The sequence below is a fragment of the Marinobacter bryozoorum genome (assembly GCF_023156245.1).
Classification (GTDB): domain Bacteria; phylum Pseudomonadota; class Gammaproteobacteria; order Pseudomonadales; family Oleiphilaceae; genus Marinobacter; species Marinobacter bryozoorum.
The window spans coordinates 1-57671 of sequence record NZ_JAKZAH010000024.1 but is presented as its reverse complement, the minus strand read 5'-3'; the positions used below and the strand labels follow the sequence as shown (position 1 = coordinate 57671).

The 57671-nt window shown below is 59.7% G+C and carries 46 protein-coding genes and 1 tRNA gene (1 of these 47 running past the window's edge); 11 read left to right on the top strand and 36 right to left on the bottom strand.

Annotated elements, in window-relative coordinates:
- Positions 1-460: the 5' end (the start) of a TAXI family TRAP transporter solute-binding subunit gene (locus tag MLC59_RS13335; protein WP_248234879.1), read on the bottom strand. The gene continues 725 nt to the left of window position 1, outside the view; 460 of the gene's 1185 nt are visible here — the first part of the coding sequence; the start codon lies at positions 458-460; its stop codon lies beyond the left edge, outside the window.
- A gap of 205 nt (positions 461-665) precedes the next feature.
- Here MLC59_RS13335 and MLC59_RS13330 point away from each other — a divergent pair, with 205 nt between their 5' ends.
- Positions 666-1385, top strand: a complete 720-nt coding sequence (locus tag MLC59_RS13330) for a TetR/AcrR family transcriptional regulator (RefSeq protein WP_248234878.1) — start codon at positions 666-668, stop codon at positions 1383-1385.
- Between the two features lie 115 nt (positions 1386-1500).
- Here the strand turns inward: MLC59_RS13330 and MLC59_RS13325 are convergent, their stop codons facing one another.
- From MLC59_RS13325 to djlA, 4 genes are all read right to left on the bottom strand, one after another.
- Complete coding sequence (locus tag MLC59_RS13325; RefSeq protein WP_248234875.1) at positions 1501-3438, bottom strand: TRAP transporter permease; 1938 nt, start codon at positions 3436-3438, stop codon at positions 1501-1503.
- Between the two features lie 91 nt (positions 3439-3529).
- Entirely contained in the window at positions 3530-4723 is a 1194-nt protein-coding gene (locus tag MLC59_RS13320; RefSeq protein ID WP_248234873.1) for a TAXI family TRAP transporter solute-binding subunit, read from the bottom strand.
- Between the two features lie 189 nt (positions 4724-4912).
- Positions 4913-6109, bottom strand: a complete 1197-nt coding sequence (locus tag MLC59_RS13315; protein WP_248234870.1) for a TAXI family TRAP transporter solute-binding subunit — start codon at positions 6107-6109, stop codon at positions 4913-4915.
- A gap of 146 nt (positions 6110-6255) precedes the next feature.
- Positions 6256-7035 carry a co-chaperone DjlA gene (gene djlA / locus MLC59_RS13310; RefSeq protein ID WP_248234869.1) on the bottom strand — a complete coding sequence of 260 codons (780 nt, stop codon included), beginning with the start codon at positions 7033-7035 and terminating at the stop codon, positions 6256-6258.
- 140 nt (positions 7036-7175) lie between these two features.
- Here djlA and MLC59_RS13305 point away from each other — a divergent pair, with 140 nt between their 5' ends.
- Positions 7176-8195: a CNNM domain-containing protein gene (locus MLC59_RS13305; protein ID WP_248234867.1), complete on the top strand. Its 1020-nt coding sequence runs from the start codon at positions 7176-7178 to the stop codon at positions 8193-8195.
- A gap of 79 nt (positions 8196-8274) precedes the next feature.
- Here the strand turns inward: MLC59_RS13305 and MLC59_RS13300 are convergent, their stop codons facing one another.
- From MLC59_RS13300 to MLC59_RS13180, 25 genes are all read right to left on the bottom strand, one after another.
- Entirely contained in the window at positions 8275-8640 is a 366-nt protein-coding gene (locus MLC59_RS13300) for a MerR family transcriptional regulator (RefSeq protein WP_248234865.1), read from the bottom strand.
- Positions 8621-8923: an integration host factor subunit alpha gene (gene ihfA / locus MLC59_RS13295; protein WP_091849468.1), complete on the bottom strand. Its 303-nt coding sequence runs from the start codon at positions 8921-8923 to the stop codon at positions 8621-8623. The genes MLC59_RS13300 and ihfA overlap by 20 nt, the downstream gene beginning before the upstream one ends.
- Before the next feature lie 2 nt (positions 8924-8925).
- Positions 8926-11298 (bottom strand): phenylalanine--tRNA ligase subunit beta, encoded by a 2373-nt coding sequence (pheT, locus tag MLC59_RS13290; protein WP_248234864.1) that lies wholly within the window; start codon positions 11296-11298, stop codon positions 8926-8928.
- 31 nt (positions 11299-11329) lie between these two features.
- The gene (gene pheS, locus MLC59_RS13285; RefSeq protein WP_248234862.1) at positions 11330-12328 is read right to left on the bottom strand and encodes a phenylalanine--tRNA ligase subunit alpha; all 999 of its coding nucleotides are present in this window, start codon (positions 12326-12328) and stop codon (positions 11330-11332) included.
- 131 nt (positions 12329-12459) lie between these two features.
- Positions 12460-12813: a 50S ribosomal protein L20 gene (rplT, locus tag MLC59_RS13280; protein ID WP_248234859.1), complete on the bottom strand. Its 354-nt coding sequence runs from the start codon at positions 12811-12813 to the stop codon at positions 12460-12462.
- A gap of 28 nt (positions 12814-12841) precedes the next feature.
- Entirely contained in the window at positions 12842-13033 is a 192-nt protein-coding gene (gene rpmI / locus MLC59_RS13275; protein ID WP_091849460.1) for a 50S ribosomal protein L35, read from the bottom strand.
- Positions 13034-13125: 92 nt separating this feature from the next.
- Positions 13126-13671 (bottom strand): translation initiation factor IF-3, encoded by a 546-nt coding sequence (gene infC, locus MLC59_RS13270; protein WP_248234884.1) that lies wholly within the window; start codon positions 13669-13671, stop codon positions 13126-13128.
- Positions 13668-15593, bottom strand: a complete 1926-nt coding sequence (gene thrS, locus MLC59_RS13265; RefSeq protein WP_248234856.1) for a threonine--tRNA ligase — start codon at positions 15591-15593, stop codon at positions 13668-13670. Before thrS ends, infC begins: the two co-directional genes overlap by 4 nt.
- Positions 15594-15702: 109 nt before the next feature.
- Complete coding sequence (locus MLC59_RS13260; RefSeq protein WP_248234854.1) at positions 15703-18318, bottom strand: TRAP transporter permease; 2616 nt, start codon at positions 18316-18318, stop codon at positions 15703-15705.
- A gap of 88 nt (positions 18319-18406) precedes the next feature.
- The gene (locus MLC59_RS13255) at positions 18407-19405 is read right to left on the bottom strand and encodes a TAXI family TRAP transporter solute-binding subunit (protein ID WP_248234852.1); all 999 of its coding nucleotides are present in this window, start codon (positions 19403-19405) and stop codon (positions 18407-18409) included.
- Between the two features lie 212 nt (positions 19406-19617).
- Positions 19618-22257, bottom strand: coding sequence for an aminopeptidase N (gene pepN / locus MLC59_RS13250; RefSeq protein WP_248234850.1), 2640 nt, complete (start codon positions 22255-22257; stop codon positions 19618-19620).
- Positions 22258-22261: 4 nt separating this feature from the next.
- Positions 22262-23140, bottom strand: coding sequence for a DUF2797 domain-containing protein (locus tag MLC59_RS13245; protein ID WP_427901728.1), 879 nt, complete (start codon positions 23138-23140; stop codon positions 22262-22264).
- Complete coding sequence (locus tag MLC59_RS13240; protein ID WP_248234847.1) at positions 23109-23369, bottom strand: YeaC family protein; 261 nt, start codon at positions 23367-23369, stop codon at positions 23109-23111. The genes MLC59_RS13245 and MLC59_RS13240 overlap by 32 nt, the downstream gene beginning before the upstream one ends.
- 171 nt (positions 23370-23540) lie before the next feature.
- Positions 23541-24404, bottom strand: a complete 864-nt coding sequence (locus MLC59_RS13235) for a rhomboid family intramembrane serine protease (protein ID WP_248234845.1) — start codon at positions 24402-24404, stop codon at positions 23541-23543.
- Between the two features lie 5 nt (positions 24405-24409).
- Positions 24410-25420 carry a metallophosphoesterase gene (locus tag MLC59_RS13230; protein WP_248234843.1) on the bottom strand — a complete coding sequence of 337 codons (1011 nt, stop codon included), beginning with the start codon at positions 25418-25420 and terminating at the stop codon, positions 24410-24412.
- A 2-nt stretch (positions 25421-25422) separates the two neighbouring features.
- Positions 25423-26307 carry an NAD(+) kinase gene (locus tag MLC59_RS13225; protein WP_248234841.1) on the bottom strand — a complete coding sequence of 295 codons (885 nt, stop codon included), beginning with the start codon at positions 26305-26307 and terminating at the stop codon, positions 25423-25425.
- Positions 26308-26438: 131 nt separating this feature from the next.
- Entirely contained in the window at positions 26439-27701 is a 1263-nt protein-coding gene (locus tag MLC59_RS13220; RefSeq protein WP_248234839.1) for a DNA repair protein, read from the bottom strand.
- A gap of 196 nt (positions 27702-27897) precedes the next feature.
- Positions 27898-29964, bottom strand: coding sequence for an NADPH-dependent 2,4-dienoyl-CoA reductase (locus tag MLC59_RS13215; RefSeq protein ID WP_248234836.1), 2067 nt, complete (start codon positions 29962-29964; stop codon positions 27898-27900).
- Between the two features lie 364 nt (positions 29965-30328).
- Positions 30329-30405: transfer RNA gene (locus MLC59_RS13210), tRNA-Asp, on the bottom strand.
- 136 nt (positions 30406-30541) lie between these two features.
- Positions 30542-32137, bottom strand: coding sequence for an ATP-binding response regulator (locus MLC59_RS13205; protein ID WP_248234834.1), 1596 nt, complete (start codon positions 32135-32137; stop codon positions 30542-30544).
- A 44-nt stretch (positions 32138-32181) separates the two neighbouring features.
- On the bottom strand, positions 32182-32808 hold the full coding sequence (gene fixJ, locus MLC59_RS13200; RefSeq protein ID WP_248234832.1) for a response regulator FixJ: 627 nt from the start codon (positions 32806-32808) through the stop codon (positions 32182-32184).
- Positions 32809-32893: 85 nt separating this feature from the next.
- Complete coding sequence (locus MLC59_RS13195; RefSeq protein ID WP_248234831.1) at positions 32894-35305, bottom strand: Lon protease family protein; 2412 nt, start codon at positions 35303-35305, stop codon at positions 32894-32896.
- A gap of 599 nt (positions 35306-35904) precedes the next feature.
- Positions 35905-36375: a flavodoxin family protein gene (locus MLC59_RS13190; protein ID WP_248234830.1), complete on the bottom strand. Its 471-nt coding sequence runs from the start codon at positions 36373-36375 to the stop codon at positions 35905-35907.
- Between the two features lie 44 nt (positions 36376-36419).
- Positions 36420-37472, bottom strand: a complete 1053-nt coding sequence (gene recA, locus MLC59_RS13185) for a recombinase RecA (RefSeq protein ID WP_248234827.1) — start codon at positions 37470-37472, stop codon at positions 36420-36422.
- A gap of 110 nt (positions 37473-37582) precedes the next feature.
- Positions 37583-38080, bottom strand: a complete 498-nt coding sequence (locus tag MLC59_RS13180) for a CinA family protein (RefSeq protein ID WP_248234824.1) — start codon at positions 38078-38080, stop codon at positions 37583-37585.
- A 175-nt stretch (positions 38081-38255) separates the two neighbouring features.
- On the opposite strand from MLC59_RS13180, the gene mutS reads away from it, so the two are divergent.
- Both mutS and fdxA read left to right on the top strand, forming a co-directional pair.
- Positions 38256-40868: a DNA mismatch repair protein MutS gene (mutS, locus tag MLC59_RS13175; protein ID WP_248234823.1), complete on the top strand. Its 2613-nt coding sequence runs from the start codon at positions 38256-38258 to the stop codon at positions 40866-40868.
- Positions 40869-41049: 181 nt separating this feature from the next.
- Positions 41050-41373: a ferredoxin FdxA gene (fdxA, locus tag MLC59_RS13170; protein WP_091849422.1), complete on the top strand. Its 324-nt coding sequence runs from the start codon at positions 41050-41052 to the stop codon at positions 41371-41373.
- 107 nt (positions 41374-41480) lie between these two features.
- Here fdxA and MLC59_RS13165 read toward each other — a convergent pair whose 3' ends face one another.
- Complete coding sequence (locus MLC59_RS13165; RefSeq protein ID WP_248234819.1) at positions 41481-42425, bottom strand: DegV family protein; 945 nt, start codon at positions 42423-42425, stop codon at positions 41481-41483.
- Positions 42426-42703: 278 nt separating this feature from the next.
- On the opposite strand from MLC59_RS13165, the gene MLC59_RS13160 reads away from it, so the two are divergent.
- The 3 genes from MLC59_RS13160 (at position 42704) to MLC59_RS20035 (ending at position 45955) form a co-directional block, all read left to right on the top strand.
- A complete protein-coding gene (locus MLC59_RS13160; RefSeq protein ID WP_248234816.1) occupies positions 42704-43885 on the top strand; it encodes a BaiN/RdsA family NAD(P)/FAD-dependent oxidoreductase in 1182 nt (393 codons plus the stop codon).
- A gap of 148 nt (positions 43886-44033) precedes the next feature.
- Positions 44034-45098 (top strand): AraC family transcriptional regulator, encoded by a 1065-nt coding sequence (locus MLC59_RS13155; RefSeq protein ID WP_248234815.1) that lies wholly within the window; start codon positions 44034-44036, stop codon positions 45096-45098.
- Entirely contained in the window at positions 45095-45955 is an 861-nt protein-coding gene (locus tag MLC59_RS20035; RefSeq protein WP_248234814.1) for a lipase secretion chaperone, read from the top strand. Before MLC59_RS13155 ends, MLC59_RS20035 begins: the two co-directional genes overlap by 4 nt.
- Positions 45956-46007: 52 nt before the next feature.
- Here MLC59_RS20035 and MLC59_RS13145 read toward each other — a convergent pair whose 3' ends face one another.
- Together MLC59_RS13145 and MLC59_RS13140 are read right to left on the bottom strand one after the other, a co-directional pair.
- Positions 46008-49088, bottom strand: a complete 3081-nt coding sequence (locus MLC59_RS13145) for an efflux RND transporter permease subunit (RefSeq protein WP_248234811.1) — start codon at positions 49086-49088, stop codon at positions 46008-46010.
- A gap of 3 nt (positions 49089-49091) precedes the next feature.
- Positions 49092-50174 (bottom strand): efflux RND transporter periplasmic adaptor subunit, encoded by a 1083-nt coding sequence (locus MLC59_RS13140; protein WP_248234810.1) that lies wholly within the window; start codon positions 50172-50174, stop codon positions 49092-49094.
- 227 nt (positions 50175-50401) lie between these two features.
- On the opposite strand from MLC59_RS13140, the gene MLC59_RS13135 reads away from it, so the two are divergent.
- The gene (locus tag MLC59_RS13135) at positions 50402-51700 is read left to right on the top strand and encodes a nitrate- and nitrite sensing domain-containing protein (RefSeq protein WP_248234806.1); all 1299 of its coding nucleotides are present in this window, start codon (positions 50402-50404) and stop codon (positions 51698-51700) included.
- Between the two features lie 86 nt (positions 51701-51786).
- Here the strand turns inward: MLC59_RS13135 and MLC59_RS13130 are convergent, their stop codons facing one another.
- Both MLC59_RS13130 and MLC59_RS13125 read right to left on the bottom strand, forming a co-directional pair.
- On the bottom strand, positions 51787-52854 hold the full coding sequence (locus tag MLC59_RS13130) for a proline racemase family protein (RefSeq protein WP_345799780.1): 1068 nt from the start codon (positions 52852-52854) through the stop codon (positions 51787-51789).
- Positions 52855-52979: 125 nt separating this feature from the next.
- Positions 52980-54098: an AI-2E family transporter gene (locus tag MLC59_RS13125; RefSeq protein WP_248234804.1), complete on the bottom strand. Its 1119-nt coding sequence runs from the start codon at positions 54096-54098 to the stop codon at positions 52980-52982.
- 100 nt (positions 54099-54198) lie between these two features.
- Here MLC59_RS13125 and MLC59_RS13120 point away from each other — a divergent pair, with 100 nt between their 5' ends.
- From MLC59_RS13120 to MLC59_RS13110, 3 genes are all read left to right on the top strand, one after another.
- Positions 54199-54642: an SRPBCC family protein gene (locus tag MLC59_RS13120; protein ID WP_248234802.1), complete on the top strand. Its 444-nt coding sequence runs from the start codon at positions 54199-54201 to the stop codon at positions 54640-54642.
- Between the two features lie 107 nt (positions 54643-54749).
- Complete coding sequence (locus MLC59_RS13115; RefSeq protein WP_248234800.1) at positions 54750-55550, top strand: oxygen-binding di-iron domain-containing protein; 801 nt, start codon at positions 54750-54752, stop codon at positions 55548-55550.
- An 88-nt stretch (positions 55551-55638) separates the two neighbouring features.
- Positions 55639-56355 carry a YebC/PmpR family DNA-binding transcriptional regulator gene (locus MLC59_RS13110; protein WP_248234797.1) on the top strand — a complete coding sequence of 239 codons (717 nt, stop codon included), beginning with the start codon at positions 55639-55641 and terminating at the stop codon, positions 56353-56355.
- A 45-nt stretch (positions 56356-56400) separates the two neighbouring features.
- On the opposite strand, the gene MLC59_RS13105 is transcribed toward MLC59_RS13110, so the two are convergent.
- Positions 56401-57426, bottom strand: coding sequence for an NADP-dependent oxidoreductase (locus tag MLC59_RS13105; RefSeq protein WP_248234796.1), 1026 nt, complete (start codon positions 57424-57426; stop codon positions 56401-56403).
- Positions 57427-57671 lie beyond the last annotated feature (245 nt).

The following is a 57671-nucleotide window of genomic DNA, read 5'->3' as shown; positions in this document are numbered from 1 at the left end:
GTGAGAAGGCACCCTGGGCCACACGCACGTCGCCGGCCTTCAGGTCTTCCATGGTCTCGATATCAGAGTCGCCGGACACGACAAAACCCCACGGGGTATCATTGTGGTGCCAGACCATACGTTGAGCAGATACCGGGGCGGCAGCATAGCTGTCGATACCTTCCAGCTGGTAACGCATCTCGGCGGCCGTTACGGAACTCAGGGCGATGTCCTGTCGTTCCACCAGCCGGCGGTAGCGCTGCATTTCACTGTCTTCAGGGACCACCCGCGCGGCCTTGCCGGTCTGCTCCTGATAGATGGCAGCCCAGCCATTGGTGGATGCAAAGCTGCCTGTCTGGGTGCTGGGTGTACCGATTACCAGCAACCGGGGCAAGTCATCAACGTCAGCGTGGGCGACACCGGCAACACCGACCGTTACGGCCAGCGACAACAAGGCAGGGCGAAGGAAAGGAATCTTCATGGTCATCTCCAGAATGTGTTGTTTTTGTGGCATTCCTTGTATCAGGATTTGCAATCTTTCCGATCCTGACAGTTGTCAGACTACCCGGATTCATCGTCAACGGCAAAGTCTCCTGAGGACCACTCGCCACACATTTACAGAAACTTTTCAATTCACTGACCATAACGCTACAATTTGCTGACATTTGTCAGGCAAAACAATAACGATGAAACAAAAACAATTTCCTTCGACCCACCCTGGTCGTGCCTCATCCCATCCTGAAAGAACCCAGTTGCAGGAAGCGACGGTTGCCGGCGTTAGGAACCCATCCCTGGCCGAGAAACGCCGCGAACAGATCTGTGACGCCGCCCTGGAGTTATTCCTGCAAAAAGGTTTCGCGTCAACGACCATTCGCGATATCTGTGCGCGGTCCGGCGTTAACCAGGCCAGTATCTACGACTATATCTCCAACAAGAACGATATCCTCCGACGGTTGCTGAACCAGTTATGGTTCAGCTCAGGAGCCCCCTCTCTGCCCGACCTGCTCGCCGAACACCCCGAAAACACTCTGCAAGAAAACGTTGCGTTCTACCTCAAGGAGTTCTGGAGCAAGCGCCGCAAGGGGACCCTGCTCGCCTACCGGACGGTACCTCACCTGACCAAGGAGGACCGCAAGGCCATGCGGGCGCGGGATGAGCAGTTTATCAGCCGTCTGGCGGAAAGCATCGAGGACCTGACCCACCTACCGGAAAACGACCCGCGAACGCTGATCGTGGCCAACCTGGTGTTATTCATGGCCAATTTTGGACCGCTGAGGGACTGGCTGCACCAGGACCTGGACAACGACATGGTAGCTGATACGGTGGCCGCCGCAATTGTGGCAATGATCGAAAACCTGGCAAGGTACAGCCCGGAACAGTCAGAATCCCCTTCGATACAGGACTGAACCGCCCGGTCGAAGACAATGTTGTTTCTGCAGTTTGGGGAAACGGAAGGAAGTAAAGACGTGCGGAGAGGGAAGGCACCGGCGCGCCAACAAGCGCACCGGTGTCTTCGACTGGTCAGTTCAGTAGGGGATTGGCCCGGTTTTCCTTCCAGACCCACCCGATCAGCAGCACGGCAAGCGCCCCACTGATAATGGTCGTCCAGAATCCCGGAAAGCTGAAGGCAAAGCCAACTGCCAGCAATGGCAAGCGCAACATATGCGGCACCCTGCCGGCACCCAGCATCCAGCCTTCCAGGCCACCGGAAATCATCATGATGCCCACCACGATGGACGGCAGCACGTAGAACAGCGGTGTCAGGTCACCCTGCAACACCAGAGCCGGCTGGAACAGGAAGAACAGCGGGATGAAGTAGATCACTACGCCCAGGCGCATGGCCGTTACCGACGTCCGCATGGGCGGTGCGCCTGCAATGGTGCCTGCGAGGAAGGCGGCTGCGCCTACCGGCGGAGTAATGGCCGACAGCATGGCGTAGTAGACGATAAAGAAGTGCACGGCAATGGTGTTCAGGCCGCCTACTTCGATAATCGCCGGCGCCAGGGTCACCGCCAGGAAGATATAGGCCACGATAGCCAGGCCTGCCATGCCCATAATGAAACAAGCCAGTACACCGAACAGCAGGATCAGGTACAGGTTATCGCCACCCAGGCTGACCAGGCCGGAGGTTACCGAGCCGGTAACACCGGTGATGGTCAGGGCGCTCACCACGAATGCGATGGGCAGGATAATAGCCGCTGTCTGGGTGACCAGCACACCGATCTGCCGCAGGGCGTCAAACATGCGCCGCGGGGTCAGCCGGGTGTCCTTCTGCAGGAACGACAGGCCGACCATCAGCAGGCAGGCGTACCACGGGGTGTAGTACTCCCAGCGCATGTACAGCAGGCCCCATATCAGGAAGACCATGACCGACAGGTACGGCCAGCCGCGCTTGAGGACACTGCGGGCCGAGGGCAGCTGCTCTTTCGGCAGGCCCTTCATACCGGTGCGGGCCGCGTAGGCATCCACCTGCAGCAGCAGGCCGAAGTAGAACAACAGTGACGGCAGGATGGCTGCGATCATGATGGTGGCGTAGTCGACACCAATGGTAATGGCCATAACAAAGGCAATGGCACCCATAACCGGCGGCATAACCGCACCACCCATGGAGGCACAGGCTTCAATCGCACCAGCGTAATGGTTCGGATAACCCACCCGCTTCATGGTCGGGATGGTGATGGAACCCGTGCCGGCGATGTTGGAGAACACGGAACCGGAGAGGCTGCCCATGAAACCACTGGCAACCACAGCCACCTTGGCCGGACCACCCCGGTAACGACCGAAGCTGGCGTTGGCCAGGTCGATGAAGAAACCACCGGCACCGGTGGCCAGCAGCACGCCGGCAAACACCAGGAAGCCAAGGATAATTTCTGCCACTATCTTGGTGGTAATCCCCATCATGCCTTCCGCCCGGAAGACGTGGGCCTCGATCATGTATTCAAACTGGTAGGGAATACCCATCAGCAGGCCGGGGAAATAATCGGCCACCAGCGGGTAAAGCCCCAGCAACACCACCACCAGCAGGAACGGAATACCGCCGCTGCGACGAGCCAGTTCCATCATCAACAGCCAGACAGCGACCCCCAGGTAGAGGTTACTCCACCCGGCCTGCACCATGTCCCAGGCATTGGTGGCAAAGTAGAAGCTGATGGCGATGACCACTATGGCCGCGATCACGTCATAGAAGGGTACCTTCTTCTGACCCTTGCGGGCCGGCAGCGCTATGAAGGCGGCTGCGGAAAACAGCCCGATGAATACCCAGTAGTACTCCCCCTCAAGCAGGCGCTGACCGTCCCAGGTAAAGCCGAAGATATAGGCCAGGCCTCCCAGCAGTCCGAGCACACTGAGAACGACAAAGGCAATACTTTGCCAGGAGAACAGGTGACCGAGCCGGGTAACCTCGGGCTCGGCTTCCGGAAGGGCCCCAGGGGCCTGTTCCGGCGAAGTTGATTGCGTCATAGAGGTCGGTTTCTTGTGTTAATTGTCTGGTGATAGTCTCAGAGGTGCGCCGGGGCAGGCAACCATTACCTGTCCGGCGCACTGGCTGGAGTTACAAGCGAGTGCGGAACCCTTCCAGTCCCTCGGTGTGCTTCCGGAAAATCGCCATATACTCCTCGTTGTTGGCATCCGGGGCGATGCGCTTGTCACGGGCCTCTGCCATGGCGGCTTTGCGGGCATCGATCCAGGCGTCCATTTTCTCGATCGCTGCCTGGTTCCAGGCGTCGTCTTCCTCGGTCCATTCGCCAATTTCCTTCAGGTAACGCACGGTACCTTCATGGACGGGCAGCGGAGAGGTATCCAGGTAGTCCCGGAACACCTCGATGGACATGCGGGTGGACAGCGGGTGTGAGCCCTTGTAGTCGTCATGGGCCTTGTGGAACCACTTTGCCATATCGTAGGCAAACTCATCGTCCGCGTCTGCCGGAACGGAATACAGGAAGTTGGAGGTCAGTCCGTCCACGCCCTTGGCGGTGCTGACACCCATGTTGATAGTTACCGGCACGGTCATCGGACGATGCTCAAGGTAGGCATCCCACGCTTCCGTGTTGCTCTGATCCATATCCAGCCAGCGAATACTGCCCGGGGCGCCTTCCATTTCTGCCAACACGGAGCTGACGGTGGCGCAATAGGCCACGTCCGCCTTGCCTTCCACCACGGAACGACAGTTCTCCACGTAGCTGCTGGCCGGCACGAAGGTAATCATTTCCTCCGCTTCTTCCTCAGACAAGCCCAGGTAGGCAGGCAATGCCTTGCGGGCAGCGGTGATCATGGGGGGTGAAAACGCACCTACGGCGACGCGGATACCATCCTGCTTCAGGTCTTCGATGGACTCCAGGTCCGATTCCCCGGATACCACGAAGCCCCAGGGCGTGTCGTTATGATGCCAGATGACCCGCTGGGCTACCGCCTTGATGCCGGCATAGGCGCCTACACCCTCGGTCTGGGACCGGATTTCTGCAGAGGCTACGGAACTGATCTGGATATCGCGACGATCCGTCAGGCGGCGATAACGCTGGGCTTCACTGTCTTCCGGAACGATACGGGCATTGGCACCGGTCTGGTCTTTCAGAACGGGTGCCCAGCCATTGGTAGAAGCGAAGCTGCCACTGGAAGTGCCAGGCGTACCGATAACCAGCAGGCGCGGCAGGTCGTAGTCCTCAGCCTGGGCCACTGTGGCAGAAATACCCAGGGAGACGGCAGCAGCCAGTGACAGCAAGGAGCGGGGGCGGGAGAAATTCGTCATTAACCAACCTCATTGATAGTTATTGAACGTTATTATCCAGGGATAACAACGGGTAAGGGAAATCCTGACAAGTGTCAGGCTAGAGTATCACTAAGGACCGGACGAATAAATCCTGCGAGCAGGTGCTCTTAAACGAAAAAGCCGCTGGCACCTGTTCGGCACCAGCGGCTTTTAAGGGGAGGGCTGGAATCAGAGCCTTGAACGGAAGCCTTCCAGGCCATCGGTGTGTTTACGATAGATGGTCATGAATTCGTCATTGTTGTGGCTGATTTCAACGCCTTCATCCCTGGCCTCTGCAAGCGCTGCCTTACGGGCTTCAATCCAGGCATCCATTTTGTCGATCGCCTCGTTATTCCAGGCATCGTCCTCTTCTGTCCACATATCGATTTCTTTCAGGTAACGAACCGTGCCCTCATGAACCGGGATTGGTGCGCGGTCGAGGTACTCCCGGAAGATCTCTACATCCATGCGCGTGGCCAGTCCATGGGAGCCCTTGTAATCGTCAAAGCTCTGGTGAAACCACTTTGCCAGGCTGTAGGCAAAGGCGTCATCCACATCGGCCGGCACGGCATAGACGAAGTTGGACGCCAGGCCATCAACTCCCCTTGCGGTGCTCACACCCAGGGTCATCGTGGTTGGCACCACCATGGGCCGGTGCTTGAGGTATCCCGCCCAGGCCTCCTTGTCATCAATGTCCATGTTCAGCCAGCGGATGCCACCGGGCGCGCCTTCCATTTCCGAGAGAACGGAACTGATGGTAGCGCAATAGGCCACATCGGCCTTACCTTCTACCACGGAGCGACAGTTCTCCACGTAGCTGCTGGCCGGCACAAACTCAAGCTTTTCACTGGCTTCTTCTTCGGTCATGCCGAGGTAAGCCGGCAAGGCTTGCTGGACCGCTGTCGTCATGGGGGGAGAGAAGGCACCCTGGGCGACCCGCACGCCACCTTTTTTCAGGTCGTCCATGGTTTCAATATCGGAATCGCCGGACACCACGAACCCCCAGGGCGTATCGTTGTGATGCCAGACCATTCGTTGCGGTACCGGCTTCATGCCGGCGTAGGCACCGATACCTTCGATCTGGAAGCGCATTTCCGCTGACGATACGGAACTCATGTTGATGTCGCGCCGTTCCGTCAGTCGCTTGTAACGCTGGGTTTCGCTGTCTTCCGGCACGATACGGGAGTTGGTTCCCACCTGGTCCTTGAGGACCGGGGCCCAGCCATTGGTCGAGGCAAAGCTGCCGCTGGAGGTACCCGGTGTGCCGATTACCAGTAACCGCGGCAAGTCATAATCGTCGGCCTGGGCCACGCCTGTTGAAACGCCGATAGCCAGGGCACAGCCAAGGGAAAGTAGCGAACGGGGCACTGTGAATGATTTTTTCATGTAATCTCCGCTAATAATTGTTTTTGTATCGAGGAAAGGCACGGCTGGTGCCCCACCCTTTTCAAGCTAGGAGATCACTGTCGGACGGTCAACAGGTAATACACTTTTTCAACCGGTTTAAATGTGAACCGGTTGAATCATCATGTTCAGGCCGTTTTCTTGCGGGCTTCCTTGACGACATCGTAGGCGTGGCTGATCTCACGGGTACGCTCCTCCGCCATTTCCCGCATACTGTCCGGCAAACCACGGCCCGCCAGTTTATCCGGGTGATTTTCACTCATCAGCTTACGGTAGGCACGCTTGAGCTCGGCGTCACTGACCGAAGGGCTCACCCCCAGGGTTTTATAGGCGTCGTCTATTTGCTGGCCAGTGGAGTAGTTGCCGGCGCCGGATGCCCCTGCCTGGGCGCCTCGCAGCGTGGCCTCCAGTTGCTCCACCATGCTTTCCGGCAGGCCCAGCCCCCGGGCAATGCGTACCAGCATCTCGTGCTCGGCAGGATGGACCTCTCCATCGGCGGCCACGGCAGACACCTGGACCTGCAGGAACATCTGCAGCAGGGCGGACTGGCCGGCACAGACCTGCCGGAACCTTTGCAGCTCGGCATCCAGGTCAAAGTCATCGGACTTGCCGCGGTTAAAGGCGGCCTTGGCGCTCTCCCGCTGGCTGGCATTCAGGTGAAAGCGGTCAAACATGGCTTCCGCCATGCGGATCTCATCCCGGGTTACCACACCATCAGCCTTGCTGACCGCACCCATAACGGCGAATACCGACTCCACGAAGCCGCTCTGCATGTCTTTCAGACGACCGACGACTTTTTTTCTCAGGCGCCTGAATAAAAACGCCCCCACGGCCCCACCGATGATCAGCCCCGGCAAACGGCCAAACGCGTAACCAATAGCAGCACCCAGTAATATGGCAAACAGCATGGATATCCTTCCCGGTGATCAGACTTTTCTGCACTATACCGGTTTTGCGCCCATTTCTCCTGACAGTCTGGCTACGGGATGCTTCACATGCCCGGTACACCGCGATACCATCCCGCTGTATTCATCCGAACCAGGAACCCATGACACTTCTCATACTGTTTGCCGTTATTTCCATCGGCTTTTCTTTTCTCTGCTCCATCCTTGAAGCGTCATTGCTGTCGGTCACTCCAAGTTATATTGCGTCCATTCGCAATGACAGCCCTGAGCTTTTCAAGCGGTTACGCAAGCTCAAGGATGAAATCGATGACCCCCTGTCGGCGATCCTGACCCTGAACACCATTGCCCATACTGCCGGCGCGACCGGGGTCGGCGCCCAGGTTGCGGTAGTGTTTGGTGAGGCCTGGCTCGGCGCTGCCTCCGCTGCCATGACCCTGGCAATCCTGATCCTGTCAGAGATTATTCCCAAGACCATCGGCGCCCGCTACTGGCGCAGCATCGCCCCGGCTCTTCCGGCCATCCTCGGCTTCCTGATGAAGTCGCTGCTACCGTTTGTATGGCTGTCGAAACAGATCACCCGCCGGCTAACGTCCGGCGAGGACGGCACGGACATTCGGGGAGAAATCAGTGCACTGGCCGAAATAGGCCGCGACCAGCAAGCCCTGGACGAGGATGAACGCCGGATCATCCAGAACGTGCTGCGCTTCCATGAGATCAAGGTCAGTGCGGTGATGACACCACGCACTGTGTGCAAGGTACTGTCACCGGGGACCACCCTTGATGAGTTCCTGCAAAAGGTAAAAACCACGCCCTTTTCCCGCTTCCCGGTGCTGGATGAGGAAGGCGAGGCGCTCGGCTACATTCACAAGGCCGATGTGATCAACCTGGAGTCCGACGCCGCGTTAATGGACAGCATGCGGCAGATCAAGCGGGTGAAGGCCAATACCAACATCGAGTTCCTGTTCTCGGAAATGCTGCGGGAGCGTCAGCATATGGCCATCGTTTATGACGAGCTGGGCACGTGGCTTGGCATTGTGACGCTGGAAGACATCCTGGAAACCCTGCTGGGCACTGAGATCATGGATGAGACAGACAATGTCTCCAATCTTCGTCGCTATGCCAAGCAGCGCTGGAGTCGCAAGCTTCGCCAGCGCGGGCAATGAGCTCCGGCAGCCGACGGACATAAAAAAACCGGCCAGGGAGTTCCGGGCCGGTTTCTGGTGATCACGGTTCAGTCCGTTCTTAGCGGACCGGGGAATTCAGCACATCCAGCACGTCTTCCAGCTCGGTGATCATCTGCCGGATCAGCTGCTTGTACTGGCTGGTGTCTTCCTTGATTTCCTCACCGTTCAGCTTCTGCTTGGCGCCACCGATGGTGTAGCCCTGGTCGTACAGCAGGCTGCGAATCTGGCGAATGGTGATCACGTCAGCGCGCTGGTAATAGCGCCGGTTACCCCGACGCTTGACCGGCGACAGCTGGGGAAATTCCTGCTCCCAGTAGCGCAGCACGTGGGCCTTTACCTGACACAGGTCAGCAACTTCACCAATGGTGAAGTAGCGTTTGCCGGGAATGGCCGGCAGCTCGTTGTTATGACTGGCTTCCAGCATAGGTCTCTACTTTCTGCTTGAGTTTCTGGCCTGGCCGGAAGGTCACCACGCGGCGCGCGCTGATGGGGATTTCCTCACCGGTCTTCGGATTCCGTCCCGGACGTTGTTTCTTGTCCCGCAGGTCAAAGTTGCCAAAGCCTGACAACTTCACCTGTTCGTTATGACTGAGTGCGTCTCTGATTTCGTCGAAAAAAGCCTCTACCATCTCCTTGGCTTCGCGTTTGTTCAGGCCCAGTTCCTCATACAGCCTTTCTGCCATTTCCGCTTTCGTCAAAGCCGCCATTATCAACTCCTCAGTGTCGCTCCCAGCTCGTTCTGCAGGGCCTGGATAACCCCGTCGAAGAGCTCGTGCACTTCGTCATCATTGAGTGTGCGCCCGGGATGCTGCCAAAAGAGGCTAAGGGCCAGACTACGCTTGCCTTCACCCAGTTTTTCACCTTCATAGACATCAAACGCACGCAACGCGGTCAGTCGCTCTCCGGCATTGTCACGGACAACCCGGTCAACGTCTGCAAACGCAATCTCATTTCCGATAATAATAGCCAAATCCCGACGAACTTCAGGGTATTTTGAAAATTCTTTGAAATTAGGCACATATCCGGAAACGATCGGATTCAAGAATAGCTCAAACATCAGGATCGTGCCATCCAGATCCAGTTTTTTCTGAACCTGCGGATGCATCGACCCCATCCAGCCAACTGGCTGATCCTCAAGGAATAGCTGTGCGCACTGCCCCGGGTGCAGGGCCGGGTGTGCTCCGGCCGCGAAGCGAACCTCGACACCGAGCAGGCTGAACAGGGCTTCCAGCTCGCCCTTGACGTCAAAGAAGTCAGCCTGGCGGCGACCGTTGGCCCAGTTCTCGGGCAACTGGTTGCCGGTCACGATGCCGGCCAGCATAGGCTGCTGGCCAATCTTCTCGCCGTCTTTTACAAACCTGAGGCCCGATTCGAACAGCCGGATGCGCGGCTGCTGGCGCTTCTGGTTATACTCGAGGGCCTTGACCAGGCCACTCCAAAGGGTTGTCCGCATCACCGCGAGGTCCGATGAAATCGGGTTTGCCAGGGGGATGCCTTCACGGTCGGGGTCCAGCACAGCCTGCACTTTCGGATCTACAAAACTGTAGGTAATCGCTTCCTGGTAGCCATTGGCCACGAAGAAGTCCCGCACAGCTGAAAGCGGGCGCACGGCCTCTTCCCTGGGCCGCATGGCCAGGGAGCCGAAGGGCTCGGTTACCGGCAGGTTATTGTACCCGTAGATGCGACCCACCTCTTCGATCAGGTCTTCCTCGATACTGATATCGGGACGATAGCTGGGTACCCGTACCGTCCAGCTTTCAGTGCCCTGGTCAGTGATCGACAGGCCCAAACGGGTGAGGATGCCTGCAACCCGGGATGCCTCGATGGTCATGCCCAGGACGCCCGCCAGGCGCCCAGCCCGCAGGGTTACCGCGGGGGCGTCCGGCAGGTGCTCATCGCTGGCCACCTCAACAATCTCGCCAGCCTCACCGCCGGTAATTTCCAGCAGCAGGGCAGTGGCCCGCTCCATGGCAGTGCGGGCCAGCTCATAGTCCACGCCCCGCTCGAAGCGGTGGGAGGCATCCGTGTGCAGGCCATATTCCCGGGCCTTGCCCGCCAGCGCTACCGGCTCGAACCAGGCGGACTCCAACATCAGGTCGCGGGTCTTTTCAGTGACACCGGAATGTTCGCCGCCCATAACACCGGCAATGGCGAGGGGCTTCTGGTGGTCGGCGATAACCAGGGTATCGGCACTGAGTTTGACGGTCTGTCCATCCAGCAGCACCAGTTCCTCGTCCTGACGGGCCATGCGCACCACGATGCCGCCGTCGATTTCCGCACGGTCAAAGGCGTGCAACGGCTGGCCCAACTCGAGCATCACGTAGTTGGTAATGTCCACGGCCGGGTCGATGGACCGAATACCGCTGCGGCGCAGCTTCTCCACCATCCACAGAGGGGTGGCTACCGACAGGTCCACGTTGCGGATTATTCGCCCCAGGTAACGGGGACAGGCTGCCTTGGCTTCAACATCAATCTGTGGTTTTTCCTGATGGCTGGCCGGCACGGGGGCCAGGTCCGGCTCGCTGACCGACTCACCAGTCAGCACACCGACTTCCCGGGCCAGGCCGCGCAGGGACAGGCAGTCCGCCCGATTCGGGGTCAGGTCCACATCAATGGTGATGTCGTTCAGGCCCAGATAGTCGCCCAGGTCCTGTCCTGTCGGCGCATCGGCAGGCAACTCCATCAGTCCTGCATGGTCCTCTGACAGGCCCAGTTCAGACTCGGAGCAAAGCATGCCGTTAGAGGGCTGGCCGCGCAGCTTCGCGGCCTTGATCCTGAAGTTTCCGGGCAATACCGCGCCCACTACTGCGAAGGGTACCTTGAGACCCTCGCGAACATTGGGAGCCCCACAGACAACCTGTACAACTTCGTCACCCCCGGCAACCTGGCAAACACGCAGTTTGTCGGCATCCGGGTGCGGTGCCACCGAGCGCACTTCGCCAACGATCACCCCGGTAAATTCCCCTGCTACGGGTTCGAAACCGTCCACTTCCAGACCCGCCATGGTGATCTGGTCCATCAGTTCCTGGGAGCCAATAGCCGGGTTGACCCACTCGCGCAGCCACTTTTCACTGAATTTCATGGTAAATGCCTTGTCCTGATGCGATCTGGAATTAACGGAACTGGCGCAGGAAGCGCAGGTCGTTGTCGAAGAACATCCGCAGGTCGTTGACCCCGTAACGGAGCATGGCCAGGCGCTCGACCCCGAGCCCGAAGGCAAAGCCACGGTATTCCTCGGCATCGATGCCGCAGTACTCGAACACTTTCGGGTGCACCATGCCGCAGCCCATTATCTCAAGCCACTTGATGCTGCCGTCCTCTTCACGGCCCCACTCGATATCCACTTCCGCGGACGGTTCAGTGAACGGAAAGTAGGACGGCCGGAACCGGACCTGGAGATCCCGCTCGAAAAACACCCGCAGGAATTCCTCAATGGTGCTCTTGAGGTCAGCAAAGCTCACATTCCGCTCGACCAGCAGCCCTTCCACCTGGTGGAACATCGGCGTGTGGGTCATGTCGGAGTCGCAACGGTAAACACGGCCCGGACAGATCATGCGAAAGGGGGGCTTGCCCGCTTCCATGGTACGGATCTGGACCGGCGAGGTGTGGGTGCGCAGCAGTGTGCCCGGATTGAAATAGAAGGTATCGTGCATGGCCCGGGCAGGATGGTGGCCCGGGATATTGAGGGCTTCGAAGTTGTGATAATCGTCCTCGATCTCCGGCCCCTGCTCTACCGAGTAACCGGCGTTGCCAAAGAACTGCTCGATACGCTGCAGGGTGCGGGTGACTGGATGCAGCCCCCCCAGATCCTGGCCCCGGCCCGGAAGGGTGACGTCAATGGACTCCCTGGCCAGCCGGTCGGCGATGGCCGCTTCCTCGAGGCTGGCGCGGCGGGCATTGATGGCTTCCTCAACCTGGCCCTTGGCCTCATTGATTTTCTGGCCGGCAGCGGGACGCTCTTCCGGACTCAGTTTGCCCAGGGTTTTCGCCTGTTGCGTAATGACCCCTTTCTTGCCCAGGTATTCCACCCGGATTTGATCCAATGCCTGCAAACTGTCCGCGTTCTTGACCGCAGTAAGCCCGTCCTGAACAAGTTGCTCCAGGTTTTCCATCAGTGCCTGCTCCAAACCAGAATATTGGGGCTATAAAAACAAAAACAGGGGAAGAGCGCGCCCTTCCCCTGTCAGGGATAACTGCAACGGCAGTTACCCGTCGATCGATACTCGCTCAGAGAGCGAAGTAATCAGAGCGCCGCTTTGGCCTTCTCCACAACAGCAGTAAACGCCTGCTGCTCGTTCATGGCCAGGTCGGCCAGAACCTTGCGATCGATTTCGACTTCTGCCTTCTTCAGGCCAGCGATCAGACGGCTGTATGACAGGCCGTTGGCGCGGGCACCGGCGTTGATCCGGGAGATCCACAGGGCGCGGAATGCACGCTTGCGGTTACGACGGTCACGGTAGGCATACTGATGCGCCTTGATGACCGCCTGCTTGGCTACCCGGAAAACACGGCTACGGGCACCGTAGTAACCCTTGGCCTGCTTAAGAATCTTCTTGTGACGACGGCGTGCAACCACGCCACGCTTAACACGTGCCATAAACTATTTCCTTCTCCAGACCTGTTGATTAACTGGCGATCATACGCTTGATGGAAGCAACATCCGACTTGGCAATCATCTTGGTGCCACGCAGCTGACGCTTACGCTTCGGACTCTTCTTGGTCAGGATATGACTGGTGAAGGACTGCTTATGCTTGAAACCGGTAGCGGTCTTCTTGAAGCGCTTGGCCGCCCCGCTCTTGGTTTTCATCTTGGACATTTCTGAAACTCCGCATTCTGTTTTTCAATAAATAAATGTGTTCCTGAACGACAAATCCCCCGCCAGCGCGGGGGACCTGACTGTGCTCGGGATCACTTCTTTTTACGGGGCGATACAACCATGGTCATCTGGCGGCCTTCCATCTTGGGCCGTTGCTCTACCTGGGCCAGCTCCTCAATATCCTTCTCCACCCGGTTCATGAGCTGCATACCGATTTCCTGGTGTGCCATCTCACGACCGCGGAAGCGGATAGTGATTTTGCCGCGATCCCCGTTTTCAAGGAAACGTACCAGGTTGCGTAGTTTTACCTGATAATCCCCTTCTTCCGTCCCTGGTCTGAATTTCACTTCTTTGATCTGGACCTGCTTCTGCTTTTTCTTGGCAGCGGCCTTGGCTTTCTTCTCTTCGAAAACCTTCTTGCCGTAGTCCATTATCTTACAGACGATCGGATCGGAATCCGTAACCTGAACAAGGTCCAGAGTCGCCTCTTCTGCCTGCTTCAAGGCATCTTCGATCGACACAATGCCAACCTGGTTGCCCTCGGCATCAATAAGGCGTACTTCTGTAGCGTCAATGTTCTCGTTAATAGGTGCGCGTGGTGCGCGACCACCCCGATTCGCTCGCTGTTTGATAATCAGTTCTCCGTCTTGGTTCTGCCTTTGCGCGCGACCTCTGCTGCCAGCAGAGCCTCGAACGCTTCCGGCGTCATGGTTCCGAGATCTTCTCCCTTGCGGGTTCTCACCGCAACGGCGCCGTTCTCGACTTCCTTATCGCCGATCACGACAAGATACGGAACCTTGTTTAAAGTATGCTCGCGGATTTTAAAGCCGATCTTCTCGTTTCTCAAGTCAGCATTTACCCGATAACCCGCTTCCTGCCACTTTTTCGCCAGATTTTCGCAATATTCCGCCTGGCGATCAGTAATATTGAGGATGGCCACCTGTGTCGGGGCCAGCCAGGTCGGGAAAGCGCCTTCGTACTCCTCAATCAGGATACCGATGAAGCGCTCAAACGAGCCAAGCACTGCCCGATGGAGCATAACCGGGGTCTTGCGCTCGGAATTGTCGGCCACATACTGGGCGCCAAGGCGGCCCGGCATGGAAAAATCGACCTGAATGGTACCACACTGCCATACCCGGCCGATGCAGTCCTTCAGGGAGAATTCAATTTTTGGCCCATAGAAGGCGCCTTCACCCGGCAGCAACTCCCAGTCCACCCCTTCGCGGTTAAGGGCCTTCTCGAGTGCGGCTTCCGCCTTGTCCCAGACCTCATCGGAGCCGACACGCTTTTCAGGGCGGGTCGAGAGCTTGTACAGAATCTGGTCAAAGCCGAAGTCCGCATACACCTCGTGCAACATGGCGATAAAGGCAGACACTTCGTCCTGGATGGCATCTTCTTCACAGAAGATATGGGCGTCATCCTGGGTAAATCCTCTCACCCGCATAATGCCATGCAAGGCACCTGACGCCTCGTTGCGGTGGCAGGAGCCGAACTCCGCCAGCCGCAGGGGCAGGTCCTTGTAACTCTTCAGGCCCTGATTGAAGACCTGGATATGACAGGGGCAATTCATGGGCTTGATGGCGAAGTCGTGCTTTTCCGACTCGGTGGTGAACATGTCATCCTTGAACTTGTCCCAGTGCCCGGACTTTTCCCACAGGGTACGGGCCACCACCTGGGGAGTCTTGATTTCCTGGTAGCCGTGGCGACGCTGCATGGCGCGCATATACTGCTCGACTTCCTGGTAAAGGGCCCAGCCGTCCGGATGCCAGAACACCATACCCGGCGCTTCTTCCTGCATGTGGAACAGGCCCAGCTTCTTGCCAATCTTGCGGTGATCCCGCTTCTCGGCCTCTTCGAGGCGCTGCAGGTAGGCCTTGAGCTCTTTCTTGTTGCCCCAGGCGGTACCATAGACCCGCTGCAACTGCTCATTGCCGGTGTCACCCCGCCAGTAGGCGCCGGCCACCTTGGTCAGTTTGAAGGCCTTGAGCTTGCTGGTGCTCGGCACGTGGGGGCCGCGGCACAGGTCGATAAAATCACCTTGTCGGTAGAAAGACAGGTCCTCATCACCGGGGATGTCCTCGATAATGCGAACCTTGTATTCTTCCCCCATCTCATGGAACAGCCTGACAGCCTCTTCCCGGGACAGGACGGAGCGGGAAACCGGGATATCCTGTTTCGCCAGTTCTTCCATGCGCTTTTCGATCCGCTCCAGGTCTTCATTGGTGAAAGGGCGGTCGAACTTGAAGTCGTAGTAGAAACCATTGTCGATCACAGGCCCGATGGTCACCTGGGCCTCCGGGAACAGCTCCTTGACGGCCATGGCCAGCAGGTGCGCGGTGGAATGGCGGATAATATCGACGCCATCTTCGTCGCGCTCGGTGACGATAGCCAGGTCTGTATCCTGGTCAATCTGGTAGCTGGTATCCACCAGCTTGCCGTTAACACGGCCAGCGAGTGCGGCCTTGGCGAGACCCGCACCGATATCAGCGGCGACGTCGTGAACGGTAACAGGATTGGGAAAACTGCGATGGCTGCCGTCAGGCAGGGTAACTACGGGCATGGAAAACTCCTCTCAGCGGTGATCCGTACCAAAGACCACGTGTTAGCGGGAGCCGCGCTACCAGTGCGGCTCAGTCGCTGCGGAGTTTAACAGGATCTTTGCCGGCCTGTCAGGTAGCTGGCGCTGTCTCTGACGGGTTTTCCCTACCCCGCCGACGCAGCTGCAGCCAGCCCACCAAACCCAGTAACGCCAGTGCGGGAATGTACACCAGTTCCCGTGGTGGCCGTTCCTGGGGGACCCGCACCACGTTAATGCTTGATCCGAACGCCAGCCCGGCTTTTTCCGCCGGGCTGTCAAAGCCGACGAAGTCGACGGCATAACGGTCACCGTCCGCAGCGCCCTCAATACCCATGTTCACCAGGCGCTCTTCGGGTGTTTCACCCTCTGCCAGCGGAAGTTTCATCCAGGTCGAACGCTCATCACCAGAGAAGTCCATCAGCGTGGCCTCCAGCATCACATGGTCCACCTCGGGGTCCGCCGCCAGCACCTCAATCTGCTCAACGATTTCAGCCCCCGGCTGCTCGGCGTATTCCGGGTAGACACGATCCCACCAGAAGCCGGGACGGAACAGGGTGAACGCAATGAGGATCAACAGCGCTGACTCCCACTTGTAGCTTTTCGTCAGCCAGTAACCCTGGGTAGCAGCAGAGAATGCCAGGATTGCGACGACTGCACTGACGATGGTGATGACCAGGTCCAGCGGCCCCGTCAGACCGATCAGCAACAACTGGGTGTTGAAAATGAACATGAACGGCAGAACGGCGGTGCGGATGTCATAGGCAAAACCCTGCACACCGGTCCGTATGGGGTCGGCCCCGGATATCGCGGCTGCGGCGTAGGCCGCCAGGCCCACAGGCGGCGTGTCATCCGCGAGGATACCGAAGTAGAAAACGAACAGGTGCACCGCAATCAGCGGCACCAGCAGGCCGTTCTCCGCGCCCAGGGTGACAATCACCGGTGCCATCAGGGTCGAGACCACGATGTAATTCGCCGTGGTCGGCAGCCCCATACCCAGTAACAGGCTGATCAGTGCTGTGAAGACCAGCATCAGCATGAGGTTACCGCCGGAGATGAATTCCACGAATTCTGTCATTACCAGCCCGATGCCGGTGAGCGTCACCGTGCCCACCACGATGCCGGCCGTGGCTGTCGCCACACCGATGCCGACCATGTTGCGGCCGCCAGTGGCAAAGGCGTGCAAGAGTTCGGACCAACCCTGGTAGATGGACTGACCGATCGCACCGTGCTTGCGGAAAAACGCCAGCAGGGGGCGCTGGGTCAGCACGATGAACACCATGAACAAGGTTGCCCAGAATGCCGAAAGCTGGGGCGAGAAACGCTCCACCGTCAGACACCAGACCAGCACGACCACCGGCAGCAGGTAGTAAAGCCCGGTCTTCACAGTCGGGCCGACTTCCGGCAGCTTTGTCATATCGGTCGTGCCGTCATCCACCTCAAGGGGTGGAAACTTTGCCGCATAGGCGACCATCGCCATGTAGATAATCAGCAGCAGGGGACCAAGCACCCACACCGCTGCGTCCCCCAGTAGGGTCTTGGTCCAGCCAATACCGTAATACACCACAAGGGTCAGAATGATCAGGCCGAGCAACAGCACAACCCAGGTCAGCATGCGCTGGGCAAGGGTTGGCTTGTTCAGGCGTTCAATACCCTTCATGCCCAGCTTGCAGGCTTCAAGGTGCACAATGTAGATCAGCGCCACATAGGAAATCAGCGCTGGCAGAATGGCGTGCTTGATCACCTCCAGGTAGGAGATGCCCACGTACTCCACCATCAGGAAGGCCGCAGCCCCCATGATCGGAGGGGTCAACTGACCATTGGTGGAGGCCGCAACCTCGACGGCACCGGACTTGGTGGCGGGAAAACCCACCCGTTTCATCAACGGGATGGTGAAGGTACCGGTGGTGACAACATTGGCAATGGATGAACCTGAGATCACCCCGGACAGACCGCTGGAGACCACGGCGGCCTTCGCTGGCCCGCCTCGCATGTGTCCCAGCAGGGCATAGGCCACCTTGATAAAGTAATTCCCCGCCCCAGCCTTCTCCAGCAGGGCGCCAAAGAGCACGAACAGGAATACGAAGGTAGTGGATACGCCGAGGGCGACGCCGAAAACCCCCTCAGTGCCCAGCCACTGGTGGGATGCCAGCTTGGAGAGGCTTGCCCCTTTATGGGCGATTACATCCGGCATCCACGGGCCGGCCAGGGAATAGGTAATGAAAACAGCCGCCACCACCGTCAGCGGCAGGCCCAGCGCCCTTCGGGTGGCCTCCAGCAGCAATACCAGGCCACCAAGGGCGACCACCAGGTCCTGGGTGATCGGGGCTCCTGGCCGCTCGGAAAGCTGGTCATAGAACAGGAACAGGTAGGCGGCCGAGAAAGAGGCTGCAAACGCCAGTATCCAGTCAAACCAGGGAATATGGGCATTGTGCCGCCCCCGCATCATCGGGAAGGCGGTAAACGCCAGGAAGGTCGCAAACGCCAGGTGGATGGAGCGGGCCTCGGTGGAATTGAAAATGCCGATATTGAAGACAAACGGCAGTGGCGAGGCGATCCACAGCTGGAACAGGGACCAGACCAGCGGGACAATAAACAACAGAACAGATGCCGGCCCCGTCAGCGCCCTGCCCCCGGTTTCCGTCTGCAATACTTCGTGGATCTTCGAGACGTCAACGTTTTGGGGCGCGGAAGGGTCGCGGTTGCTCATGGGGCCGGTTCCATCGGAATTTCACGGGTCAGACAAAAACCGCCGGAGGCAGAACCCCCGGCGGTACAGCATCAGGCACTCAGACTGATCACTCGATCAGGCCAGCCTCACGGTAGTATTTCTCGGCACCCTTGTGCAGCGGCGCACTCAGGGCGTCGGATACCATTTCTTCCTTCTTCAGGTTGCTGAAGGCCGGGTGCAGGCGCTTGAAGCTGTCGAAGTTCTCGAACACAGCCTTGACCACCTCGTAGACCACGTCCTCGTCCACGTCGGAAGAGGTCACAAAGGTAGCCGCAACACCAAAGGTCTTCACGTCTTCGTCGTTACCACGGTACATACCGCCGGGGATGGTGGCGACCCGATAGTAGGGGTTATCGTCGACGAGGGTCTGGGTAGCCTCGTTGTCCACGGCGACAATGGTGCTGTCGCAGGAGGTGGTGGCTTCCTTGATGGCACCGGAGGGGTGACCGACGGTGTAGAAGAAGGCGTCGATGTTACCGTCACAAAGTGCCTGGGACTGCTCGGCGGCCTTCAGCTCGGCGGCCAGGGAGAACTTGTCCATATCCCAGCCCATCTCTTCCATCAGCACCTCGGCAGTGACGCGCTGGCCAGAGCCCGGGTTGCCCACGGAGACCCGCTTGCCTTCCAGGTCCTCGAAGGTCTTGATGCCAGAGCCCTTGCTGGCGACGACAGTGAACGGCTCCGGGTGCAGTGAGAAGACCGCTCGCAGCTTCTCGACCTTTTCGCCCTCGAATTCGCTGGTGCCGTTATAGGCATGGTACTGCCAGTCAGACTGGGCAACGGCCAGGTCAAGCTCGCCCTGACTGATGGCGTTCAGGTTGTACACAGAGCCACCGGTGCTCTCCACGGAGCAGCGAATGCCGTGCTCCTTGCGGTCCATGTTAACCAGGCGGCAGATAGCGCCACCGGCCGGATAGTAAACGCCTGTTACGCCGCCGGTACCAATGGTCACGAAGCGCTGATCCTGCGCGGACACCGACATGGAGCCTGCGGCCAGACCAACGGAGGCGGCCAGGGCCAGGGCCAGGGTGGAGGCTTTAAGTCGCAGTGCGGTTCGGATTGCCATAAACGATTCCTTCTTGATTCGTATTTTTTGGAGCAGATTCCGGACCGGCCACGAACGGCATGGCCAGGCCCGGAACCCCACAGCGGGACGTAACAAAACGTCACATTCTCAGCTTTTCAGAACATAGCCCAGATCGGCCTCAAAATAAAGCCGCAGACCCGACTAAGCATCTGAGTATGCGACCTTTAATGGTGCGCGGAGAGCCCGCAGCCTCAATCTGCCAGGCTCTTGTGGACGATCTCGTAGACGTCCCGGGACAGGCCCTCCTTGTCGCGAACCGACTCCAGCGCCTTGCGCATGCCTTCGCTGTAGACATGGGCGAATTTGCGCCAGCGGGTCAAGGGTGCTGCCAGGCGGGCGGCAATCTGCGGGTTGCTGTCATCCAGCCGACGGATGGTCTCGGCCAGGAACTGGTAACCGGAACCCTCCTGGTCATGGAAGTGCACCAGGTTCTGGCCGGCAAAGGCCCCCACCACGGAACGAATCTTGTTGGGGTTTTTCCAGTCAAACGCCTCGTGTTCCAGCAGACGGCGCACGGACGGCAGGTCGCCGGCGACCGGGCTGGCCGCCTGGATAGAGAACCACTGCTCCACCACCTGCGGATCCTGGTGCCACTGCTGGTAGAAGGCCTCCAGCGCCTGGCCACGCTCTGCCTCAAACGGTGAGTTCACCAGCGCCCTCAGGGCACCGGCCTGGTCGGTCATATTGGTGGCCTTCTCAAACTGTTCCAGCGCCAGGGTCAGCGCCTCCTGATCACCGATATGCAGTAACCAGGACAGCGCCATATTACGCAGGCTCCGGCTGGCCACATCTTCCGGTGTCACCTGGTATGGCTCGGCGGGTTGCTGCCGACGGTAGCATGCCAGCAATTCTTCCCGCAGGGCGGTAGCCAGCACCTTCAGCACCCGCTCCCGGGCGTGGTGAATAATCTGCACGTCGGGCTTGTCGGCCAGTTCGATCAGGTAGGCCTCGGTGGGCAGCTGCAGCATCTTCGCCACCAGTGCCTGGTCTGCCTCGCGGTCGTTCAGCAGCGTGCGGCTGGCCTCCACAAGCCGGGGGTCCACTTCAGCCTCGGCATGGCCAGACAGCTCGCGGATCACCTCTACCGCCAGCCGTTGCCCTGCGTCCCAGCGGTTGAAGCCATCACTGTCGTGGCTCATCAGGAACATGAGCTGGTCCCGGGTCCAGGGGTAGTTCACCCGCACCGGAGCCGAGAAGTTACGCAACAGCGATGGCACCGGCCGGCTGGCAATACCGGTAAATTCAAAGGTATGGCTGGTTTCCGTCAGTTCCAGCACGCGGGTGGTCTCGCCAGTGGACTGCTCACCGGCCAGGGTCAGGGGGATATCCGCACCTTTGGTATCCAGCAGCCCCAGAGCGAACGGGATATGCTGGGGTTTCTTCCCGGACTGTCCGGGGGTGTCTGGAATGGACTGGGTCACCGTCAGGCGATAGACCTGGCTGGCCTCGTCATAGTCATCTTCCACCGCCAGCACTGGCGTGCCGGCCTGCTCGTACCACAGCCGGAACTGACCAAGATCACGGCCGCTGGCGTCTTCCATGGCGCGGACGAAGTCATCGGTGGTTACCGCCTGGCCATCGTGGCGCTCGAAATAGAGGTCGCTGCCCTTGCGGAACCGTTCCGGGCCCAGCAGCGTATGGATCATCCGCACAACTTCATTGCCTTTCTCGTAGATGGTCAGGGTGTAGAAGTTGGAAATCTCCATGTAGGAGGCGGGCCGCACCGGATGGGCCATGGGCCCAGCGTCCTCGGCAAACTGGGCGGTGCGCAACAGCGTGGCATCCTCGATTCGCTTCACCGTGGGCGATCCCATATCGGCGGAGAACTGCGAATCCCGGAAGACGGTAAAGCCCTCTTTCAGGCTGAGCTGGAACCAGTCACGGCAGGTGACCCGGTTACCGGACCAGTTGTGGAAGTATTCGTGGGCCACGATGGCCTCGACACGCTGGAAGGCCATGTCGGTTTCCGACTCGGGGCGGGCCAGCACACAGGACGAATTGAAGATATTAAGGCCCTTGTTCTCCATGGCTCCCATGTTGAAATCGTCCACCGCCACGATCATGAAGATGTCCAGGTCGTACTCGCGGCCGTAGGTTTCCTCGTCCCAGCGCATGGAGCGCTTGAGGGAGTCCATGGCGTGGGCCGTCTTCTCCGCGTTGCGGGGTTCCACGTAGATTCGCAGGTCGATCTCCCGGCCGGACATGGTTCCGAAGGTATCGGTTTTTTCCACCAGGTCACCGGCCACCAGGGCAAACAGATAGCTGGGCTTGGGGAAGGGGTCTTCCCAGGTGACAAAGTGGCGTCCGTTATCCAGCTCACCGCTGTCGACGGGGTTACCGTTGGACAGCAACACCGGGTACGCGGCCTTGTCCGCCTCGATCCGGGTACGGAACCGGGCCATCACATCCGGCCGGTCCGGGAAGAAGGTGATACAGCGGAAACCCTCCGCCTCGCACTGGGTACAGAACATACCGGACGACTTGTAGAGCCCCTCAAGGCGGGTATTGTTCTGGGGCTCGATCCAGGTCACCACCTGCAACTCGAAAGCATCCGGCACCGAGGGAACAACCAGCAGTTCACCCCGGTCGTCATAGTCACCCGGTGCCAGTTGCCGCCCGTCCAGGTGGACCGACTCCAGTGTCAGGGAATCACCGTTCAGCTCCAGCGCACTGCCCTGCTCCCGGGAATCCGGGTTACGGCGGATGCTGAGGCTGCTATGTACACGGGCGCCGTCTTCGAACAGCTCGAAACGCAGGTCAGCATGGTCCACCAGGAAGTCCGGCACCCGGTATTCACTGAGGTAAATGGTCTTCGGTTGACTTGTAGGCATGGTGTTACTCCGACAGAACCCGCACACGGACATCGTAGGCCGTGTACTTGCGAATATTGATAACGCCCGTGTCCAGCATCAGGTACTGCCCCTTGATGCCCTGTAAAACGCCGGTTGCCACGGGCTCCTTGTCCAGGTTGTGGGTCTTGATCTTCTGTGGCCAGGTATCGACGGGATAGTCCAGGTGCCAGGCCGGGTCGTCAGCCATTTCAATGCTGCCCTGGCCATGCTCTGCCGCCAGGCGATCCAGGTCCGGCCCAATACGCTCCAGCAACCCTGCCCGCTCCGCCACCAGGTCCAGCGCCGGCGCCTCGCCCTTGAGCATGGTTCGCCAGTTGGTACGGTCCGCCACATGCTGTTTGCAGGCCACTTCCACCAGACCGGCCAGGTAGCGGGTGGCCACCCGCAGCATGGGTATCGCTGCCACGGCACCCTGGTCAATCCAGCGGGTCGGCACCTGGCTGGCACGGGTTATACCCACCTTGAGACCGGAGGAATTGGCCAGGTACACCACGTGCACGGTCATACAATGGGTTTCGCCCCACTCCGGTTCACGACAGGTACCCAGATGGTAATGGCACTTTTCCGGGCTCATGATGCAGGTGTCGCACGCGGCCAGGCGCTTGAAGCAGGGATAGCAATAACCCTGGCTGAAGCTCTTGTTGGTCTTGCGGTTACAGTGAATGCAGCGGATCTCGCCACTGTAGGAGATTTCGATGGTTTGACCCAGCATCTCATTCAGCGGCAGCTCGCTGTCTCCCACCCGGAGCCGGTAACTGACCGGCTGACCTGGCGTCGCCGGCATCTTCACCAGCCGGCCGCTGGCCTCGTGCAGTTGGTTCAAGGGTACCTCAGCTGACAATACGAATGGTCTCGGGTCCATCATCCTTGCCGGATGCATCAGAACCACAGTTGTTGCGCTCGATATAACCGACCCGGTCCTGCTCAGGGAGATTGTGGGTCTGCTCGTAGTAGATGACGGCCTCCAGGCAGGTACGGCGTTGCTGGTCGGTTACCTTGCGCCCGTCGGGCCACTTGCCCAGTTCAATGGCCCGGCGAAGGTTCTGATAGACCGTCGGATCGAGCCGTTGAATTAATTCCTCGTAAGTCATGAAAAAACTCCCGCAATGGGTTTGACAGCCTTAAACGTAAATGATTATCATTACCTCACCAAATGACGCGGTCGTTTCATTTGGTTCTCTCTCTCATCAGGAGCTTCCGAGCTCTTTTCATGCCCCGCCACTGGCGGGGCTTTTTTTGTCCCGAGGCCGGAACGGCACCGATCAGACCGCGCGTCGCTTGCCTGGCGGCGGCACCAGCAGGGCCATCAGCAAGCCACCCAGAAAGCCGCCCAGATGGGCTTCATTGGCCATGCGCCCGATACCCAGCACTTCCGGCAGGGGCGTGAACCCGATAATCATCCACACCAGCGCAAAGGTCACCAGCGCCGGGGGAAACTGGAATCGGGGCTGTCGCTGCTGGCTGAGCCAGCAATAGCCGAGTACACCGTACACCACCCCGGAAAGTCCGCCGAACAGGGGGCCAGACACCAGGTACTGGAGCGTGTTGGAGGCCAGGCTGGTCACCAGGAACAGCGCCACGAAACGCCCCTTGCCATCCATCCATTCCACCTGGCTACCCAGGAACCAGAGCATGACGGCGTTGAACAGAATATGCATCACGCTGAAGTGCAAAAAATCCGGCGTGATCAGCCGCCACACCTGCCCGGAGGCCAGGGTGTCGGTGAGCCCCTCCAGGCGGCCCTGGAAGCTCTGCCAGTCGTGGAAGCGCGGATCCACATACATGAACAGGGCCGAAACCAGGTTCTCGCCAAGACCGGTCAGCCACGCCACCACCGCGGCGATCGCAATCATGGCGAAAACCAGTGGCGCATGGCGGGGGGAGGGTTGCCAGCGCCCGCCGCGAACCGGCGCACGCCCGGCGCGATTCACGCGCTCCCGGACATCATCGTCCCCCATGTATTGCTCCAGCGCGGCCAGTACCGGCTCCGCCTGCTCCGGGTGGGCCAGCCACAGCACCTGACTGTCCGACTCCCGGGTAATACGGTGCTGTACCCCCTGCTGCCCCAGCCAGGTGCTGAACCCCGCCAGGTCTGCCTCCGGGGCCAGTTCCTTGATTCGATGCAAAGCCGTTACCTCGCCACGCTGTCTTCGGTCTGGAAGCTGCCGCTCAGTTCCGGCCGCTCAACATTCACGTAGACGAATTTTTCCGGCAGCAGTTCCTGTTCGCCGTCCATGCGGTAGGCCACCAGCTTGCCGTATTTCACTGCACTGTAATCCAGGCAGGCTACATTGGGCTTCAATGGGGCCGGCTCGCCTTCCATCCAGTAGTGCCCCACGAATACGGGCCGCTCACCTCGCGGGTAGCGCAGGATTTCCCGGCGCTCTTTCTCTGACAGCTGCCGGCGTGCCACCTCTTCCGGAAGCGGATCCGGCTGGAACACCACATCACCATAGGTGCGGGGATCCTCGGCCCAGAACTTGGTGCGAAAGAACTGGCGGGTATAACCATCACGCCCGGTGATTGACGTGCCGTCGGGCAATGGCAGGTCGGTTCCCCTCAGCAGGGTGTCCATGACCTGGCCGGCAAACGACTCGATGGCCGCAGAGGCATGGAGGAAATCCTCGTCGATATAGGGGCTGCCCTGGGTCTGCAGGAACTGGCGAATCAACCGCTCGTCCCAGCAGGCATGGACCGCCCGGAATTCCTCTTCCTCGATAAACAGGGGGAGCTCGTAGAACCACTCCAGGAACTCGTTCCACTCATGGGGGTAATGATCGAACTGTTCCAGGGTTTCCCGAATCAGCCGGTCGTGACGGGCATTGTGCTCCCGCAGAAAGGTCTTGCCACTGCCGGGCCGGGCCCGGGTGCAGTAGCCCAGGGCGTTGTATTCATGGTTGCCCATGACAATCCGGGCCGAGCCATGCTCTACCATGTCCCGGACCAGGTGCAGGGCTTCGCGGATACGGGGGCCGCGATCGATAATGTCGCCAATAAAGATGGCCTGCCGCCTTGGGTGCTTGTAGATACCGTTAACCCGGCGGTACCCCATCTGGTCTAGCAGGTTCTCCAGGGTCCTGGCGCAGCCATGGATATCGCCGATAATGTCGTAGCCTCGTGAGGACGGGCGTGCACTTGCCATGATCAACTCGCTGTTATCTCGCTGGCCCAACCGAGTTTCTCACGGCAGGTGGCGTAGAAATTGTGATCCTTCGGGTGTATCAGACGGATCTTGAAAGGCTTCTTGGTGATTCGGATGATGTCCCCCGGGGCACAGGCAATGTCCATCTGGCCGTCAAAACTGATCTGGGGATATGTCTCGTTAGTGTCACCAATCACCAGCTTGATCTCGCTCTTGCCGTCTACCACGATCGGGCGGCTGCTGAGTGTGTGGGGAAACATGGGCACCAGCACGACGGCATCAAGCTTGGGGTGCATAATGGGGCCGCCGGCCGACAGTGAATAGGCGGTGGAGCCAGTGGGGGTAGACACGATCAGGCCGTCTGACCGCTGACTGTATACAAAGTGCCCGTCGATGTAGAGGTCAAAGCCGATCATCCGGGTGGACTTGCCCGGGTGCAGCACCACGTCATTGAGGGCGCTGCCAAAACCCAGGGGCTGACCGTCCCGCTCCAGGTTGCCGTCCAGCAGGAACCGGCTCTCCTCGATATATTCGCCCTGCAGGACCTTACCGAGGCGCTCTTCCATATCTGACGGCGAAATATCAGTGAGAAAGCCCAGCCGGCCCCGATTCACCCCCAACAACGGAATCTTGGACTTGGCCAGCTCCCGGGCAGCCCCCAGCAAGCTGCCATCACCACCGACCACGATCACCAGGTCGCAGATCTCACCCATGAGCTTCATGCTGGCCACTTGCAACCCGTGGCCAGGCAGCATGCCAGCCGTGTTCTGCTCGAGGATAACCTGGTAGTTCTCGCCAAGCAGGTGACTGCGGAGGGCTCGCAGCGTCTCGACCACCTTGACGCTACCCATGCGGCCGATAACACCGATATTCCTGAATTGATCCATTAAATCTCTCAGTCTGGTCAGTGGCGCGGATGAGCCCCTGACCAAAACCGGACCTGGTCAGAAGCATCTGACCATCTTAACGAATTACGCCACGATTCTGAAAAGGATTGTCGGTACAGAGCGCGAGATTCTCAGCGGGCATGCTTGTCGCAACGGTCATGGACTCCTGGCTGGAAATCGGCTGGCTGACTGATTCTCATCACCGGCTGACCGCAGACCCCTCCGTCCTCGGGGTCCCGGACGCGACAGACCGGGTTGTCATAGTGGTCCAGCCAACGACGGTAATCCGGCTCTGACAGACCACATTTCTCAGCGGCATAGCCTGTCGGGTTGTCAAAGTAACGGCCCAGGTCGTCGAATGGCAGGGTCAGGTGCCCGACGCCAGCATGGTACCCGACCAGGAACACTTTCTGCTCCTTCAGCTGCCGAACGAGGCTGTCTTCGTCTGGCGCCAGGCTTCGGGCCTCTGCCAGGGCGGCTTCCAGCTCCTGGTTAATGCCGGACTGGTGGTCCAGTTCGCGCTGCTTGCGGTCGAGCTGCTCCCGCAGCAGGACCACTTCGGCCTGCGCCGCCTCTTCAAGCCCCGCCGGTGCACCTGATACGACTGCCTGGACCTCTTCCAGCTGCTCGCGCAACTCTCCCACCTGCAGGCCCCGGCGCTCAAGGCGTTTCTTCGCCTTGCCGGACTCCAGCCTCGCCCGCTCCAGCTGTCGCCCCAGTTCGGCCTTTTCTTCCTGCCAGGCCTGGCGCTCTAGGCGGTGTTCCCGTTGCATTGCCATCAGGGAGTCCTGGTGGGCGCTCTGCAGTGTCTTGATGCGCAGGCGCTGCTCCCGGATGATATGGGCCAGTCGATTCCGCTGGGCAGTTGCCTCCTGGCTAGCTATATCGGTATCAGGCTTTCCCAGAACCGTGTGCAGCACCGGAATCTGGTCATCCCCATCGGTTCGGCGCCTGTATTTGAGATGATTGGCGGCTGCGGCCTTGCGGATAGACTGGAAATGGTTGGAACCCGGGGTCATATCAGGGTCCCAGAGCTCGGACCGGAAGCGCTTTTCCGGGCAGAGACTGCGGCAAACCAGGCGAATCGGCCCCGCCCCCATATCCGGGCCGGCACCCCCCTTGCCAACCAGGGACTCTACCGGGATGTTCCAGTGGCTATCGGCCCGCCCTTCCTCGTCAAAATAGATCCGGAAGAACACCAGCCCGCGCACCAACAGGTCATCACCTAACTGAACGAAGACAGCCTGGACATCCGTATCGGCCAGATCAGATAGCCCGACATAACCATCAAGAAAGGCATCAAACTCGGTGGCTCGCATCTGGCGGGCCACGTCGACTCCGTCCATCAGAAAAACCGCAGCGTATCCGTCCTCTGCTGGATCAGCCAAAGCCATGCGACGCCTCCCCGAGCATTACCTGAGTTACCAACCGGGCCGTTAACCAAAAACGTCACAGCCTTGCACCTGAGGCTTCAGTGTGCAGTCTGTGACGCATTTTAGCCAGATGCGCCGCCCTGCGGCAGCGCAGATCTGTACGTTTTTGTGACTGAGTGCCACCCGGCAGGAAACGGCCCCGGGGGTGGCTATAACGTCACAGTGCGGCGGCGAGGCGGCTGCCCTGATCAATAGCGCGCTTGGCATCCAGCTCTGCGGCCACATCCGCGCCGCCGATCAGATGCACTGGCAACCCCGCAGCTTCGAGACCTGCCTGCAGCTCCCTCAACGGCTCCTGACCAGCACAGATAACAACCGTATCCACGTCCAGCACCCTGTCCTGGTCGGCACCGTCCTTACCCGCGAAGGTAACGTGCAGCCCTTCGTCTGCGATGCGACGGTAGGTGACACCCGGCACCATATGAACGCCCTTCATCTTCAGTGCAGACCGGTGAATCCAGCCGGTGGTCTTGCCCAGCCCCTTGCCAACCTTGGAAGCCTTGCGCTGAAGCAGCCAGATCTCCCGGGCAGGCGGCGTCACGTCCGGGTCAACCCCTTCAACACCACCACGGTGCTCGACCGAAAGGTCCACACCCCACTCCTTCATGAAAGCCTGCTTGTCCAGCGACACCGACTTGCCCTGATGGACCAGGAACTCCGACACATCAAAACCAATACCGCCGGCACCGACAACCGCTACGCGCTTGCCCACCGGCTTGCGCTCCATCAGGGCATCGATATAACTGATGACCTTCGGATGGTCGATACCCTCGATTTCCGGGGTGCGGGGCTTGATGCCGGTAGCCAGGACAACTTCGTCAAACCCGCCCTGTGTCAGCATTTGTGCATCAGCTCGCACGCCGAGCCGAACGTCCACCGCCAGCTTCTCCAGCATGACCCGGTAATAACGCAGGGTCTCGTGGAATTCCTCCTTGCCCGGAATGCGCTTGGCCAGGTTGAACTGACCACCGATTTCATCGGCGGAGTCCATCAGCGTCACCTGGTGGCCCCGCTGCGCGGCAGCGGTGGCAAAGGCAAGCCCCGCCGGACCGGCGCCGACGACCGCCAGCTTCTTCGGTTGCTTTGCGGGCGTATAGTTCAGCTCGGTTTCATAGCACGCACGGGGGTTCACCAGGCAGCTGGTCAGTTTGCCGGAGAAGGTATGATCCAGGCAGGCCTGGTTACAGCCGATACAGGTATTGATTTCATCTGCCCGGTCTTCCGCAGCTTTCCGGACAAGGTCCGAATCGGCCAGGAAGGGCCGCGCCATGGACACCATATCCGCCTCGCCGGAAGCGAGGATCTGCTCGGCCACATCCGGCATGTTAATGCGGTTGGTGGTCACCAGCGGAATGGACACCTCACGCTTCATGCGCGCGGTGACTTCGGTAAACGCACCCCGGGGGACGGAAGTGGCAATGGTCGGCACACGGGCCTCGTGCCAGCCAATGCCCGTATTAATAATCGTTGCACCAGCCTGCTCGATGGCCTTGCCCAGCTGAACCACCTCTTCCCAGGTGCTGCCCTCTTCCACCAGGTCCAGCATCGACAGACGGTAGATAATAATGAAGTTCGGCCCCACCTTCTCCCGCACGCGGCGGACAATCTCGATGGGCAGGCGGATACGGTTCTGGTAACTGCCACCCCACCGATCGGTACGCTTGTTGGTGCGCTCAACGATAAACTGATTGATGAAGTAGCCTTCGGAGCCCATGATCTCAACGCCGTCATAATCAGCGCGCTGGGCCAGTACAGACGCGGTTACATAGTCATCGATCTGCTTTTCGATGCCCGCATCGTCCAGCTCATTGGGCGTAAACGGGTTAATAGGCGCCTGCACAGCTGACGGAGCTACCGACTCGGGATGGTAGGCGTAACGACCGGCATGGAGGATCTGCATACAGATCTTGCCGTCGGCCTCATGCACGGCCCGGGTAATCACCTTATGCTGGTCGGACTCTTCCTCGGTGGTCATCTTCGCCGCACCGGGCCCTACCGAACCCTCAACGTTCGGACCAATACCACCGGTCACGATCAGGCCAGCACCACCCCGAGCCCGCTCGGCGTAGAAAGCCGCCAGGCGCTCAAAACCATTGGGGCGCTCCTCCAGGCCAAGGTGCATGGAACCCATCAGGGTCCGGTTACGAAGGGTGGTAAACCCCAGGTTCAGGGGCTCAAGAAGGTGCGGGTAGCGGGCTTTGCCCGGCTGTGCGGAGGTCGTCATTTCGGGTCTCTCTATTTTTTAGTCGAAGGGCAACTATGGAGTTCGAGGGCCGGTGCCGGGAGCAATGTTCCGGGACCTTCAAAAACAGGGACGTTTTTGAAGAGCCTACATGGATGTATTCACGGCGTGTCCCGGAACATTGCTCCCGGTGGCGGCCCTTTCACCCGAACCTGCAGTCCTGCGAAAAGAACCCAGGCCCAAGCCAGCGCTGCCAGTGCCCGACTAAAGTAGAGATTTGCTCGCAAGAGCTCAAGAGCAGAAGAGAAGTTTCCGGAACAAAAAATCGGCCACCTTCCGGCAAAACTCCCGGAATGGCGATCAGAAATAAAAGGAAGAAAACAGAAACAACAAGAGGAGAAAAAAATGGCGGAGCGGACGGGACTCGAACCCGCGACCCCCGGCGTGACAGGCCGGTATTCTAACCAGCTGAACTACCGCTCCGCGCTGGGTTGCCACGAACCTGGAACCGAAGGATACGATTCCAGCTGAACAGTCTGCCTGACTGCTCTGTGACAACGAGGGCGCATTATATAGATGCCTCCCGGCATGTCAACGCTTTCCCGAAAACTTTTCGAAATTAGTTATCCCTGCCTTGTGGGGCCACCGGCAAGGTAAAATAAAACACCGCCCCGGCGCCGTCCGGACGCTCGAACCCGATCTCACCACCCTGGGCCTGGATCAACGACCGGCACAACGTCAGACCGATACCCATACCCTCCTTCTTGGTGGTGAAGAACGGCAGAAACAGCTTCTGCTCGGCGTCCTCAGGAAGGCCTTCACCATGATCGCGAACATCAATCCGCACCGTATGCTCATCAAGCATACGGGCAGCCACCCTCACTGGCTCCCGTGACTCCGCGCTGCGAGTAGACTCCAGCGCGTTACGAATCAGGTTCAGGGCCACCTGCTGAACTTGCACAGGATCGGCCACCACATCCGGCACATCGTCAGCCACCCGGATCTCGACGCCGCCATCATTATTACGGGCATCGACTTCCGCAAACTGGCGGGTTTCCTCCAGCAGCCCCCCTACCGACAGCACTTCCTTACCTATGGCGGGCTTGCGCACGAAACCCCGTATTCGCCGCACCACCTCGCTGGCCCGATGAGACTGGGCCTCAATCTTTTCCAGGGTCTGGGAGAGCAACTCAGGGTCCGGATCGTCGGTACGCAGCATGCGTAAGGCTACGCGGGCGTAGTTGGTAATCGCAGTCAGGGGCTGGTTCACTTCATGGGCAAACCCAGCCGCCATCTCCCCCATGGTGGCCATGCGAGAGGCATGGGCCAACTGGTCACGCTGCTCCTGGACCAGGTTGCGGGCATCCTCAAGGGCCTGCTCGCTTTCCAGCTCCGTCGTGATATCACGGAAGACCACTACCGCGCCGGTGAGCTGACCGCCCTCTTTCTTGGGGGTCGCCCGATATTCCGCCGGGAAGGCTGAGCCGTCCGCCCGATAGAGGGTTACATTGCGCTGATGTTCCGCGATCCCCTGACTGCAGGTAGCCTGCACAGGCAGCAGACCGGGATCCGGCTCTTCACCGGCATCACCGGACTCCTGCCACAACTCGCCGGAACATGGGCGGGGCTGACGGAAATGGAACTCGAAGAAATTCCGGCCCACAAGCTCTTCCACGCTGCAACGACTGATCAAGCCCGCAGCAGGATTGGCAAAGGCGATGTTGCCCTCGGCATCGAGGCCATAAATGCCCTCGCTGATGGCATTGAGAATTCGAGTCTGGTCACTTTCCAGCTCACGGTTTCGTTGCTGCAGGGCGCGCTCGAGGCGGATCACCCTTGCATGGGTACCGACCCTTGCGATGACTTCCTGGGCCTGGAACGGCTTGGAAATATAATCCGCGCCACCAAGGGAAAACCCCCGCAGCTTGGCATCAACATCATCCAGTGCAGACAGGAAGACCACGGCAGAGTCTGCGGTGGCAGGATCCGCCTTGAGACGCTCACAAACCTGGTAGCCATCCAGGTCGGGCATCATGATATCCAGCAGTATGACTTCCGGATGGTGGCGCTGGGCCAGGCTCAGGGCCTTTTCACCATCATTGGCGATCAGCAGACGGTAGCCCCGGTCCTTCAGTGTTTCGTAAAGGACCTTGAGATTCTGGGCGTTATCGTCAACGAGTAGTACCGTAGGCTCGGTACTGGCCTGATCAGTCATAGGTTACTGCCGGTTGAAAGGGTACGGAGATGATGGGCCGTATTTCATCCGACGTCGATAAGGTCCTTTACGGACAACACCATGCGCACCAGGTGTGCCAGCGAGTGCGTGCCCATCTTGTGCATTACCCGGGACCGGTGGATCTCCACCGTACGCTGGCTGATATCCAGCTCGATGGCGATGACCTTGTTGGCCTGGCCGGCAATCATCCGCTCCATGATCTCGGTTTCACGGGGCGTCAGGGTCTTGATCTTGCGGACGATCTCCTGCCGCTCACCGAGGGTCTTGCGCTGTTCCTGGTCCTGCTCCAGCGCTGACTCGATCTTTTCCAGCAGGGCTTCTTCACGGTATGGCTTCTGGATAAAGTCCACGGCGCCCTCTTTCATGGCGTCCACGGCCAGGGGCACGTCACCGTGGCCGGTCACGAAGATGATGGGCAACAACGAATGGCGGCCATTGAGCTTTTTCTGGAGTTCCATGCCGTCCATACCAGGCATGCGGATATCCAGTACGATACAACCGGCCATCTGCTCGGAATAATCGCCGAGAAAGTCGGTGGCGCTGGGGTAGGTTTTCACCTGCTTGCCATCGGATTTCAGCAGCAATTCCAGTGAATCGCGTACTGCCTCATCATCCTCGACCACGTACACGGTTTGCTGGATATCGGTCATTGTTGTCGCTCCTGTTATGGTTGGCCCTGCCGTAAACCGGGAACACGCCGGAAAATCCGGGACTTATCCGGGCATTTCCAAGAGGTTAATGGATCGTGGAGTCCTTTGCAGCCCCTGAGTGTCCTTCATGCTCCTGTCGCTCATGCTCCCGCATATCTGCCAGCCGCCTGGTGATCGTGGCGAAGACCGTACCTCTCGGGTAATTACCCTTTCGGTCCACACGACCGGCCGGCTTGCCCAGCAGCAGCTCAATGGCCTCCTCCACTGAGTGCACCGGGTAAACATGGAACTGACCTTCCCTGACCGCGTCAACCACGCGGCTGTCGAGCATCAGGTTCTGGACATTGGTGGCCGGGATGATCACACCCTGGGTGCCGGTCAGCCCCTTGATCACGCAGGTCTCGAAGAAGCCTTCGATCTTTTCGTTTGCACCGCCGATCGGCTGGATCTCGCCAAACTGATTCATCGAACCGGTGATCGCCATATCCTGGCGGACCGGAATATCAGACAGGGCCGAAACCAGGGCGCACAGCTCTGCCACTGAGGCACTGTCACCGTCTACCTCGCCATAATTCTGCTCAAACGTAAGGCTGGCTGACAGGTGCATGGGGTCCTTGCGGGCAAACCGGGAAGACATCCAGGCACTGAGGATCATTACGCCCTTGGAATGGATATTGCCGCCAAGCTTGACGTCCCGCTCGATGTCCATGACGTCACCGTCTCCGTAGTAACAGGTCGCGGTCACCCGGTTGGACAGACCAAACTCGAAGCCGCCCGTGGACAGCACCGACAGCGCGTTCACCTGCCCGATACGCTTGCCTTCCGTCGTCACCAGCGTGGAACCATCACGGATCGAGTCGTAGAACTGATCCCGAATCCGGCTGCTACGGTACTGGGCACTGGCCAGGGCCTGCTCCACATGGTCGGCGTGTATCAAGCGGGCACCGGCCTGCCGGGCCCAATAATCTGACTCCCGTAACAGGTTGGCAATATCGGCGGCGTGAAGCGACAACCGGCCCTGGTGCTCCGCGGTACGTGAGCTGTATTCGATGATCCGGGCCACGGCCTTGCGGTCACAGTGCAGCAGGGATTTCTCGTGTACCAGGCTGGCAATGAACTTGGCGTAGAGCACCTGGCTTTCCGGTGTTCGCCGCATTTCGTTCTCGAAATCTGCCGTCACCCGGAACAACTCGGCGAATTCCGGATCGTATTCCTGCAGCAGCATCCAGGTTTCCCGGTCGCCAAACAAGACGATTTTTACGTCCAGGGGGATCGCTTCCGGCTCCAGTGAGATGGTGCCGGAGAGGGTAAGCTCCCGCTCCAGGGAGTTAATCATGATGGACTTGCTACGCAAGGCGCGCTTGAGACCATCCCATACGAAGGGCTGCTCCAGCACCTTGATGGCATCCATCAGCAGATAGCCGCCGTTGGCACGGTGCAGGCTGCCCGGGCGAATCAGTGAATAGTCGGTGAACACGGTGCCCTTGAAGGTAACATTCTCCACGTAGCCAAACAGATTGTGGTAAGTGGGGTTGTCCTCCACGATCACAGGCACCTCATCAGTCTTCTGGTGAACCAGCAGGTTAACCAGGTAGCGCCGGGGCATTTTCTTGTCCAGTGACGCGTAGGCGATGGCGGCCTGCTCCTCGTTGTCGTCGAGGAAAATATCCAGGTTCTCTGCCAGGTCTTCGCGAACTGCTTCCAGGTAGGCGACCACGTCGGGCAGGCTTTCATAGCGGGCGGTCAGCTCGTCAATCTGGTGACCAGAGATGGACTCCAGGGTCTCCTGGTTCAGGGACTGCTGCTTTTCCGCGTATTCCTGCTCCCAGTCGGCGATCTTTCTTACCGCCTGGCGCAGTTTCTTCTCAAGCTTGTTGATCTCATCTTCAAACTTGTTGCGCTGGGCCTCGGTTAGCTGGGCGAAGCTCTCGGCTGTGTGGGGCTCTTCACCGTTCATGGCCACCAGTCGATAGCCACCGGGCGTGGTCAGGGTCAGGCTCACCTTCTTGCGCTTGGCCTGGTTAGCGACTTTCTCCAGTTCATCTTCCTGCTTCTTGCCATACTCATTCTTCAGCTGCTCGGCCCGCTCAAGGAAGTTGTCGCTGTCGAAGGTCTGGGGGATCATCTTGACCAGCCGGGACATGAGCTTCTCCATATCCTGCTTCAGGTTCGCGCCTTCCCCTGACGGCAGTCGCAGCATCCTGGGTACCCTGGGGTCATCGAAATTGGCGACGTAACACCAGTCGTGGATTCGGTGCTCTTTATCCTCATGGTGTTCCAGGTAGCGCAACATCATGGTGCGCTTGCCCAGCCCATTGCGGCCCACGGCGTACACGTTATAGCCCCCATGAGGCATGGAAAGCGCAAAGCGGACGGCTTCCTGGGCGCGGTTCTGACCCACGATTTCAGCCAGGGGATCCAGCTGTCGGGTGGTCTTGAAGGGGAGGTCCTTGAGTACGCAAGCCTTGTAAAGCTGATTCAGGGGCAATGCCTTCAAAGTGATGTCCTGTTGTTGCCGGTCGGGGTGTCAGGATACGGACGGAAATTTCCGCCCCGGAGAACCCGCCATTGTAGGACGTTGGAGAACAACTGTCGCGTTCCGTATCGGAACCCTTCCGGACTGTGAATAAACTCACATTTATTGATTAAAGATTAATCATAGGAGGCCGATAGATTATCAGGAAGTGCGTTCATTATGGCCGACCGCAACCGTCGGCTTTCCGCTCTCGGAGGGAACGACCTGGCAGGGAGAAAGGCTTGTGGACATTCTGAAAACGCTGACCCATTCACTTTCAGCGCTGGACCGCACAAAGAAAACGCCGGCAAAGGAAGTTGTTCGAATAAGGGAAGCCCCACCAGCGCCGGCAAAACCGGCAACTGACCGGCGAGTACAGCCAGATCGGCGCCGTGGCCAGTTACCCTTCGATGGCCCGGACCGGCGGCGAAAAGCCAGTCGGCGGAGGCCCAGGTTACTGAACCCCAGGACCCGCCAGCCTGCGGAGCTGGAAGACCGCCGGGGGCGCAATATCAGCACCAGCGCTTAACCGGGCACAACCCGGTCAAGGCCAGGCCAGCTGCCCTGGTTGCAACTGAAGGTCAGAGCAGGCCAGCGTCCAGGCTGGCCGCCATGGTCATGCCCAGGTCGCGACACTGCTCCACGAATTCCTCACGGAATTCGCCCCGACACAGCAGGGGCTCCTGCACCTGCCGCCAACGCAGGCCCGTGGTAATACTCTCAATGGCACGATGGGTACCCGTACCATCGTGGCCAGCACGGATATAGAAGGTAAAAGGCAACGCCTGGGTTTCTTCGAGGCAGGGGTAATAACTGCGGTCAAAGAAATCCTTCAGGGCACCACTCATATACCCGAGGTTCTCAGTGGTACCGAGCAGGATGGCATCACACCAGAGCACATCCTCCGGCCCTGCGTCCAGCGGCGCCAGTACCCGGACTTCGACATTCTCGATGTCCGGGTGACCAGCACCCTCCGCCACCGCATCCCGCAACTTGCGGGTATTTGGCGAAGGGGCGTGGGCCACGATCAACAATTTCCTGGTGTCTCCCATGGCACCCTTTCTCCAGTTAACCCGGCGAAACAATCAGCAACGAATCAGAGCAGCTCGTCGTTGGTCTCTTCCGCAGCCACTTCTGCCGCAGCCTTGTCCTTTGGAACCGGCTTGGGCATCAGCTTCTCACGGATGCCAGCCTCGATCTCGGTCGCCACCTCAGGGTTTTCTTCCAGGAACTTGGCGGCATTGGCCTTGCCCTGACCGATCTTGTCGCCTTTGTAGGCGTACCAGGCACCGGACTTGTCCACAAAGCCTTCTTTAACGCCCATATCGAGCACTTCAGCCATGTGGTAGATGCCCTTGCCGTACATGATCTGGAACTCGGCCTGCTTGAAGGGCGGCGACACCTTGTTCTTGACCACCTTCACCCGGGTTTCGTTACCCACTACCTCATCGCCTTCCTTCACGGAGCCGATGCGACGGATATCCAGGCGAACGGAAGAGTAGAACTTGAGGGCATTACCACCGGTGGTGGTTTCCGGGCTGCCGAACATCACGCCGATCTTCATACGGATCTGGTTGATAAAAACCATCAGGCAGTTGGCGTGCTTGACGTTACCAGTCAGCTTGCGCAGGGCCTGGGACATAAGGCGTGCCTGCAGGCCGACATGGCTGTCGCCCATCTCGCCTTCGATTTCCGCCTTGGGGGTAAGCGCGGCAACCGAGTCGACGATGATCACGTCTACAGCGTTGGAACGAACCAGCATATCGGCAATTTCCAGGGCCTGCTCACCGGTGTCCGGCTGGGAAACCAGCAGGTCGTCCACATTCACGCCCAGTTTCTCCGCATAGATCGGGTCCAGGGCATGCTCGGCATCGACAAACGCGCAGGTTTTACCCTGCTTCTGGGCCTCCGCGACGACCTGGAGAGTCAGCGTGGTCTTACCGGAGCTCTCGGGGCCATAGATTTCGACGATACGACCATAGGGCAACCCGCCGATACCCAGGGCCACATCCAGCCCCAGTGAGCCGGTAGACACGGCCGGGATGGCCTCCCGGGGCTGGTCGCCCATTTTCATGACGGCGCCCTTGCCGAACTGACGCTCGATCTGGCTCAGTGCAGCACTCAGTGCTTTCTTGCGATTGTCTTCCATCGGTGCAAACCCTCAATAGTCCTGACCGGTTACTGTATACTTGAACAGTATTAAAACACAGTCGTGGCGGCAGACCAACCCCTTTCCCGGAAAGCCGCCATATCAGCCACTTATGCCTTGTGCAGGTAATCCAGCAGTCCCTGCAGGGCATAGACAACGCTCTGTCGGCGCACGGCATCCCGGTCGCCGTCAAAGTGGCATTGCTGCGCGACAATACCGCTGGCGGGCGCCCCCCACGCAAACCAGACCGTTCCTACCGGCTTGTCCTCAGTGCCTCCCCCCGGGCCGGCAACGCCGCTGGTGGCAATGGCATAGTTGGCACCAGTTGCCTGGACGGCACCTGCCACCATCTGTCGCACCACCGGTTCACTGACCGCGCCATGCTCCGCCAGTATCTCGGATGGCACGTCCAACAGGTCACATTTCATGCTGTTGCTATAAGTGACAAGTCCCCCCAGGACATAGGCCGATGAGCCGGCCCGGTCCGTCAACGCCTTCGCCATCCAGCCACCGGTGCAGCTCTCGGCGGTTACCACGGTTTCGCCTCTCAGGGAGAGCAGGTCACCCAGTTGCTGCACCGTTTGTTGCAGGGTTGTTTCCTTGAGCATTCACACGCCTCCTCATTTCATCCGCTGGCCGTTTCTCTTACAATCCGGTGGCCTGCCCGGGCCGGCCCCGGTGCCGTGTTTATTCAGTGACGGCACCATCCGGTGATTGTCCGATTCTACACGGGCAGCAATCAGACTCCAGACAGAGACCGCACAACTTTAACCGGACGTTTTCATGTCGGCAGCCCAGAACGACCAATCCCAGCATACTCCCATGATCCGCCAGTACCTCAAGATCAAGGGTGAACACCCCAATGAACTGCTGTTCTACCGAATGGGGGATTTCTACGAGCTGTTCTATGAGGACGCCAAGAAAGCGGCTGAACTGATCGACATCACCCTGACGGCCCGGGGCCAGTCTGGCGGCAGTCCGATCCCCATGGCGGGCGTCCCCTACCATGCTGCCGAGAACTACATCGCTCGCCTGGTGCGGAGCGGGCAATCCATTGCCATCTGTGAACAAGTTGGCGACCCGGCCACCGCCAAGGGCCCGGTGGAACGCCGGGTGGTGCGCATCATCACTCCCGGCACCCTCAGCGACGAGGCCTTCCTGGAAGACCGCAGAGACAATCTGCTATTGGCGATCCACCACAGTCGAGGCAACTTCGGCATAGCTACCCTGGACATTTCCAGCGGGCGCTTTGCGGTGTCTGAGATCGAGGGGCTGGACGCCCTGCAGGAAGAAATCCAGCGCCTCAGCCCGGCGGAAGTGCTCATTAGCGAGGACTTCCCCTACCCGGACGTGCTGGAGGGCCTCAACGGGATAAGGCGCCAGGGGCCCTGGCTGTTCGAGGGTGACACAGCCCACCGGTTACTCACCCAGCAACTCCAGGTGCGCGACCTTACCGGCTTCGGCTGCGAAGACCTTACACTGGCCATCTGCGCCGCCGGTTGCCTGCTGCAGTACGCCCGGGAAACCCAGCGCACAGCCCTGCCCCATATCCGCAAGCTCACCCGCGAGCGGCGGGAAGACGCCGTGGTGCTGGACGCCACCAGCCGCCGCAACCTGGAGATCGACACCAACCTGCTGGGCGGCCACCAGCACACACTGGCCTGGGTCATGGATCGCACCGCCACCGCCATGGGCGCCCGGCAGCTCCGGCGCTGGCTCAACCGGCCGCTGCGAGACGCAGAACAGGTGCGCCAACGGCAACATGCGGTCGCTGCCCTGCTGGACGGTTTCCATTACGAACCCGTGCACGACTTGCTAAAAAAGGTAGGCGACATTGAACGTATCCTGGCCCGGGTCGCCCTGCGCTCAGCCCGCCCCCGGGACCTGGCCCGGCTTCGGGATGCCTTCGCCGCCCTGCCCGATCTGCAACGGGCCCTTACCCCGGTGAACTCCGATCACGTCGTTGAACTGGCGAACACCATCAGCGAATACCCGCAACTCAGCGAACTGCTGGAGCGAGCCGTCATCGACAATCCACCCGTGGTCATCAGGGACGGCGGCGTGATCCGTGAAGGCTACGACGACGAGCTGGATGACCTCCGCAACATCAGCGAGAACGCCGGCCAGTACCTGCTGGATGTGGAGACACGGGAGCGGGAACGGACCGGTATCAGCACCCTGAAGGTGGGCTACAACCGGGTGCACGGCTATTACATCGAGATCAGCCGGGCCCAGTCTGACCAGGCGCCGGTGGACTACATACGCCGCCAGACCCTGAAGAACGCCGAGCGCTTTATCACCCCGGAGCTCAAGGAATTCGAAGACAAGGCCCTGAGCGCCAAGAGCCGCGCCCTGGCCCGGGAAAAAGGCCTCTATGACGAACTGCTGGAGCGCCTGGCGGAACAACTGCCTCACCTGCAGGACAGTGCCCAGGCGCTGGCAGAGCTGGACGTGCTGGCCAACTTCGCCGAGCGGGCCACCAGTCTTCGACTGACCGCACCCGGGTTCCGCGAACAGCCCGGCCTGGATATCGACGCCGGTCGTCACCCGGTAGTCGAGCAGCTGCTGGACGAACCCTTTGTCCCCAACAATGTGTTGATGGACGAGCAGCGGCGAATGCTGGTTATCACCGGCCCGAACATGGGCGGTAAGTCCACTTACATGCGCCAGACCGCCCTGATTGCCTTACTCGCCTACTGCGGCAGCTTTGTTCCTGCTGACCGGGCCGTGCTGGGCCCGGTGGATCGAATTTTCACCCGCATGGGATCTTCTGACGATATTGCCGGTGGCCGCTCAACCTTCATGGTGGAAATGACAGAAACCGCCAATATCCTGCACAACGCCACCGCTCACAGCCTGGTGCTGATGGACGAAGTGGGCCGGGGCACCAGCACCTTTGATGGCCTGTCCCTGGCCTGGGCGACCGCCGAGCACCTGGCCCGGGAAATTGGTTGCTACACCCTGTTTGCCACCCACTATTTCGAGCTGACCCAACTGGCTGACCAGTTGGAGCACGCCGTCAACGTGCACCTCACCGCTACCGAACACGAAGACAGCATTGTCTTCCTGCACACGGTGCATGATGGCCCCGCCAGCCAGAGTTATGGTCTCCAGGTGGCGCAGCTGGCCGGGGTGCCCCATGGCGTTATCCAGCATGCCCGCCAGCAGCTCAAGCGACTGGAAGGCGAAAACGACGCTCCCGTAACTCTCGCAGGTCCTCCGGCTACCCCAAAGACACCACAGTCGCCAGACTCAGAAGTATTCCAGGGCGATATGTTCGCAAGCCTCGAACCCAGCGCGGTGGAACGGGCACTGGAATCCCTGGACCCGGACAACCTGACCCCTCGCCAGGCCCTGGAGCACCTGTATGAGTTGCGCCGGATGCTGAAAACGTGAGATGCGGATCATAAGGTTATAGCCCCGTGACGCTTGCGGGGCACGTGGCCGCTCCCTACAATATCGGGCGCCGATTATTAACGATCAGAAAAAGGATGGCCGCAATGGTCTTCGCCAGGCAACGGCGGATATCCGGGACCATCCCACTGATGAGATTGACCACCAGACCAGGAATCCGACTATGACCTTTGTGGTTACCGACAACTGCATCAAGTGCAAATACACGGACTGCGTTGAAGTATGTCCGGTAGACTGCTTTTACGAAGGCCCGAACTTTCTGGTGATTGACCCGGACGAGTGTATCGACTGCGCCCTGTGCGAGCCTGAGTGCCCTGCAGAGGCGATTTTCTCGGAGGATGAGCTGCCGGCCGGACAGGAGCCCTTTATCGAGATAAACGCCGACCTCGCTGGCAAGTGGCCCAACATCACCGAGAAAAAGGACCCGCTTCCGGACGCTGAAGAATGGGACGGCAAGCCAGACAAGCTGCAATACCTGGAGCGCTGATCAGGCACCGGTTTTCGACCGGCCTGCCTGGCCACACCAGCACCAGAAGGGGAGCCCGCGGGCTCCCCTTCTGCGTTTACCGGGCGGGCATCGGCGCCCTGGTGGCGCTAACGGTCAAAGTCGTGATCTTCCGCTGCCAGTGACAGACAGATGCTCCCCGGCCCCAGGTAGATACTGCTGGTGATACCCATTCGGGACAGCAACAACGTCACTCCGTTTTCTTCACAGCAACGCCGCAGGCGATCCAGGCCAGGCAAGGCCTCGATTTCCTCCCAGGACATACCGCAGGACATGGACACGGCAGGTGTCAGCAAGCCAGCCTTGATGCGACGGATCGCGTAGTCCATAACCTTCTCCACCGCAGCATCCATGGACCGGGTCTTGGCTACCGGTCGGGCCACTACGCCCTGCCCCCAGATAATCGGGGTGATATTCAGGGCCTTGCCCAGGAACGCCACCACAGCGGAAACACTCTTGTCGCCACGGCGCCGGGCCCGCTCGCGGATATAGTGGAGGTCACGGGGAACCACACAGGTCCACAGGTTGGCAGAAAACCTCTCCACCTCGTGGCGCAGCGCGTTCTTGCTGAGCCCCTTGCCGAGCAAGCCAACCGTATAGGCTGCCAGCAGACCCTGTCCGGCAAACAGCTGACCACTGTCAATCACGCGCATGGTGAAGTTGCCCTCGATGCCGGCTTCGTCCCTCACGCTGCGGGCCCGGGCCATTACCATGTTCATGGCTTCAGTGGCGTGACTGTAGATCTGGCTGCGGGTGCGATCTACCGTCTCACAGATTGCCACGTCGTAGTTGGGAACCACCTTTTCAAGGAACAGGTCACGGATCTGCTCAGCGGAGAAGGCCTCGGTTTCAGCGTGGTGACCCTTATCCAGCAGGCCCTGTCGATAGAAATCCTCGGTGGTTTCAGGATTGTGGTCGTCGACAAAGGTCTGGCCGTCGATCCGCGCCGTCAGGGGCAGGATGAACAGGCCATTTTCATGGATAAAGTCGTGGGGCAGATCGCAGGCGGAATCGACGATTAATCCAACTTTCATGGGAATCTCCAGTCTTCGGGCCCCTGAAATCCCGTGATGGCAGGCATTGTGCCGGGGCCACTCATTGTTATTGGTGGTAACTCGTTATTGGGGGTATCTACACCAGCACCATAGCGCACTCAGGGAGCAATTCGAACGGTCGATGGATATTTCCAGGCACAGCCCCGGAACACGACAATCTTTAACCTTCCCGGCCGGGGAGCGGCCTCTGACAGGACAACCGCCAGTGCGGTCGTTATACTGCCGCCGAAACGCCCCCTGCACCAACCGAGGTCCAAATGGCGAAAACCTTCGACGTAGTCATTATCGGCGCTGGTGCCGCCGGCCTGATGTGCGCCGCCACGGCAGGCTATCGCGGCCGCAGCGTACTGGTCATTGATCATGCACCGAAAGCAGGTCGCAAGATTCTCATGTCCGGGGGCGGCCGCTGTAACTTCACCAACCTCAACAGTACGCCGGCAAATTTCCTGTCAGACAACCCCCACTTTTGCATCTCGGCACTCAAGCGTTATACACCACAGGATTTCCTGGAACTGGTGGAGCGCCACGGCATTGAGCACGAGGAGAAGGCAGCCGGCCAACTGTTCTGTCGCGACAGCGCCCGGGACATACTGGATATGCTGCTCACGGAATGTGAATGGGCCGGCGCGGAAATCCGGCTGAAAACCCCGGCGGAAAGCGTTGACCAGGTCGGAACCAGCTGGCGCATCCGGACCAGCGACGGTGTGGTGGAATGCGGATCACTGGTTATCGCCACCGGGGGCCTTTCAATCCCTACCATGGGTGCAACCGGTTTCGGCTACGAGATTGCCCGGCAGTTTGGACTGACGGTGCTTCCAACCCGGGCCGGACTGGTGCCGTTTACGCTTACCCCGGAATTAAAACAGCAACTTTCCCCACTGGCAGGCATCAGCTGCCCCGTGGACGTTACCTGTAACGGGGAACATTTCCGGGAGCCCATGCTGGTCACCCATCGCGGGCTCAGCGGGCCGGCCATGTTACAGATTTCCAGCTTCTGGCAGCCCGGCGACCCGATAGCCATTGACCTGCTACCGGGGGAGCAACCCCGGGATGTACTGGGTCAGCTCAAATCAGATAGCCCCACCCTGACCCTGGAGCGATACCTGGCACGCACCCTGCCACGGCGTTTCGCCCGGGCGTTTGCAGAGTTGCAGGGTTGGTCCGGGCCGCTGCAGGGCTATCGCAACGCGGACCTCGATGATATAGCCAACACCCTGTCCGGCTGGACCCTGCGCCCTGCGGGCACCGAAGGCTACCGAACGGCTGAGGTTACCCTCGGAGGCGTGGACACACGTCAGCTATCCTCGAAAACAATGGCCGCGACGGATGTGACGGGGCTGTTCTTTATTGGTGAGGTAGTCGACATCACTGGTCACCTGGGCGGGCACAACTTCCAGTGGGCCTGGGCCTCGGCCGTGGCGGCCGGAAACGTTGCCTGACGATTACCCCGGCCCGTGAGGAAGTCGTTTTTTGTTAAGGGGTTCCTGTTACCGGAGTGAGAATAACGGCACACTGTCAACAGCCGTTACAACAGCCATACAAAAAGGCCATTGACAACCGCCACTGACAAAAAGAGGGCTCTCCGCCATGGACTTTAACGCCAGAGTGATCCCGCTTCACCTCCACCCACTGGGCTTTATCGAAGTATTCACCCGCCACGGCGCGAATCTCGGCGACTTGCTCCGCGGCACCGGTATTTCACCGGCCATGTTTGATATGCAGGATATTCGCATCAGTTACCTGCAACAACAGGCACTGGTGCGTAACGGAATCCAGTTGTGCCGCAAGCCCGGGCTGGGACTGATCACCGGCATGGAGCTGGACTGGAGTTTCTGGGGCACCCTGGGGTACACCATTAACTCCAGCCCCAGCCTGAAGGAAGCCGGCGAAGCGTTCCGGCGGTACCTGGTCATCGCCCAACCCTACTACGCACTGATGGTGTCACGCCCCACCACCTATATCGACTGTAATCGCCGGGTGGTTGACCCCCTCGAGTACTCTGCCGACGAGGTCTATGACGAGGATGTCCGTCAGTTCACACTGGAATTCCGGGTTGCCATGACGGCGCGGCTATGGACCCTGTGCGGCAACCCCGGGGCCAGGGATACCGATGTGCATGTCACGCTGGATTACCCGGAGCCGGCCCATGTGGACCTTTACAGCGAGTTGCCGTGCAAGTCGGTAACCTTCGGTGCCGACAAGACAGCCATATCCGCAGACTATAACTACGTTATCCAGCCTTTCCGCCCCTACCGTCGCCGGGCATGGCGAAAACTTATCCAGCAGTGCGAGCAGGAGCTGAACCAGGCCCCGGTCGATATCAGCTTTACTGACCGCGTACGCTGGCACATCCGCGCCCACTTTAATCCGAATATCGACCTGGATCAGGTGGCGCAAGGCATGCAGATGCCTCCCCGTTCCCTGACCCGGCGCCTGGCAGCAGAGAAAACATCCTTCCGCAAGTTGCTGCATTCGGTTCGTATGGAAATCGCCACACACCAGCTACGGTCATCCGCACTGAGCGTGGACGAAGTGGCCGAGATTGTCGGCTTTTCCTGCGCCTCGAGCCTGCGGCGGGCCATGAAAAAATGGGCGGGCACCACCATTTCCCATATTCGTGAGCGCGAGGGCATTGAGGGGCTCATGCCGTGAGCACCAGAATACCCGGGTCACGGAAGCCTGCGCCACCACCCGGACGCAACAACCGGAAGGCCATGATCGGTGCCAGTGCAGGCGTACTTGGCGCCGTCGCTATTGCGATATGGGCTGGCGCCAAGGTGTTGATTACCGACGAAGCCCCGGCGCAGGCACCAGCGCAGGTCACTGAGGCTGATCCGCCGTCCGGGCAGCCGGCCCAGCGACCTTCCGGGGCAGAAGCGCAAACCTTTTCCGGATCTCTGCTGACAGCCAGCGAACCGGAAGCATCCACAGGAACGACAGAAGCAGACGCTGAACCCGAACTGACCATTCCTTTCCAGATTGAACAGGTCGCCCACGCCCTTAGCCAGGTCGACATAGACGAAAACGGGGATGTGGTCATCAATGAAGCGGCGCAAACGGTACTGGAACAGGCGTTCATGGATGCGCGGGTCACCGTGGATGAAAAGCAGCTGGAAGCTATCAAAGCCATGATTGCAGCCGGGCTTGAGGGCCCTGCGGGGACACAAGCCGCCGAGGTGGCCGAAAAGTTCTACCGGTACAGCAACGCCTTCCGGGAAATATCCGATACCCTGGCCATGCACTCCGATCCCGGAACCCTGCGCAATGATTACAGGCAGGTTGAACGGCTCCGTCGCACCCACCTGGGTCCGGAACTGGCCGAACAGCTCTATGGCAGGGAAGAGCAGCTGACCCGCTACACCCTCGACGTTATGGAGATACAGGCCGACCCAGACCTTACACCGGAACAGCGCACCGAAAAACAGCGGGAAGTGGCATCCCGTTACCCCGAAGTACTGCCCGTCGGGAACGAAGACGGCAACGCCACGGCTGGCCAGGCCACCAACTGATCGGTGGCCTGGCCTGGGTCAGGCCACCAACTGATCGGTGGCCTGGCCTGGGTCAGGCCGCTTCGCCAGCCTCCGCCTGCCCTCTCTTCTTTCGGGATCCTGGCCCGATCACCAACAGCACCGGCGTCAGCAGCAAGGTCAGGAATGTGGCAAACGCCAGCCCGCCAGCAATGGCACTGGACAACTGGGTCCACCACTGGGTAGAAGGTGCATTGATACCCAGGGACGGCGTCAGTAGGTCCACGTTCACACCCAGCACCATGGGCATCAGGCCCAGTATGGTTGTTATCGCTGTCAGCAGCACCGGTCTCAGACGCAGGCAGCCGGTTTCCAGTGCAGCCTCCCTGGCGTGCAGCCCGGAAGAACGCAACTGATTGAAGGTATCAATCAGTATGATGTTGTTATTCACCACGATCCCGGCCAGGGCAATTATTCCCATACCGACCATGACCACACCGAATGATTGCCCATTGAACAATAGTCCGAGCAGAACACCCGCTGTCGACAGTACGATGGCCGACAGAATCAACAAGGTCTGATACAGGGAATTGAACTGGGTAACCAGGATCAGCGTCATCAGGCCAATGGCCACCAGGAACGCTGTCATCAGGAACTCCATGGCCCGGCGTTGCTCTTCATCCTCGCCACCGAAGGTGACCTGAACCCGGTCAGGCAGTTCCGGTAACCGGTCCCGCAAGGCTTCAAGCTGGGCATTGGCGTTGTAGCCCGACTTTACGTCGGCCTTGATGGTGATCGCGCGCTCGCCGTCAAGGCGCGAAATAGTGCCTGTCTTTGCGGCCGGCTCCAGGGTTACGAACTGGGACAGGGGAACCTGCCCCCTGGACGTATTCAGGGTCTGGCGCTCAAACTGATCCAGCTCCCGCCAGGCCGCGGGCACGCGCACCGCAATGTCCACTTCGTCCCGCACATCCGCCGGGCGATAGGTCGCAAGGACCAGGCCGTTGGTCACCAGCCGTACAGAACTGCCGATGCTCGCCACATCGGTACCGAAGCGCGAGGCAGCCTCCCTGTCAACTTCGAGACGCCACTCGATACCCGGTAAGCTGCGGTCGTCCTCGACATCAACAAAGCCACCCACCTCGTCCATGGCAGCCCTCAGGTCGCTGACGTAAGCGTCCAGCCTGTCGTAATCCTGGCTGGTAACCATGATTTCAATGGGTTTTCCGCCGCCCGGGCCTTCCTCCTGCTGGCGGAACTCCAGCACGATACCCGGTATATCGGCGGTTATCCGCCGGAAATCAGCGAGGATTTCCGATGCAGGCCGACGCTCATCCCACTCTGCAAACCGGAACTGAAGCGTACCAATCACATCCGGTGCCATCCGTTCCCCGGGGCTAACCATGGACCTTGCATAGAGGGACAGCACTTCAGGCGACCCCGCCAGTCGCCGTTCCACTTCCCGCACAATCGCATCGCGCTCATGGACGGACAGGTCGCCCCTGGCCCGGACCTGGACCTGGGCAGATTCCGGCTCGACGTCCGGGAAGAACTCGACACCATGGTTGAGTTCACTGTAGGCCCAGCCAATAGCACCCACAATCAACAGTGCGCCGAACAGGGTGGTTCCGGGAAACCGCAGCAGTGTCGACAGCACCCGGCGATACCCCTTTACAAAGAGCCCCTCACCGGACGCGCTCTGCTGTCGGCCGCCACCGCTGACGCCGCCCATTACCGGCAGGAAAACCAGGGCCATGGCCAATGACGCCGTCAGGCAGATAATCACGGTGATCGGGAGATATCTCATGAACTCCCCCACCGTGTCCGGCCAGAACAGCAGCGGTACGAAGACGGCCAGGGTGGTTGCGGTCGAGGCAATCACCGGCCATGCCATTCGGCTCGCTGCCTCCGCCCAGGCCTTTGGCGGTGACATTCCTTCCGACAGGTTTCGATCCGCCAACTCAGATACCACAATGGCGCCATCCACCAGCATCCCGGCTACGAGGATCAGGCTGAACAGCACCACGATGTTCATGGTGTAGCCCATCCCCCAGATCACCAGGATACCGCTGAGAAATGCCCCAGGGATGGTAATACCAACCAGGGCGGCTGAGCGTGGCCCCATGGCGGCAATAACCACGATAACCACCAGCACTATTGCCGTCAGAACGTTATTGAGCAGGTCAGAGAGGATCTCCCGGACATCCTCGGACTGGTCCATGGTGTACCGCACTTCCAGCTCGTCCGACAGGCGCGGGGCAGCGGCATCCATCAGCCCGCGGACCTGGGCAACGGTTTCCAGGATATTTGCCCCGGCACGCTTGGACACCTCCAGCACAACGGCCGGCTCGCCATTGATGCGGGCGAACCCGGTCGGGTCCTTGAAGGTGCGTTGCAAGACAGCCACATCGCCAAATGTCACCACCCGGTCACCGCTGACCTTTACCGGCATGGCCATAACGTCCTCGACGTTCTCCACAACGCCAGGCACCTTGATGGCCATTCGTCCCTGGCCGTTGTCCAGGCTGCCTGCCGCCACCAACTGGTTATTACGCCGAACCAGGGTGGCCAGCTGGTCATAGTCTACGCCGTAGCTTTCCAGTACCTGCGGGTCAACGACGATTTCCAGCAGGTCCTCCCGGTCGCCGCCAATCTCCACTTCCAGGACTTCCGGAATGCCCTCAATAGCTTCCTGCAGTTCCCGGGCAATGGTTATCAGTTCCCGCTCGGAAAGTGGACCGGAAAGGCCAACGGAAAGAATGGGGAACAGGGATACGTTGATCTCATTGACGGAGGGCTCATCTGCCTCGGTCGGCAACTCGGACTGGGCCGCGTCGACCTTCTCCCTCACGTCTTGCAGGGCCTGGTCCGGGTTAAAACCGGCATCAAACTCCAGCACAACGGAGGCATAGCCTTCCGCCGCGGTGGCGCGCATTTCCTTGATGCCCTCCAGTGAGCGCAATTCCTGCTCCAGGGGCCGCACGAGAAGACGTTCCGCATCCTCCGGGCTGACGCCCTCCAGGGTGACCGACACATAGATGGTGGGAATGGTGACGTCGGGGTTGGACTCCTTGGGGATAGCGTTGAACGCCGCGATACCCCCCATGACCAGGAAGCTGAGCAACAATAATGTGGTGCGGCTCCGGTCCATCGCCGCATGGATCAGCGTGCGCATGGATCAGTCCTCCCGCTCAACGGGGACCGGTCTGACTTGCTGGCCCTGTGCCACGAACCCACCGCCGCGGGTGATCAGGTTTACCGGAAGCTCGATACCACTGACCCAGGCACCCTCTGTGCCTACACTCAACAGGTTGACCTCGCTGAAGGCGACCCGGTTGTCATCAGTTACATGGAGGATACCCGGGCGCCCGTCAGGCCCCAGGCTAAGTAACGCCGGGGACAGGAACAGGGCCTCTGTGGGGGGCTGATGAATCTCCAGGCTGGCGCTGCCGCCGGCAATGCGCAGTTGTTCCGGGTTCCGGACCCGGGCCTCGATGCGAAAGCTGCGGGTTTCGTGGTCGGCGGCACTGGCGACGAAGGTCAGCTCCCCTTCCAGCTTCCGGCCGTCGAGCAAGCTGACAGTAACCGGCTGGCCGGTCACCAGCTGACCTGCCTGCTGCTGGGGCACAAAGCCGGAAACCTTCAGCGGATCAACCTGGACCAGTTCGAACAGTGGTTCACCCGCCTGCACCAGCGTACCGGCTTCCACGAGCCTGGCGTTAACGGTGCCATCGAAGGGCGCTTTGGGCTCCAGGTAGGTCATTGCCAGACTCGCCTGGCGTAACTCGGCCCGGGCGGCCGCAAGCTCTGCCTCAAGTCTCAATTTATCCGATTCGGACGCCAGCCTGTCAGAGCGCAGGCGATCGGTGGCCGCCAGCTCCGCTTCCAGCTGGCGGACACGGGCCCGTGCACCCGCCACGGCCGCCGGCCGGTCATCCTCGGACAACACAAGAAGGCGCTCACCCTGCTTCACCGAGTCTCCCAGCTCTACGCTCAGCTCCTGGACCTCAGCAGCCAGGCGGGCTGTCACCTCTACCCGTCGCCAGGCCTCCACCTGGCCTTGCAGCCTGACCGAAGGCTCGAAAGTGCTTGCCGTTCGCCGCTCAACCTCGACCGCCGGGAGTTCCGTCGAACTGTCCTGGCGAGCCTCCTCGGGAACGTCATCCTCTGCCGAGCGAATATCCCCGGTGAGAAGCCATACCACCAGGGCCACCAACACCAGGACAGAAAGACCTGCAGAGCTCCAACTGATTTTCGACATACCCCAACTCACTCCCTGAAATGGAAGAGCCGCCATCACGACTTTTCGCTGAAAATTCAGGCATTTTTACAGAAACCCCGGCTCGCCTCAAACGATCGTTTGTTTAATGTCGTTTAACAGCGCGCGTTCTCAACTGGCCCACAAATTGCCTGAACCCTGCTGAACACGGTCGGGCCACGTAGCCGTGCCCCGCCGCTGACGATGGCAAATTCCAGGGAGATACAATCATGGCACCCGCAATGCCCAGCTCCGTGGCCCCTGAACGGCCCCTTGCCAGGGACTACCTGATCGCTTCGAAGCGCTGTGAATTGCTGAACCTGGAGCGTTACCTGCAGATGGGCAAGCTGGTTCTGAGCACCGGGAACCTGGTCCACAGGCTACAGCGGGAACGGGGCGCAACCAATGTCTTCCTGGGCTCGGGGGGAACCCGCTTTGCCAGCGAACTGGGGACCATGATCCATGACAGTGACCAGCAAATAAGGACCTTCGAACAGGAGTTGATGGAAATCCACGGCGAACTGACCAGCCAGCCGACCAGCACCAGCCTGCTCAACTCCATCGCTGCCGCGCTCCACGGTCTCGGGTCCCTGCCGGACCTGCGCCGCCAGGCCCAAACCCGGTCCCTGGCAGCAGAAGCAGCCATCCAGGCCTACGGCGAACGTATCCGGCACCTGCTTACCATGGTCTTTGATGCAGCGGAATCGGTCGTGGACCCCGCCATCGCTGGCATGATGGTAGCCATGGTCAACCTGATGCAAGCCAAGGAGATGGCCGGGCAGGAACGGGCCTGGGGTTCTCTGGGATTTTCCCGGGGCCAGTTCAGCCACGCCCTGTCCCGGCGCATGGCGCACCTCATTGATGCGCAGGAGCAGTCCTTCGAGGTGTTCAGCCAGTTCGCTGACAAAGATGTGCTGGTACTCTGGCGACGCCACAACAGTGAGTCCTGGTGGCAGGATATCCGCCGGCTACGGGGCGTGGCCTGCTCCTTGAACCGGAAGCGGAGCCTGGAGCCTGAACTGGCGAATAACTGGTTTACCCTGATGACGCTGCGGATTGACCAGCTCAAGGAACTCGAAGACCTGTTGGAGGCTCACTTCCATCGCCGATGCACTGCACGCTACGCCGAGGCACGCAATGCCCTGGCCCACGAGGAAAAGCTGATGGAGGGACTGGATGGGTCAGGCCATGCCCCGGAGCCGGTGCTGGTGGTCTGCCGCTCGGGTGAAAGTAATGGTGAGGACGCCGTTCCAACATCCGAAACCGGCCGCCGGCTGGGCCGGTCCCTCATGGACCTGGTGCAGCAGCAAGCCCGGCGACTGGACCAGGTCAACCAGGAATTGCAGCAGGCCCGTGAGGCGCTGGAAGATCGCCGCGCCGTCGAAAAAGCAGCAGCCATACTCATGCAACATCAACAGGTGTGTGAAAGCGAAGCCCATAAACAATTGCGCAGACTGGCCATGGACCAGGGACGCAAGCTGCCCGAAGTGGCCCGGTCCGTACTCTCCATGACCGGGTTGCTGCGCTAGGGCGGCACATCGGTCAGGGGCACGGCAGGTCAGGCAAGGATCCAGGCAGGACTCAGCGAGTCCGCACGGCAGGAAGTCGCAAACTGCTAGGCCGCAGGACCGGAGTTGAGCACGCCTTCCAGGTCAGATACATCCACCAGCGGGTCATCAAGGTCCAGCAACACCTCCGAACGGGCCAGCGTCCAGGCACGACCTGTGATATCCGTATCCACCGCCCGGTAATGACTGACGGCGGTCTCTCCGAGTAACCGGCCAACAAAGGCGCTGCCCCTGGGTGACACGGTTTCGAGGGTTTCACCGGCGCGCAGCTCTCCGTTCTGGTACATCAGTGCCATCCTTGCCGTGGTACCAGTGCCGGTGGGGCTGCGGCAGATAACCCCCGGATGCACATAGGTAGCGGAGCGGGAACGATAGCCCCCCGCCACCGGCTCCAGCGGTCCCATAAAATGCGCAAACGGCAGTGGTCCGACATCGCCCAATTCTGGATGCTGATCCGTTACCACCGGCCTGGCGGCCTCCACCAGTGCCAAGCCGAACTCAGCCATACGCCCGGTCTCACCAGGCATCAGGGCAAAGCCCAAGGCCTCGGCGTCCACCAGCGCAAAGTAGGCACCGCTCCAAACCAGGTCAAAGCGGACTTCACCCCAACCGGGCACATCCACTTTTACGTTCTGCTCACAGACAAAGGCCGGTTCACTGCGAGTGGTCACTGACTGTACCCGGCCATCCCGGTTGTGGGCGGTCACCCAGGCCAGCCCCGCCGGGGATTCCAGCACCAGGGTCTGCTCTCCTTCCTCCAGCGGCACCACGCCGTTCTCGAGAATCGCCGTCGCCGTGCAGATGGTATTGGACCCGGAGTACAGCGGATAGCCCATGGCCTCCATGATAATGTATCCGGCCTGGGCCCGGGGATGATCTGCCGGAACGATAAGGTCCACCGACATATAGGGATCCCCGTAGGGCTCGTTCAGCAACCAGCGGCGAAAGCCATCGCCGTGACGCTGCAAATAGCGCATCTGCTCCAGTACCGAGCCGCCGGGCAGGTGCCCGACACCCCGGGTAACAATCCGCGACACATCGCCGCCCGACTGCATATCCACCAGTTCAATGGAGCGGGTGCGGTGGTGGGGGCGACGGAACCCGGTCACCGGCACAGGCGACTCCCTTGGCTTCTCGGAACCTGCACGGTCTTCATGGTCTCTGAAATGGTCATCCGCGCCTCCTTGTTATTAATTGACAGGCTCAGGAATCAGGATAGATCACCAGAAGATAGTTTGGTTTACCGGGCAATTACCCGGTAAACGGGCCTTAACCGCGGTATCTGCTTGAGCACCACCTGAATCACCGTCATCAGCGGGACTGCCAGCAGGACTCCCACGGGGCCCCATAACCAGCCCCAGAAAAAAATGGCCACGAAGATGATAACGGGATTGATCGCCATTCGAAAACCGTGAATCCACGGTTCGATGAAGAACCCTACCAGTGAAGTGAGTATCAGGTAACCCAGCGGCGCGACAGCCATCAGCCACACTTCGTCGAGGCTGGTGGCAGACACAACCGCCAACAGGGTGATGGTCAGGATAACCCCAAGATAGGGCACAAACCGGGCAAGTCCTGCCACCAGCCCCCAGATAGCAGGGTCAGGCAATCCAATGGCCCAGCACATCAGGCCGGTAGTGATACCAATAACCAGGTTACTGACCCCGATAACGCCGAGATACTGGGCAATCTGGCTCTGGGAGTCCCGCACGATCGTCAGCGCCCGGCGTCGCTGCCCGGTAGGCAACTGCCGGATAAAATTATGGATCAGGCGGTCACCGCTGACCAGAAGGAAGTAGGTCAGCGCAAGGCTGAGCGCAAGACCAACAATACCCTTGCGGGCCTTGGTCATTAACTGGCTGCGCCAGGACTCTGTCTGCAGCACGACCGTCGTGGGCTGTTCCCGGGCCTCGTTTTCCGCCAGGTCCTCCATGGACTCTTCCACCTTGCGGGCCGATTCAGAGACTTTTTCCAGCTGGGTGCGGAATGTACTCTGGCCTACCAGCAGCCGGGAGATACCCTCCGGCGCCTCCTCAGCCCACTCCAGGGCAGGGGTAACAACGGCCCAGCCAAGCCCGAGAATGCCCGCAAGCAAAGCCACCACAAGCACCAGCGAACTGACAAACCGGGGTACACCGAAACGCAGGGCGCGGCTGACTGCCGGCGCCAGCAACAGGCTCGCGAGGATGGCAAGGATAATTGGCAGCACGATCTGGTGCGCAATATACAACGTGTACAGCACGCCCAGACCGAACAGTCCGTAAAGCGGTGTTGCCAGGTCCCCCAGTGCTTTCCAGCGGGGCCCGGCTGTGTCGTCTTTTTCTGACCGTGCCTCTGACACAGGTTCATCCGTGTTCATTACGTACGTCCTGGATATGGGTGGGCAAGTGCGACTTTTTCTCTGGTCGCTAACGGGTTAGTCTAAACGTTTAAACAATAACAATGACAGGCCTTTGCCTATGTCAAAATTCCGCGCCGAACTTACAGAACAACTGCCTTTCCCGCGGGAACAGGTATTCAGCCTGCTGTCCGACCATAATCGTCTTGGCGAACTGATCGGCCTGCCGGTCAGGCGCATCCGCGACAGCGACCAGGCCGACCCTAACGGAACCGGCTCGGTGCGCTGGATCGGCATCGGCCCTGTGGGCATCGAAGAAACCATCATTACCTTCGAGCCGGATCATCTGATCGAATATACCGTGACCAGCTTCAGCGCCTTTCGCAATCACCTGGGTCGTATCCGGCTTTCAGAAACGCCCGACCGCCTCACCGGATTGCACTACACCGTAGACTTCGACGAGGTGGTGCCCTACTCCGGCACCACGCTCCAGGCTGCGATGCAACGGGTCCTTAACCGGGGCGCCCGGCGCCTTCAGAAAGTACTGGCCGGCACAGGGTCCTGATTACAGAGTCTTGATTAATGTCAGTCAGGTTGACCTGACGCAATGCACTGGCGCAAATGCCTCCGTATGCTCCTGCCCCATGTTTCGCTTCAGCCAAGGAGTAAGAGATGGCAGCCGAGCCCATCGTCCTGTTTGATAACGGTCATCATAAATGCCTGATGTTCGATTCACTGGTGACCGGTGAGGGCGTCCAGTCCAACCAGTTCCTGATCGTGGACGGAAAGCACGAAGCCCTTATCGACCCGGGCGGTGACCTGACCTACACCCCCCTGGCCGTGGCTGCATCACGATACATGAATATCCGTGAAATGGACTATGTGTTCGCCTCCCACCAGGATCCCGATATTATCGGCGCCATCGACCGGTGGATCGTACATACCCGTGCCCAGATCGTCACCTCCAAGCTGTGGGCCCGGTTCCTGCCTCACCTGGCCTCCGGCTATGTCACCAACCAGCTGGGAAGCAATGTCTTCGACCGGATTATCCCGGTTCCCGACAAGGGCGCCCGGGTGAGGTTCGGTGACAGCCATATCGAATGCCTGCCCGCTCACTTTATGCACTCGGTGGGCAACCTGCAGTTCTATGATCCCGTATCGAAGATTCTCTTCTCCGGAGACCTGGGGGCGTCCATGGGGGCCACGGAAGACCACAAACCGGTGACAGACTTCGATGCCCACATTCCGTTCATGAAGGGCTTCCATCGACGCTACATTGGCTCTCGCAAGGTGTGTGAACTCTGGGCCAACATGGTGCGGGGCATGGACGTTTCCATGATCGTACCCCAACACGGCAAGCGCTTCGAAGGGCCTGAAATGATCGCTCGCTTCCTGCAGTGGGTCTCCTCCGTGGATTGCGGCATCGACCTGATGACCCAGGAGCATTACCGGCCCCCCAAGGAGTTTATCTGACGGTCCCAGGCCGTGACTCAGGTCAGTGGTTTGACGGTAAATGCCAGTGTACTATTCGCATTCCCCGACGAACCACAGGATCCAGACCATGGGCAGAGCCTACCAGAACCGAAAAGACTCCATGGCCAAGACGGCCGCAGCGAAAACCCGTGTTTATAGCAAGTACGGCCGGGAAATCTACGTGACCGCCAAGTCCGGTGGTCCCGACCCGGACGCCAACCTTGCGCTGCGCGGGCTGATTGATCGCGCCAAGAAAGACCAGGTGCCTACCCACGTCATCGAGAAGGCTCTGGACAAAGCCAGGGGGGGCACCGGCGAAGACTTCTCCACCGCCCGCTACGAAGGTTTCGGACCCGGCAATTGCATGGTGATCGTGGACTGTCTTACCGACAACCCTAACCGCACCTTTGGCGATGTCCGCGTTTGCTTCACCAAGACCAAGTCCAAGATCGGCACTCCCGGCAGCGTCAGCCATATGTTTGATCACTGCGCCATCCTTGCCTTCAAGGGCGACGATGAGGAAGCGGTCCTGGAAGCACTGATGGAAGCAGATGTCGATGTCAGCGACATCGAACAGGAAGACGGCCTGATTACCGTCTTCGCGCCCAACACCGAATACGCCAAGGCCAGGCAGGCCCTGACCGGTGCGTTCGAAGGCCTGGAATTCGAGGTGGATGACATCCAGTTCCTGCCCCAGACAACGACGCCGGTTCAGGGTGATGATGTGGAGATGTTCGAGAAATTCCTGGACATGCTCAACGACCTGGATGACGTTCAGAACGTTTACCACAACGCCGAGCTTTGATATCAGAAGGGAGGCCCGCGAAAGCTCGCGGGCCTGGCCAGCAAATCAGTCCGCAATATGAACCAGTTGCTTACCGAAGTTCTTCCCTTTCAGCATTCCCTTGAACGCCTCAACCGCGTTATCCAGGCCTTCGGCCACGGTCTCACGGTACTTGATCTCGCCTGACGCCACCCGGTCCGCCAGGATACCGGTGATTTCCTGGTGCCGATCCTGCCACTCGGTAACCAGGAAGAAACGGTGCTCTGGAACCGGGTTCAGTGCCTTGAGTACGTGGAAAGGAGTTTCCACCTTGGTGGGATCTTCCGCGTTGTAGGCGGAAACATAACCGCAGATGGGTACCCGGGCACCTTCGTTGAGCAGCGGCGCCACAGCGCGGGTGACCGCACCGCCGACGTTCTCGAAATAGATGTCGATACCATCCGGGCAAGCCGCTTTCAGGTCCTCTTCCAGGTTGCCGGCCTTGTAATCGACACAGGCATCGAAGCCCAGTTCCTCTACCACGTAGCGGCACTTATCGGGACCACCGGCAACGCCAACCGCACGGCAACCTTCCTTCTTCGCGGTCTGACCAACCACGGTGCCTACCGGGCCTGAGGCTGCGGAAACCACCACCGTTTCACCAGCCTTTGGCTCGCCCACGTACATCAGGCCGCAATAACCGGTACGACCCGGCATGCCGGCAACACCCAGGTAGGCCTGCAGCGGCACGCCCGCCTTTTCCTGAATCTTGTAGACCATGTCTGCGGTATCCGGGAATACGGAGTACTCCTGCCAGCCAGCGTAACAGGTCACCAGGTCGCCGACGTTGTACTTGTCAGACTTGGACTCGACGATACGGGCCACGACTTCACCCACAATCGCTTCACCAATACCGATGGGGTCCATGTATCCCTTGGAGTCATTCATGCGCGGACGCATGTATGGGTCCAGCGACAGCCACAGGGTCCTGGCCAGGACCTCGCCCTCTTTCAGGTCACGGACCGGCTTTTCGACAAGCTTCAGGTCACCGTCCTGGATTTCGCCCTGGGGCCGCTGATTCAACACGATGGCGCGATTGGTGTAGTCACTCACTGTTGTAGCTCTCCTGTATCTGGTTGCGTTACGAAACCGGATCAGGATGCAGCTAAAAAAGCTCCCGGTCAAATGTGATGCGTTTGACCTGCGAAGAGGGTGATAACTTTATTTATGCGAACAAGCGCGGTGGCAGGATGACGATGGTAATACCGACGTTACCGACACCTAGTGTCCCGTTTGGTTAATTCGCTGATCTACTGAGCCACTGAGAGCCTTGAGAGCTAGGCGCGGTGGCGAAGGTT

Excerpts from the sequence above, each read along its gene's own strand:
- rpmI (WP_091849460.1), bottom strand. The coding sequence starts at position 13,033 with ATGTCCAAGATGAAAACCAAGAGCGGGGCGGCCAAGCGCTTCAAGAAG.
- MLC59_RS13330 (WP_248234878.1), top strand. The coding sequence starts at position 666 with ATGAAACAAAAACAATTTCCTTCGACCCACCCTGGTCGTGCCTCATCC.
- MLC59_RS13220 (WP_248234839.1), bottom strand. The coding sequence starts at position 27,701 with ATGGCTTTGGCTGATCCAGCAGAGGACGGATACGCTGCGGTTTTTCTG.
- pepN (WP_248234850.1), bottom strand. The coding sequence starts at position 22,257 with ATGCCTACAAGTCAACCGAAGACCATTTACCTCAGTGAATACCGGGTG.
- MLC59_RS13305 (WP_248234867.1), top strand. The coding sequence starts at position 7,176 with ATGACACTTCTCATACTGTTTGCCGTTATTTCCATCGGCTTTTCTTTT.
- pheS (WP_248234862.1), bottom strand. The coding sequence starts at position 12,328 with ATGGAAAACCTGGAGCAACTTGTTCAGGACGGGCTTACTGCGGTCAAG.
- MLC59_RS13155 (WP_248234815.1), top strand. The coding sequence starts at position 44,034 with ATGGACTTTAACGCCAGAGTGATCCCGCTTCACCTCCACCCACTGGGC.
- MLC59_RS13125 (WP_248234804.1), bottom strand. The coding sequence starts at position 54,098 with ATGAACACGGATGAACCTGTGTCAGAGGCACGGTCAGAAAAAGACGAC.
- MLC59_RS13205 (WP_248234834.1), bottom strand. The coding sequence starts at position 32,137 with ATGACTGATCAGGCCAGTACCGAGCCTACGGTACTACTCGTTGACGAT.
- MLC59_RS13245 (WP_427901728.1), bottom strand. The coding sequence starts at position 23,140 with ATGGACCCGAGACCATTCGTATTGTCAGCTGAGGTACCCTTGAACCAA.
- pheT (WP_248234864.1), bottom strand. The coding sequence starts at position 11,298 with ATGAAATTCAGTGAAAAGTGGCTGCGCGAGTGGGTCAACCCGGCTATT.
- MLC59_RS13140 (WP_248234810.1), bottom strand. The coding sequence starts at position 50,174 with ATGTCGAAAATCAGTTGGAGCTCTGCAGGTCTTTCTGTCCTGGTGTTG.
- MLC59_RS13320 (WP_248234873.1), bottom strand. The coding sequence starts at position 4,723 with ATGACGAATTTCTCCCGCCCCCGCTCCTTGCTGTCACTGGCTGCTGCC.
- fixJ (WP_248234832.1), bottom strand. The coding sequence starts at position 32,808 with ATGACCGATATCCAGCAAACCGTGTACGTGGTCGAGGATGATGAGGCA.
- MLC59_RS13240 (WP_248234847.1), bottom strand. The coding sequence starts at position 23,369 with ATGACTTACGAGGAATTAATTCAACGGCTCGATCCGACGGTCTATCAG.
- MLC59_RS13190 (WP_248234830.1), bottom strand. The coding sequence starts at position 36,375 with ATGGGAGACACCAGGAAATTGTTGATCGTGGCCCACGCCCCTTCGCCA.
- MLC59_RS13225 (WP_248234841.1), bottom strand. The coding sequence starts at position 26,307 with ATGGATCAATTCAGGAATATCGGTGTTATCGGCCGCATGGGTAGCGTC.
- MLC59_RS13120 (WP_248234802.1), top strand. The coding sequence starts at position 54,199 with ATGTCAAAATTCCGCGCCGAACTTACAGAACAACTGCCTTTCCCGCGG.
- MLC59_RS13300 (WP_248234865.1), bottom strand. The coding sequence starts at position 8,640 with ATGCTGGAAGCCAGTCATAACAACGAGCTGCCGGCCATTCCCGGCAAA.
- MLC59_RS13110 (WP_248234797.1), top strand. The coding sequence starts at position 55,639 with ATGGGCAGAGCCTACCAGAACCGAAAAGACTCCATGGCCAAGACGGCC.
- MLC59_RS13260 (WP_248234854.1), bottom strand. The coding sequence starts at position 18,318 with ATGAGCAACCGCGACCCTTCCGCGCCCCAAAACGTTGACGTCTCGAAG.
- recA (WP_248234827.1), bottom strand. The coding sequence starts at position 37,472 with ATGGAAGACAATCGCAAGAAAGCACTGAGTGCTGCACTGAGCCAGATC.
- ihfA (WP_091849468.1), bottom strand. The coding sequence starts at position 8,923 with ATGGCGGCTTTGACGAAAGCGGAAATGGCAGAAAGGCTGTATGAGGAA.
- MLC59_RS13215 (WP_248234836.1), bottom strand. The coding sequence starts at position 29,964 with ATGACGACCTCCGCACAGCCGGGCAAAGCCCGCTACCCGCACCTTCTT.
- MLC59_RS13255 (WP_248234852.1), bottom strand. The coding sequence starts at position 19,405 with ATGGCAATCCGAACCGCACTGCGACTTAAAGCCTCCACCCTGGCCCTG.
- MLC59_RS13325 (WP_248234875.1), bottom strand. The coding sequence starts at position 3,438 with ATGACGCAATCAACTTCGCCGGAACAGGCCCCTGGGGCCCTTCCGGAA.
- MLC59_RS13180 (WP_248234824.1), bottom strand. The coding sequence starts at position 38,080 with ATGCTCAAGGAAACAACCCTGCAACAAACGGTGCAGCAACTGGGTGAC.
- MLC59_RS13230 (WP_248234843.1), bottom strand. The coding sequence starts at position 25,420 with ATGGCAAGTGCACGCCCGTCCTCACGAGGCTACGACATTATCGGCGAT.
- fdxA (WP_091849422.1), top strand. The coding sequence starts at position 41,050 with ATGACCTTTGTGGTTACCGACAACTGCATCAAGTGCAAATACACGGAC.
- MLC59_RS13145 (WP_248234811.1), bottom strand. The coding sequence starts at position 49,088 with ATGCGCACGCTGATCCATGCGGCGATGGACCGGAGCCGCACCACATTA.
- MLC59_RS13165 (WP_248234819.1), bottom strand. The coding sequence starts at position 42,425 with ATGAAAGTTGGATTAATCGTCGATTCCGCCTGCGATCTGCCCCACGAC.
- MLC59_RS13135 (WP_248234806.1), top strand. The coding sequence starts at position 50,402 with ATGGCACCCGCAATGCCCAGCTCCGTGGCCCCTGAACGGCCCCTTGCC.
- djlA (WP_248234869.1), bottom strand. The coding sequence starts at position 7,035 with ATGCTGTTTGCCATATTACTGGGTGCTGCTATTGGTTACGCGTTTGGC.
- thrS (WP_248234856.1), bottom strand. The coding sequence starts at position 15,593 with ATGCCCGTAGTTACCCTGCCTGACGGCAGCCATCGCAGTTTTCCCAAT.
- MLC59_RS13115 (WP_248234800.1), top strand. The coding sequence starts at position 54,750 with ATGGCAGCCGAGCCCATCGTCCTGTTTGATAACGGTCATCATAAATGC.
- MLC59_RS13315 (WP_248234870.1), bottom strand. The coding sequence starts at position 6,109 with ATGAAAAAATCATTCACAGTGCCCCGTTCGCTACTTTCCCTTGGCTGT.
- rplT (WP_248234859.1), bottom strand. The coding sequence starts at position 12,813 with ATGGCACGTGTTAAGCGTGGCGTGGTTGCACGCCGTCGTCACAAGAAG.
- mutS (WP_248234823.1), top strand. The coding sequence starts at position 38,256 with ATGTCGGCAGCCCAGAACGACCAATCCCAGCATACTCCCATGATCCGC.
- MLC59_RS13160 (WP_248234816.1), top strand. The coding sequence starts at position 42,704 with ATGGCGAAAACCTTCGACGTAGTCATTATCGGCGCTGGTGCCGCCGGC.